This window comes from Sediminibacterium sp. GW821-FHT12F12 (genome assembly GCF_058806635.1).
This window is the reverse complement of record NZ_JBXAPW010000015.1, coordinates 1-57,671: the sequence shown is the minus strand read 5'-3', so window position 1 is coordinate 57,671 and position 57,671 is coordinate 1. Positions and strand designations below refer to the sequence as shown.

Annotated in this window: 56 protein-coding genes (1 of these 56 running past the window's edge); 41 read left to right on the top strand and 15 right to left on the bottom strand. The window is 45.5% G+C overall.

Translation table 11 applies throughout. The annotated features are described in order from the left end of the window. From rplX to AC1RNB_RS16760, 14 genes are all read left to right on the top strand, one after another. A protein-coding gene (gene rplX, locus AC1RNB_RS16825) for a 50S ribosomal protein L24 (protein WP_493084717.1) crosses the window boundary here: on the top strand, nt 1-311 show its 3' portion. It extends 28 nt beyond the left edge of the window; 311 of the gene's 339 nt are visible here — the last part of the coding sequence; its start codon lies beyond the left edge, outside the window; it ends in the stop codon at nt 309-311. Then, nucleotides 311-886 (top strand): 50S ribosomal protein L5, encoded by a 576-nt coding sequence (gene rplE, locus AC1RNB_RS16820; RefSeq protein ID WP_493084715.1) that lies wholly within the window; start codon nt 311-313, stop codon nt 884-886. Before rplX ends, rplE begins: the two co-directional genes overlap by 1 nt. Before the next feature lie 6 nt (nt 887-892). Then, on the top strand, nt 893-1,162 hold the full coding sequence (gene rpsN / locus AC1RNB_RS16815; RefSeq protein ID WP_493084714.1) for a 30S ribosomal protein S14: 270 nt from the start codon (nt 893-895) through the stop codon (nt 1,160-1,162). Nucleotides 1,163-1,240: 78 nt separating this feature from the next. After that, on the top strand, nt 1,241-1,639 hold the full coding sequence (gene rpsH / locus AC1RNB_RS16810; protein WP_493084712.1) for a 30S ribosomal protein S8: 399 nt from the start codon (nt 1,241-1,243) through the stop codon (nt 1,637-1,639). Between the two features lie 112 nt (nt 1,640-1,751). Beyond that, on the top strand, nt 1,752-2,306 hold the full coding sequence (rplF, locus tag AC1RNB_RS16805; RefSeq protein WP_493084710.1) for a 50S ribosomal protein L6: 555 nt from the start codon (nt 1,752-1,754) through the stop codon (nt 2,304-2,306). Nucleotides 2,307-2,358: 52 nt separating this feature from the next. After that, nucleotides 2,359-2,709: a 50S ribosomal protein L18 gene (gene rplR, locus AC1RNB_RS16800; protein WP_493084708.1), complete on the top strand. Its 351-nt coding sequence runs from the start codon at nt 2,359-2,361 to the stop codon at nt 2,707-2,709. Between the two features lie 29 nt (nt 2,710-2,738). Beyond that, on the top strand, nt 2,739-3,260 hold the full coding sequence (rpsE, locus tag AC1RNB_RS16795; protein WP_493084706.1) for a 30S ribosomal protein S5: 522 nt from the start codon (nt 2,739-2,741) through the stop codon (nt 3,258-3,260). A 50-nt stretch (nt 3,261-3,310) separates the two neighbouring features. Then, nucleotides 3,311-3,493 (top strand): 50S ribosomal protein L30, encoded by a 183-nt coding sequence (rpmD, locus tag AC1RNB_RS16790; protein ID WP_490835482.1) that lies wholly within the window; start codon nt 3,311-3,313, stop codon nt 3,491-3,493. Nucleotides 3,494-3,644: 151 nt separating this feature from the next. Beyond that, entirely contained in the window at nt 3,645-4,094 is a 450-nt protein-coding gene (rplO, locus tag AC1RNB_RS16785) for a 50S ribosomal protein L15 (RefSeq protein ID WP_493084704.1), read from the top strand. 74 nt (nt 4,095-4,168) lie between these two features. Continuing rightward, the gene (secY, locus tag AC1RNB_RS16780) at nt 4,169-5,515 is read left to right on the top strand and encodes a preprotein translocase subunit SecY (protein WP_493084703.1); all 1,347 of its coding nucleotides are present in this window, start codon (nt 4,169-4,171) and stop codon (nt 5,513-5,515) included. A gap of 89 nt (nt 5,516-5,604) precedes the next feature. Then, a complete protein-coding gene (gene map, locus AC1RNB_RS16775; protein WP_493084701.1) occupies nt 5,605-6,408 on the top strand; it encodes a type I methionyl aminopeptidase in 804 nt (267 codons plus the stop codon). Nucleotides 6,409-6,442: 34 nt separating this feature from the next. Continuing rightward, nucleotides 6,443-7,984: a M20/M25/M40 family metallo-hydrolase gene (locus AC1RNB_RS16770; protein ID WP_493084699.1), complete on the top strand. Its 1,542-nt coding sequence runs from the start codon at nt 6,443-6,445 to the stop codon at nt 7,982-7,984. 64 nt (nt 7,985-8,048) lie between these two features. Then, a complete protein-coding gene (locus AC1RNB_RS16765) occupies nt 8,049-9,290 on the top strand; it encodes a BaiN/RdsA family NAD(P)/FAD-dependent oxidoreductase (RefSeq protein WP_493084697.1) in 1,242 nt (413 codons plus the stop codon). Between the two features lie 111 nt (nt 9,291-9,401). After that, nucleotides 9,402-11,978, top strand: a complete 2,577-nt coding sequence (locus AC1RNB_RS16760) for a zinc-dependent metalloprotease (RefSeq protein WP_493084696.1) — start codon at nt 9,402-9,404, stop codon at nt 11,976-11,978. Nucleotides 11,979-12,080: 102 nt separating this feature from the next. On the opposite strand, the gene AC1RNB_RS16755 is transcribed toward AC1RNB_RS16760, so the two are convergent. Further along, nucleotides 12,081-12,344, bottom strand: coding sequence for a hypothetical protein (locus AC1RNB_RS16755; RefSeq protein ID WP_493084694.1), 264 nt, complete (start codon nt 12,342-12,344; stop codon nt 12,081-12,083). Nucleotides 12,345-12,556: 212 nt separating this feature from the next. Here AC1RNB_RS16755 and AC1RNB_RS16750 point away from each other — a divergent pair, with 212 nt between their 5' ends. Then, the gene (locus AC1RNB_RS16750; RefSeq protein WP_493084692.1) at nt 12,557-12,985 is read left to right on the top strand and encodes a CBS domain-containing protein; all 429 of its coding nucleotides are present in this window, start codon (nt 12,557-12,559) and stop codon (nt 12,983-12,985) included. Between the two features lie 21 nt (nt 12,986-13,006). Here the strand turns inward: AC1RNB_RS16750 and AC1RNB_RS16745 are convergent, their stop codons facing one another. The 8 genes from AC1RNB_RS16745 to AC1RNB_RS16710 all read right to left on the bottom strand — a co-directional run bounded on the left by AC1RNB_RS16745 (nt 13,007) and on the right by AC1RNB_RS16710 (nt 22,847). Continuing rightward, a complete protein-coding gene (locus AC1RNB_RS16745) occupies nt 13,007-14,323 on the bottom strand; it encodes a gluconate:H+ symporter (RefSeq protein WP_493084691.1) in 1,317 nt (438 codons plus the stop codon). A gap of 16 nt (nt 14,324-14,339) precedes the next feature. Continuing rightward, the gene (locus tag AC1RNB_RS16740) at nt 14,340-15,170 is read right to left on the bottom strand and encodes a fumarylacetoacetate hydrolase family protein (RefSeq protein ID WP_493084689.1); all 831 of its coding nucleotides are present in this window, start codon (nt 15,168-15,170) and stop codon (nt 14,340-14,342) included. Nucleotides 15,171-15,207: 37 nt separating this feature from the next. Further along, nucleotides 15,208-16,209 (bottom strand): SMP-30/gluconolactonase/LRE family protein, encoded by a 1,002-nt coding sequence (locus AC1RNB_RS16735; protein ID WP_493084688.1) that lies wholly within the window; start codon nt 16,207-16,209, stop codon nt 15,208-15,210. Nucleotides 16,210-16,268: 59 nt separating this feature from the next. Next, nucleotides 16,269-17,357: an alpha/beta hydrolase gene (locus AC1RNB_RS16730; protein WP_493084685.1), complete on the bottom strand. Its 1,089-nt coding sequence runs from the start codon at nt 17,355-17,357 to the stop codon at nt 16,269-16,271. A 17-nt stretch (nt 17,358-17,374) separates the two neighbouring features. Further along, nucleotides 17,375-18,898 carry a TolB family protein gene (locus AC1RNB_RS16725; RefSeq protein ID WP_493084684.1) on the bottom strand — a complete coding sequence of 508 codons (1,524 nt, stop codon included), beginning with the start codon at nt 18,896-18,898 and terminating at the stop codon, nt 17,375-17,377. 43 nt (nt 18,899-18,941) lie between these two features. Next, nucleotides 18,942-20,474, bottom strand: coding sequence for an alpha-N-arabinofuranosidase (locus AC1RNB_RS16720; RefSeq protein WP_493084683.1), 1,533 nt, complete (start codon nt 20,472-20,474; stop codon nt 18,942-18,944). Between the two features lie 28 nt (nt 20,475-20,502). Next, nucleotides 20,503-21,552 (bottom strand): glycoside hydrolase family 43 protein, encoded by a 1,050-nt coding sequence (locus AC1RNB_RS16715; protein WP_493084682.1) that lies wholly within the window; start codon nt 21,550-21,552, stop codon nt 20,503-20,505. A gap of 263 nt (nt 21,553-21,815) precedes the next feature. After that, nucleotides 21,816-22,847, bottom strand: a complete 1,032-nt coding sequence (locus AC1RNB_RS16710; RefSeq protein ID WP_493084681.1) for a LacI family DNA-binding transcriptional regulator — start codon at nt 22,845-22,847, stop codon at nt 21,816-21,818. A 394-nt stretch (nt 22,848-23,241) separates the two neighbouring features. On the opposite strand from AC1RNB_RS16710, the gene AC1RNB_RS16705 reads away from it, so the two are divergent. The 24 genes from AC1RNB_RS16705 (at nt 23,242) to AC1RNB_RS16590 (ending at nt 48,357) form a co-directional block, all read left to right on the top strand. Then, nucleotides 23,242-24,720: a xylulokinase gene (locus AC1RNB_RS16705; RefSeq protein WP_493084680.1), complete on the top strand. Its 1,479-nt coding sequence runs from the start codon at nt 23,242-23,244 to the stop codon at nt 24,718-24,720. Between the two features lie 33 nt (nt 24,721-24,753). Next, nucleotides 24,754-26,082, top strand: a complete 1,329-nt coding sequence (xylA, locus tag AC1RNB_RS16700) for a xylose isomerase (protein ID WP_493084679.1) — start codon at nt 24,754-24,756, stop codon at nt 26,080-26,082. 147 nt (nt 26,083-26,229) lie between these two features. Then, nucleotides 26,230-26,886, top strand: a complete 657-nt coding sequence (locus tag AC1RNB_RS16695) for an HAD family hydrolase (protein WP_493084677.1) — start codon at nt 26,230-26,232, stop codon at nt 26,884-26,886. A gap of 2 nt (nt 26,887-26,888) precedes the next feature. After that, entirely contained in the window at nt 26,889-28,568 is a 1,680-nt protein-coding gene (locus AC1RNB_RS16690; RefSeq protein ID WP_493084676.1) for a ribulokinase, read from the top strand. Between the two features lie 86 nt (nt 28,569-28,654). Beyond that, complete coding sequence (locus tag AC1RNB_RS16685) at nt 28,655-29,353, top strand: L-ribulose-5-phosphate 4-epimerase (protein ID WP_493084675.1); 699 nt, start codon at nt 28,655-28,657, stop codon at nt 29,351-29,353. A gap of 27 nt (nt 29,354-29,380) precedes the next feature. After that, the gene (locus AC1RNB_RS16680) at nt 29,381-30,514 is read left to right on the top strand and encodes an aldose epimerase family protein (protein ID WP_493084674.1); all 1,134 of its coding nucleotides are present in this window, start codon (nt 29,381-29,383) and stop codon (nt 30,512-30,514) included. Between the two features lie 9 nt (nt 30,515-30,523). After that, nucleotides 30,524-32,533, top strand: coding sequence for a glycoside hydrolase family 127 protein (locus AC1RNB_RS16675; protein ID WP_493084672.1), 2,010 nt, complete (start codon nt 30,524-30,526; stop codon nt 32,531-32,533). 26 nt (nt 32,534-32,559) lie between these two features. Continuing rightward, nucleotides 32,560-34,050: an L-arabinose isomerase gene (gene araA / locus AC1RNB_RS16670; protein WP_493084671.1), complete on the top strand. Its 1,491-nt coding sequence runs from the start codon at nt 32,560-32,562 to the stop codon at nt 34,048-34,050. 196 nt (nt 34,051-34,246) lie between these two features. Further along, nucleotides 34,247-35,917 (top strand): sodium:solute symporter family transporter, encoded by a 1,671-nt coding sequence (locus AC1RNB_RS16665; RefSeq protein WP_493084669.1) that lies wholly within the window; start codon nt 34,247-34,249, stop codon nt 35,915-35,917. Nucleotides 35,918-36,088: 171 nt separating this feature from the next. After that, nucleotides 36,089-37,255, top strand: a complete 1,167-nt coding sequence (uxuA, locus tag AC1RNB_RS16660; RefSeq protein ID WP_493084667.1) for a mannonate dehydratase — start codon at nt 36,089-36,091, stop codon at nt 37,253-37,255. A gap of 92 nt (nt 37,256-37,347) precedes the next feature. Continuing rightward, the gene (locus AC1RNB_RS16655; RefSeq protein ID WP_493084665.1) at nt 37,348-37,767 is read left to right on the top strand and encodes a hypothetical protein; all 420 of its coding nucleotides are present in this window, start codon (nt 37,348-37,350) and stop codon (nt 37,765-37,767) included. A 383-nt stretch (nt 37,768-38,150) separates the two neighbouring features. Continuing rightward, on the top strand, nt 38,151-38,918 hold the full coding sequence (locus AC1RNB_RS16650) for a TlpA family protein disulfide reductase (protein WP_493084664.1): 768 nt from the start codon (nt 38,151-38,153) through the stop codon (nt 38,916-38,918). Nucleotides 38,919-39,101: 183 nt separating this feature from the next. Further along, complete coding sequence (locus AC1RNB_RS16645) at nt 39,102-39,338, top strand: hypothetical protein (RefSeq protein WP_493084662.1); 237 nt, start codon at nt 39,102-39,104, stop codon at nt 39,336-39,338. Nucleotides 39,339-39,342: 4 nt separating this feature from the next. Beyond that, on the top strand, nt 39,343-39,642 hold the full coding sequence (locus AC1RNB_RS16640; protein ID WP_493084661.1) for a type II toxin-antitoxin system PemK/MazF family toxin: 300 nt from the start codon (nt 39,343-39,345) through the stop codon (nt 39,640-39,642). Between the two features lie 214 nt (nt 39,643-39,856). Beyond that, entirely contained in the window at nt 39,857-41,758 is a 1,902-nt protein-coding gene (gene rpsA / locus AC1RNB_RS16635) for a 30S ribosomal protein S1 (RefSeq protein WP_493084660.1), read from the top strand. A 306-nt stretch (nt 41,759-42,064) separates the two neighbouring features. Further along, nucleotides 42,065-42,892 carry an outer membrane protein assembly factor BamD gene (locus AC1RNB_RS16630; RefSeq protein ID WP_493084659.1) on the top strand — a complete coding sequence of 276 codons (828 nt, stop codon included), beginning with the start codon at nt 42,065-42,067 and terminating at the stop codon, nt 42,890-42,892. After that, nucleotides 42,861-43,205, top strand: a complete 345-nt coding sequence (locus AC1RNB_RS16625) for a DNA-directed RNA polymerase subunit omega (protein WP_493084657.1) — start codon at nt 42,861-42,863, stop codon at nt 43,203-43,205. The genes AC1RNB_RS16630 and AC1RNB_RS16625 overlap by 32 nt, the downstream gene beginning before the upstream one ends. A 114-nt stretch (nt 43,206-43,319) precedes the next feature. Beyond that, nucleotides 43,320-44,519 carry a bifunctional phosphopantothenoylcysteine decarboxylase/phosphopantothenate--cysteine ligase CoaBC gene (gene coaBC / locus AC1RNB_RS16620; protein ID WP_493084656.1) on the top strand — a complete coding sequence of 400 codons (1,200 nt, stop codon included), beginning with the start codon at nt 43,320-43,322 and terminating at the stop codon, nt 44,517-44,519. Further along, nucleotides 44,509-45,432, top strand: a complete 924-nt coding sequence (porD, locus tag AC1RNB_RS16615; RefSeq protein WP_493084655.1) for a type IX secretion system protein PorD — start codon at nt 44,509-44,511, stop codon at nt 45,430-45,432. The genes coaBC and porD overlap by 11 nt, the downstream gene beginning before the upstream one ends. Then, entirely contained in the window at nt 45,429-45,794 is a 366-nt protein-coding gene (locus AC1RNB_RS16610) for a DUF4296 domain-containing protein (protein WP_493084653.1), read from the top strand. The genes porD and AC1RNB_RS16610 overlap by 4 nt, the downstream gene beginning before the upstream one ends. Before the next feature lie 38 nt (nt 45,795-45,832). Continuing rightward, on the top strand, nt 45,833-46,534 hold the full coding sequence (locus AC1RNB_RS16605; RefSeq protein WP_493084652.1) for a CoA transferase subunit A: 702 nt from the start codon (nt 45,833-45,835) through the stop codon (nt 46,532-46,534). Nucleotides 46,535-46,626: 92 nt separating this feature from the next. Next, complete coding sequence (locus tag AC1RNB_RS16600) at nt 46,627-47,283, top strand: 3-oxoacid CoA-transferase subunit B (RefSeq protein WP_493084650.1); 657 nt, start codon at nt 46,627-46,629, stop codon at nt 47,281-47,283. Nucleotides 47,284-47,424: 141 nt separating this feature from the next. Beyond that, nucleotides 47,425-47,898 carry a redoxin domain-containing protein gene (locus AC1RNB_RS16595; RefSeq protein WP_493084648.1) on the top strand — a complete coding sequence of 158 codons (474 nt, stop codon included), beginning with the start codon at nt 47,425-47,427 and terminating at the stop codon, nt 47,896-47,898. A gap of 105 nt (nt 47,899-48,003) precedes the next feature. Beyond that, complete coding sequence (locus tag AC1RNB_RS16590; RefSeq protein WP_493084646.1) at nt 48,004-48,357, top strand: T9SS type A sorting domain-containing protein; 354 nt, start codon at nt 48,004-48,006, stop codon at nt 48,355-48,357. 121 nt (nt 48,358-48,478) lie between these two features. On the opposite strand, the gene AC1RNB_RS16585 is transcribed toward AC1RNB_RS16590, so the two are convergent. Then, nucleotides 48,479-49,654: a class I SAM-dependent rRNA methyltransferase gene (locus AC1RNB_RS16585; RefSeq protein ID WP_493084645.1), complete on the bottom strand. Its 1,176-nt coding sequence runs from the start codon at nt 49,652-49,654 to the stop codon at nt 48,479-48,481. Nucleotides 49,655-49,861: 207 nt separating this feature from the next. Between AC1RNB_RS16585 and AC1RNB_RS16580 the strand changes: the two genes are divergently transcribed. Together AC1RNB_RS16580 and dnaJ are read left to right on the top strand one after the other, a co-directional pair. Continuing rightward, nucleotides 49,862-50,431 (top strand): nucleotide exchange factor GrpE, encoded by a 570-nt coding sequence (locus AC1RNB_RS16580; protein ID WP_493084643.1) that lies wholly within the window; start codon nt 49,862-49,864, stop codon nt 50,429-50,431. Between the two features lie 78 nt (nt 50,432-50,509). After that, nucleotides 50,510-51,682, top strand: a complete 1,173-nt coding sequence (dnaJ, locus tag AC1RNB_RS16575; RefSeq protein ID WP_493084641.1) for a molecular chaperone DnaJ — start codon at nt 50,510-50,512, stop codon at nt 51,680-51,682. Nucleotides 51,683-51,756: 74 nt separating this feature from the next. On the opposite strand, the gene AC1RNB_RS16570 is transcribed toward dnaJ, so the two are convergent. The 5 genes from AC1RNB_RS16570 to AC1RNB_RS16550 all read right to left on the bottom strand — a co-directional run bounded on the left by AC1RNB_RS16570 (nt 51,757) and on the right by AC1RNB_RS16550 (nt 57,464). After that, on the bottom strand, nt 51,757-53,508 hold the full coding sequence (locus AC1RNB_RS16570; RefSeq protein WP_493084639.1) for a vWA domain-containing protein: 1,752 nt from the start codon (nt 53,506-53,508) through the stop codon (nt 51,757-51,759). Nucleotides 53,509-53,583: 75 nt separating this feature from the next. After that, nucleotides 53,584-54,126 carry a hypoxanthine phosphoribosyltransferase gene (gene hpt, locus AC1RNB_RS16565; protein WP_493084638.1) on the bottom strand — a complete coding sequence of 181 codons (543 nt, stop codon included), beginning with the start codon at nt 54,124-54,126 and terminating at the stop codon, nt 53,584-53,586. Between the two features lie 34 nt (nt 54,127-54,160). Further along, entirely contained in the window at nt 54,161-55,246 is a 1,086-nt protein-coding gene (locus AC1RNB_RS16560; protein WP_493084636.1) for a glucosaminidase domain-containing protein, read from the bottom strand. A gap of 1 nt (nt 55,247) precedes the next feature. Continuing rightward, nucleotides 55,248-55,886 carry an O-methyltransferase gene (locus AC1RNB_RS16555; protein WP_493084634.1) on the bottom strand — a complete coding sequence of 213 codons (639 nt, stop codon included), beginning with the start codon at nt 55,884-55,886 and terminating at the stop codon, nt 55,248-55,250. A 123-nt stretch (nt 55,887-56,009) separates the two neighbouring features. Next, on the bottom strand, nt 56,010-57,464 hold the full coding sequence (locus tag AC1RNB_RS16550; protein WP_493084632.1) for a sodium:solute symporter: 1,455 nt from the start codon (nt 57,462-57,464) through the stop codon (nt 56,010-56,012). Nucleotides 57,465-57,671: the final 207 nt, after the last annotated feature.

Here is a 57,671-nt window from a genome sequence, read left to right as displayed (position 1 = left end):
ACATCAAAAAAGGAGACACTGTTGTGGTGATCGCCGGTGATGACAAGGACTTGAAAAAGCCCCGTAAGGTGTTGGAAGTTATCGTTGACAAAGGACGTGTAGTTGTAGAAGGTGTTAACATCGCTACCAAACACACCAAACCTTCTGCTGCCAACACAAAGGGTGGTATTGTGAAGATTGAAGCGCCTATCAGCATCAGTAATGTGATGTTGTGGGATGCCAAGAAGAGCGAGCCTACCAAGGCAAAACGCACCCGTGAAAATGGAAAATTAGTACGTATCTCTAAAAAATCAGGGGAGGTAATCAAATAATGAGTACTGTAAAATACACTCCGAGATTAGCAGATAAATATACCAAAGAGGTTATTCCTGCTTTAATGAAAAAGTTTGCTTACAAAACTGTAATGCAGGCGCCTAAACTGGAAAAGATCTGTATCAACCGTGGCGTTAACGGCGCCGTAACAGATAAAAAACTGGTTGACATTGCAGTTGAAGAACTGAACATGATCACCGGTCAGAAAGCAGTTCCTACCATGTCTAAGAAAGACATTTCTAACTTCAAACTGCGTAAAGGCATGCCTATCGGCGCACGCGTTACACTGAGAGGTGAGAAGATGTATGAATTCCTGGACAGGTTGGTATCTGTAGCTTTACCACGTGTACGTGATTTCAAAGGTATCAGCGACAAGGCATTTGATGGCCGCGGTAACTACACCCTGGGTGTAACCGAGCAGATCATCTTCCCTGAGATCGATATCGATAAAGTGAACAAGATCACCGGTCTGGATATCACTTTCGTTACAACGGCAGGTACCAACGAAGAAGCTTACGAGCTGCTGAAAGAACTGGGTATGCCATTCAAAAATGCTAAAAAAGAAAACAACTAATATCACATGGCAAAGAAATCAATTACAGCCAGACAACACAAACGTGAGAAAATGGTTGCCAAATTTGCAGAAAAGCGTACTGCTTTGAAAGCTGCCGGCGATTATGCTGCTTTGGACCTGCTTCCTAAGAACGCGTCACCTGTAAGGTTGAAAAACCGTTGTCAGTTAACCGGACGTCCACGTGGCTACATGCGTTACTTCGGTCTGTCAAGGATCATGTTCCGCGACATGGCCCTGAACGGAATGATCCCTGGTGTGAAGAAAGCCAGCTGGTAAAATAAGACATGTTTCCAGGTGCAGTTCGCTGCAAACCGGTAACAAACCAATTTTGAACAAGATTTAATTCTAATAAACATGGTAACTGATCCTATAGCAGACTTCTTAACCAGAATCCGTAACGCCCAGATGGCCGGACACAGACTGGTTGAAATCCCTGCTTCTAATCTGAAGAAGCGCTTAACAGAGATTCTGTACGAACAGGGTTATATCCTGAAGTACAAGTTTGAAGATGACAGCAAACAAGGCCTGATCAAGATCGCGTTGAAATACGATCCCCAGACCAAACAGGCTGCTATCCGTTCTCTGGAAAGAGTGAGCCGTCCGGGTCTCCGTCAGTATGCAAAACCTGCCGAGATCAAACGTGTGATCAACGGATTGGGTGTTGCTATACTGAGTACATCTAAAGGTGTATTAACTGATAAGCAGGCCAAGGCACAGAATGTGGGTGGTGAAGTATTGTGCTATATCTATTAATTTCTCTGGCGCCGCAGGCGCCATGGTTATAAACCCTGTCTGACAATTAAGCTTTTTAGTCGGAGCTGAACACGGGCCAGGATATTGAATCAAATAAAAAACTGAATCGACTATGTCTCGTATTGGAAAACAACCGGTGGTAATACCTGCAGGCGTTACCATCACTGTAAGCAGCGATAACGTTGTAACTGTAAAAGGTCCTAAAGGTGAATTGAAAGAAACTGTAGACAGGGATATCACTATCTCTATCGCTGATGGCCAGTTACACCTGGTTCGTCCGACAGACCAGATTCGTCACCGCGCTATGCACGGCTTATACCGTTCACTGGTGAGCAATATGGTAAAAGGGGTAACTGAAGGATACAAGAAAGACCTGGAACTGGTGGGTGTGGGTTTTAAAGCCGCCAATACCGGAAACCTGCTTGACTTGGCATTAGGTTACTCTCACAATATCATTTTCGAAATTCCGAAAGAACTGAAAGTAAGTACTGTTACCGAAAAAGGACAGAACCCGAAGATCATGCTGGAAGGTATCGACAAGCAACTGATCGGACAGGTAGCCGCCAAACTGCGCAGCTTACGTAAGCCTGAACCATACAAAGGAAAAGGTGTGAAATATGCAGGTGAGATCCTGAGAAGAAAAGCAGGTAAGGCAGCAGGTAAATAAATAAAACAATAACAAACTTTCCGGCAGAATCGGAGGGTAAAAAAATAAAACAATGGGTAAATTAATTCAAAGGCAGAAGATCAGGTACCGTATCCGCAAAAAAGTGGCTGGTACAGCAGTAAAACCCCGTTTATCTGTTTTCAGAAGCAACGCGGAGATCTATGCACAATTGATCGATGATGATAATGCAGTAACCCTGGTAGCTGCTTCATCAAGAGATAAAGATATCGCTGCTCAGAAAGTAACCAAGATCGAGAAGTCTAAACTGGTTGGTATGGCTATTGCACGCAAAGCCATTGAACTGGGATTAACTGCCTGTGTGTTTGACAGGGGCGGTAATCTGTACCATGGTCGTGTGAAATCAGTAGCTGATGGTGCGAGAGAAGGTGGTCTTCAATTCTAATTTGCTAACAACAATTAATCGTTAGATAAATGTCTAAAGTAAACGTAAATAAGGTAAAATCCGGTGGCGAACTGGAACTGAAAGAGAAAGTAGTTGCCATTAACCGTGTAGTGAAAACTACCAAAGGTGGTCGTACTTTCAGCTTCTCAGCACTGGTAGTAGTAGGAAACGGAAATGGTGTAGTAGGCCAGGGCTTAGGTAAAGCAAAAGAAGTACAGGAAGCTATTGCAAAAGGTATCGAAGATGCCAAGAAGAACCTGGTGAAAGTACCGGTGATGCATGGTACTGTTCCTCATGAGCAGTGGGCCAAAGATGGTGCAGCCAAAGTGTTGATCAAACCAGCAGCTCATGGAGCAGGTGTGATCGCGGGAGGCAGCATGCGTTCTGTGCTGGAAAGTGCCGGTGTAACCGACGTACTGGCCAAGAGCCTGGGTTCTGCTAACCCGCAGAACGTGGTTAAAGCCACTATCAAAGCATTGGGCCTCTTAAGAGAACCTATTCAGGTTGCTAAAACCAGAACCCTGAAACTGAGCAAAGTATTTAACGGATAATACCTGTCGCAAGCTGTTTATCGGCGGTCGCCAGTTCAAATGATAATATCATGAAAAAAATTAAGATCACACAGGTTAAAAGCGGTATCGACAGATCTGAGCGTCAGAAGCAGACTTTGATTGCCCTGGGTTTGAAGAAACTGAATGCTTCCAAAGAAGTAGAAGCTACTCCACAGATCCTAGGAATGGTTAACAAAGTTAGCCACCTGGTGAAGGTTGAAGAAATCGCTTAGTACCAATTAAAAATTAATAATTAAAAATGAATAATTAGAGTGGGATCACCTCTTTGATTATTCATTTTTGTTTAATTATTAATTATTAATTTCTAATTATTCATTAAAAAATTGCGAGGGGAGATACCCCGTAAGTTCAAATCAGATAAACATGAAACTACACACACTCAAGCCTGCAGCAGGCTCAACGCACAAAGAAATCCGTATCGGTCGTGGTGAAGCATCTGGTAAAGGTGGTACATCAACAAAAGGTAACAAAGGTGGTCAGAGCCGTGCCGGTTACAAAAGTAAAATGGCCCACGAGGGTGGACAGATGCCTATCCAGCGTCGTATCCCTAAGCGTGGATTTAAAAATAATAACCGTGTTGAGTACAAGGTATTCAACCTGGGACAGATAGATCAGCTGGCAGAGAAATACGGTTTTACCGAGTTCAGCCTCGAGAACCTGTATATCAATGGCCTGATCAGCCGTACAGACAAAGTGAAAGTGCTGGCTACCGGCGAATTGAAGGCTAAATTGACTTTTAAAGTAAACGGCATCAGCGAAAAAGCAAAAGGCGCTATTGAGGCTGCCGGCGGTACAGTTGAAATTGTAAAGTAATTTTAACGTAATTTGCCAGACGCACACCGTGCGTCTTTTTGGTTTTGAGTATTAACGCTTTCAATTGCATTTAAGTGAAAAAATTAGTTAAGACTTTACAGAATATTTGGGCCATCGAAGAGCTGCGTAACAAGATCGTTATTACGCTGGCGCTGGTATTTACTTACCGTCTTGGTAACCACATCGTGTTACCGGGTCTGGATCCCAATAAAATCGAACTGGCACAGAAGTCAGCGAAAAGCAATGGCCTCTTAGGCATCTTTGATATGTTTGCCGGTGGTGGTTTTTCACAGGCATCTATTCTGGCACTGGGTATCATGCCCTATATCTCCGCTTCTATCTTCATGCAGTTAATGACCATCCTGGTTCCGCAATTGCAGAAAGTACAGAAAGAAGGTGACAGTGGCCGTAAAAAAATCAACCAGTGGACCCGCTATCTCACCGTTATTGTAACTGTGTTCCAGGCGGGTGCTTATGTGGCTTACCTGAACAGTCCCGGTTATGCTGAAGCGATCCTCCCTGCTTATAAAGCATTTTTTGGTTTCTCTACTGTAGTCACTCTAACAGCAGGTACCCTGTTTGTCATGTGGTTAGGCGAGAAGATCCAGGATAAAGGATTGGGTAATGGTACTTCTATCATTATCATGGTGGGTATCTTATCCCGTTTACCCATCTCTATCATTCAGGAATTTACCGCGAAAGAACAACGTGGTGGCGGTGGTTTGTTGATCTTCCTGATCGAGATTGCCATTCTGGTAGCTGTGATCATGGGTCTGATTATCCTGGTACAGGGTGTGAGAAAGATCCCTGTAAACTATGCCAAGCAGATCATCGGTAACCGCCAGTTTGGAGGTGCCCGTCAGTTCCTGCCCGTAAAAGTGAACAGTGCCGGTGTAATGCCAATCATCTTCGCTCAGGCGATTATGTTCCTGCCTACACTGGTTTCCTTTACCAATATTGATTCTGCCCAGGGTATTGTGAAGATCTTCAACGATCACAGTAATTTCTGGTACATGGTTATCTACTCTGTGATGGTGATCGGATTTACCTTCCTGTACACCGCATTGATCTTTAACCCTAAGCAGATCTCTGAAGACCTGAAACGTAATAACGGATTTATTCCAGGTATAAAACCCGGACAACCTACTGCAGATTATATCGGTTCCATTATGGATAAGATCACTTTACCGGGAGCCATTTTCCTGGCACTGGTAGGTATCATGCCCGGATTTGCACAGCGTTTAGGTGTTACACAGGGATTCAGTTCATTCTTTGGAGGAACTTCCCTGTTGATCATGGTAGGTGTGATCCTGGATACTTTACAGCAGATCGAAACATACCTGCTGATGCGTCAATACGATGGATTAATGAAGAGTGGTCGCGTACAGGGAAGACAGACCGTTTCTAGCACGACTATTTAAATAAAAATAACGACCTTTGTAAACCTGCCATCCCGCTGACTGCGGAACGGCAGGTTTCTTTTTTTTGACAAATGACCAGACGAAGTAATATGATGATCCATAAAACTGAAGCAGAAGTAGCTTTGATGAAAGAAGCGGCTACCCTGGTAAGCAAAACGCTTACGGAAGTGGCCAAAGTGCTCAAGCCCGGTATGACCACTTTGCAGATCGATAAGATCTGTGGCGATTTTGTGAAAGACCACAAAGCCATTCCCTCCTTTTATAATTATCGTGGGTATCCCTTTAATGTTTGTGCTTCTGTGAATGATGTGGTGGTGCATGGCTTCCCCAATAATATCGCGCTGAAGGAAGGGGATATTGTATCTGTGGATATGGGAGTGATATTGAATGGCTGGCATGGCGATCATGCGTATACTTTTATCCTTGGCGAGGTGCCGACTGAAGTGTTGCAACTGGTAAAAGTGACCAAAGAATCTTTATACAAGGGCATAGAGAAAGCGATTACCAATAACCGGGTAGGCGATATCGCTTTTGCCATTCAGGAACATACGGAAAGAAAACATGGTTATGGAGTGGTGAGAGAACTGGTGGGGCATGGTTTGGGACGCAGTCTGCACGAAGATCCACAGGTACCTAATTATGGAAAACGCGGTACAGGTCCGAAACTAAAAGAGAACCTGGTACTGGCCATCGAACCCATGATCAATCTGGGATCAAGAGAAGTATATACCGAAGATGATGGCTGGACGGTGAGAACCCGCGACGGAAAAGTATCTGTACACTTTGAACATGATGTATGTGTGAAAAGGAACCAGGCATTGATCCTTTCTGATTACAGTATTATTGAAGCTGCAGAGAAAGCTAATCCTGATCTTAACACCAGTTATTACTGATCAATTCTTGCTATCTTACAGTAAAACTGCTAAGATGCGGAAATTTTTATCCTGCTTTATTCCGGCACTGTTTCCGGCAATGCTCTTCGCCCAGCCTGAGGAAACACTGCGTATCCGCACCATCCGCCAACAGCGTGAAAATGTTTGGCTGCAGGAGTATATCCGCTTTCTTTCTATTCCCAATGTTGCAGCTGATAAAGCCGGTCTTAAACGGAACGCGGATTTCATTATGCAGATGATGCAGCAGCGGAATATCCAAAGAGTTCAATTACTATCAGATGGAAATGCGGCAACTACTCCTGCTATTTACGGAGAAGTGAATGTGCCCGGTGCTACGCGAACATTGATCTTCTATGCACATTATGATGGTCAGCCGGTAGATAGCAGCCAATGGGCCAGAGGCCTGAAACCTTTTGTACCCCGGTTGGTCAAAGGATCACTGGAGCAGGGTGCTACGATGATCGGCTTCCCTTCCGGAGCCGGCAAATATGATCCTGATTGGCGGATCTATGCCAGAGGTGCATCGGATGATAAGGCAGGCATTATGGCCATCCTGAATGCCTATGAGGTGGTAAAGCGGGCAGGCCTGCCGCTCAGCTATAATATCAAATTCTTTTTTGAAGGAGAGGAAGAAGCGGGTTCTCCCAACCTCGGTGGTATATTCGATAAACACAAAGATTTACTTCGGTCAGATTTGTGGGTGATCTGTGATGGCCCCGTTCACCAGTCGGGCAAAAAAGCGATCCTGTTCGGGGCACGAGGGGATGCGCATGTAGATATCACTTTGTATGGTGCTACCAGGCCGCTGCATAGTGGTCATTACGGCAACTGGGCACCTAATCCCGGTTTGTTACTGGCTAAGTTACTGGCATCGATGAAGGATGAAAAAGGACGTGTTACTATCAGAGGTTTTTATGATGATGTAATACCACTCACAGAACAGGAGAAAAAAGCGATCCGTGATATGCCGCCTGTAGGTAACCAGTTGAAGGAAGAACTGCATTTTGTGGGAGAGGAAATGCCCGGTGTTGAGCTGGGAGAAGCGATTATGCTGCCTTCGCTGAATATTAACGGAATGCAGAGCGGTAATACAGGTGCGAAAGCCAGCAATGTGATTCCCACTACTGCCACGGCCGTGCTGGATCTGCGGATGGTGCCGGGCAATGATTATAAAAAACAGCAGGACAGGGTCATTAACCATATCCGTGAACAAGGCTATTATATCACGGAAGAAGAACCGACAGATGCTGAGCGGAAAATTTTTTCACGTATTGCCCGTGTTAAAAAAAGCGGTGGCTATAACGCGCAGCGAACACCCATGGATCTTCCGGTTGTGCAGCAGGTGATAGAAGCCGTTAAAAGTACGACGGCAGATAAAGTGGTATTGATTCCTACCATGGGAGGCAGTTTACCTTTGTTCCTGTTTGAGAAACATCTGAACGCCAAAACCATTACGGTTCCTGTGGCTAACCACGATAATAACCAGCATGCAGAAAATGAGAATATCCGGATCCGTAATCTGTGGAATGGGATTGAGACGATGGCGGCCATCATGACGATGGCTGCAGGTTCCTGAAGCGACGTGCAGTAAAGAACTATCTTTGCAATCTAAGTATAGCTTAGATCGTTTAATACAGGTAATGGCGAATCCAGCAACAAAAGAATTAATTGTGATTGGCGGCGGTGCGGCCGGTTTTTTCTGTGCCGTTAATGCAGCGCGTTTGCATCCGGGATTACGGGTAACAGTGGTAGAAAAATCCAATAAGCTATTGGCAAAAGTGAAAGTCAGTGGTGGAGGCCGATGTAATGCCACACATGCCTGTTTTGATATACCTGAACTGGTAAAACGATATCCCCGCGGACAGAACTTTATCAAAAAAGCCTTTCATTCATTCAATACAAACGATACCATTGACTGGTTTGCAGAAAGAGGTGTACAGCTGAAAACAGAAGCGGATGGAAGAATGTTTCCTATTACAGATGATTCGCAAACTATCATCAATTGCCTGTTAAAAGAAGCAGATAAATACGGCGTGCAGATCAGGTTGCAGTGCGAAGTGCAAAGCATCACTGTTGCAGCAAATGGATTTGAACTGCAGACATCCACTGGCCGGATGCAGGCAAATTTTGTTTGCATTGCCTGTGGTGGTTATCCCAAATCCGCGATGTTCGAGTGGTTACGAAAACTCGGACATACGATAGCAGAGCCGGTCCCATCTTTATTCACCTGCAATATGCCGGGTAATCCGGTTACTCAATTAATGGGGGTAGCTGTAGAGCGGGCGACTGTAAAAGTGGCGGGCACCAAACTGGCGGAAGAAGGTCCTTTGCTGATTACACATTGGGGTATGAGTGGTCCGGCCATTCTGCGATTATCTGCATGGGGAGCGCGGCAACTGGCTGATATGAATTATCATTTCACGTTGCTGGTGAATTGGCTGCCCGGACAAACAGAGCAGGATCTGCGGAATGTCTGGCAATCCTATCGCGATGAATATGCAGGAATGAAAACAGGCAATAAAAATCCATTTGGCTTGCCTAACCGTTTGTGGTTATACCTGCTGGCTGCAAGTGATATCAACCCGGATATCCGCTGGGCAGAGATCCCGGCCAAAGAACAGAATAAACTTATCAGGAACCTGACCGCACAGGCGTTTTCTGTAAAAGGAAAAACCACGTTTAAAGAGGAATTTGTGACCTGTGGCGGGATCAATCTCTCTGAAGTAGACCCCCATACTATGCAAAGCCGTAAACAACCGGGTATCTATTTTGCCGGGGAGATCCTGGATGTGGATGGGGTTACCGGAGGCTTCAACTTCCAGCATGCCTGGACAAGTGGCTGGATAGCAGCCCGTTCTATTGCTTCGGCCGATATGGCCTGATACCTTATTTTCTGCCGTTCATAGCAAAATATTCCCGCTTGGTATAAAAATAACGGACGAATGCAGTGTTTATGTGAAATAATCTTAATTTAAAAGACTCAAAACACTGCTATGAAAAAAATCCTGTTTGCCTTTGTGGCATCTAATTTCCTGCTGGCGGCATCAGCTCAAACCACGGGAACTTTAACTTCGCCCGCCAAACCAGCTGGTGATACATCCAAACCTGCTACTCCCAAAAAACAAACGGTGGCAGATAAAACCAAGGGCCAGAAAAAGAATGAGGGTCTTTTTACCCTTTATCAGGATACGGCTACCGGAAGTGTGCAGATGTATATCCGTAAAGACCAGTTAGAGAAAGAGTTCATTTACCAGAGTTTCTCTATCAGCGGTCCTACCTCTTTGTTCCTTAACCAGAGTATGCACAGAGCTACTGCGGTATTCAAGATCAAAAAAGCTTTTGACAAACTGGAGTTCTCTATTGTAAATACCAACCAGTATTACGATAAAAGCAACCCGGTAAGTAAAACGGCTGAGGTAGATAAACCGGAAGCGGTTTTCTTCTCAGACAAATTTTCGATCGAAGATTCACTGGGTTATCTCGTAAGTGGTGATGCACTTTTTCTTAGTGAAAAACTGGATCCGGTAAAACCTATATTTGCCCCCAGTCCGTTTACCATGATGCTATTTAATCTCGGTATGCTGAACCCCACTAAATCCAAATATGCACAACTGCGCTCGTTTGCAGATAATACGGATGTAGTGGTAGACCTTTCCTACGATAATCCAACCACACTGGCCGATGGTGGTCCGGATGTAGCAGATCCGCGTTATGTACGTGTACGGATGCAGCACAGTTTTATCTCCATGCCCAAAAATGATTTTACTCCCCGGAGAGATGATCCCCGGGTAGGATTTTTTATGCAGGAAAGAAATGATCAGACAAGTATCAGTCCTGTTCCTTACAAAGACATGATCAACCGTTGGGATCTCAGGAAAAAAGATCCCAGTGCAGCCATCAGCGAACCCATAGAACCGCTTGTTTACTGGATAGAAAATACTACACCGCATGAATACCGCCAGATCATTTATGAAGCTGGTATGAAGTGGAATGAAGCTTTTGAAAAAGCAGGCTTCAAAAATGCCTTACAAATGAAGATCCAGCCCGATGATGCGAAATGGGATCCGGCTGATATACACTATAATGTGATCCGTTGGGTTTCTTCTGCACAACCTTCTTACGGTGCCATCGGACCCAGTTTTGTAAATCCGAGAACCGGACAGATCCTGGGTGCCGATATTACGGTAGAGTGGTACTCAGGCAGTGCTACGGCTATTTATGATGAGTTGTTTAACGGTTTTGCAGCACAAAGTGCAGAAACACAAATTCCGGGACTGACCATGAAAAGTCATCAGCTCTGCACACTCGCCGCAGAACTGAAAGCACAGTACACTGCAGGATTAACTACGTTGGAGATGACTGGTGCCGCTGAAGCTGAGATCAAAGCCATGCACAAGCAGTTCCTGACTTACCTGATTATGCATGAAATGGGCCATACACTGGGTCTGAACCACAATATGAAGGCCAGCAACATGTTATCGCCTGCAGAACTGCATAATACAAGTATCACGCATAACATTGGTTTGATGGGATCTGTAATGGATTACCCTTCTATTAATGTGGCGCTTGACAGAAGCAAGCAGGGTGATTATTACACCACCAAAGCAGGTCCTTATGATCTTTGGGCTATCGAATATGGTTATCGCCCCTTTGCTCCGGCTGAAGAAGAAGCGGGATTAATGAAGATCCTTTCGCGCAGCACAGATCCTAAACTGACTTTTGGTAATGACGGGGACGATATGCGTTCACCAGGCAAAGGAATGGACCCACGCGTGAATGTGAATGATATGTCTAACGACCCGATCACTTATGCCGAAGAGCGTTTTAAACTGGTGAACAGCCTGATGGGTAAACTGGTTCAGAAATATTCCAAACCCGGACAGTCTTATGCCGAGCTCCGCAGTCGTTATGGTATATTAAATGCACAACGCAGAGATATGATCAACGCGGTAAGCCGTTTTGTGGGAGGTGTATATGTAGACAGGAGTTTCCCTGAGCAGAATTCCGGTAACAAACCCTATACCCCCGTTGCAATGGCTACGCAGAAAAAAGCGATGGACCTGTTAAGCAAATATGTGTTTGCGCCGAATGTATTTGATGCAGATGCACAGGTATTCCCTTACCTGCAGATGCAGCGCCGCGGGTATAACCAGCCAACTGGTGGCGAAGATTATAAGATCACGGCTAACCTTACCAATTTACAGGTAGGTGGTACGTTGGCGCATATTCTTAGTCCGGCTACTTTACAGCGGATCACAAATTCACGTTTGTATGGCAACCAATACAGTGCGGCAGATGTGATGAATGATCTGGTGAAAGGTATTTTTGATGCAGATCTCAATGGTAATGTAAATGTATACAGGCAATACCTACAAACCAGTTTTGTAAGGGGAACTGCTTCGTTAACAGCAGATAACTCACCATTGGATAATGTATCTAAGGCAGCTGCTTTGTATACACTGAAAAAATTAAGGACCAAACTGGCTGCTGCCGTTTCTACCAATGAAGAAACCAAAGCGCACCGGGCAAATATGTTATTCCTGATTGATAAAGCTTTGAAAACAAGTTAATCGTCTGTCTTATTCTCATAAATGGGAGCGAGCAGTATCCCTAAAAAAGCCTTCCCGTTGGGGAAGGCTTTTTTAGTATGGGTTCAACAGCTGTTTTGTTTATCATCCTTTCTTTTTAGCGGCTTCTTTATTGGCTTTGTGGCGCATATCAGGAGTGCCATCTTTTTTCAGAGGTCCGGCAGGGATGGCTGCTTTTGCGGCTTCCTTATTGGCTTTAAAGCGCATGTCGGGGGTGCCATCTTTTTTTACCGGGGTGGCAGCTGTTTTGACGGCAGGGGCTTTCGCTTTTTCAGCGGGTTTTGTCTGGGCAAATGATGCCATGGAAAGGCTGAAGGCAGCCAGTAACACTACCATGATCTTTTTCATAGAAATCGTTTTTGTGAAGCAGGAAATTACAGAAACGTAAGGGGGAGCGGGTATTCACGGGCTTAATTTTTGTTTAAATCTACGGAGCCGAAACTTACTCATTTCAGAAATGGCGTTTTGAAAACTGATTTTCAATGGGTTAAATAGCCTGGCCAAGAGGAAACTTTTTATTCCGGGGAAAATGTTTTAACTTATGGGTAAAATTCTACGTTATGCGGAAAGTAAGCGATATACTCAAAAGAAAAGGGAGCGGGGTTACAACCGTTACACCGGATACCACTGTGATAGCAGCATTGCAGATAATGGCAGAGCAGAATATCGGTTCTTTGGTGATCATGGAAAACGATACGTTCTTAGGAATCATGACCGAGCGTGATTACTCGCGTAAAGTGATTTTGATGGGGCGACATTCCAGCGACACACCTGTGAAGGAGATCATGACAACAGACTTCCCCGCAGTAAAACAAGCTGATTCGGTAGAAGCCTGTATGCAGTTAATGTCTGACAAACATATCCGTTATCTGCCTGTGATTGAAAACGGGAAATTAGCGGGTATCATTTCCATCAATGATGTAGTAACAGAAACCATTTCCACCCAGCAGGAAACGATATCGCACCTGCATTCTTATATTCAGTCCTGATATTAGCTAACAGTTACCTGTTCATTGAATGAACAGTTGTAATACCAGGATCCCCAATAGCCCAATGAGGGAGATCAGTGTTTCCATTACTGTCCACGACAGGAAGGTTTGTTTTAACGTAAGCCTGAAAAATTCTTTGTACATCCAGAAACCGGAATCGTTGATATGCGACCCAAATACACTGCCGGCACCCACGGCCAGTACCATCAGTTCCGGTGACACGTTTCCGGCAGCTACCAATGGCGATACAATGCCTGCTGCGGTTAATCCCGCCACTGTGGCAGAACCCATGGTAACCCGCAGCAGTGCCGTTAAGATCCAGGCAAATAGCAAAGGTGGCATTTGCAGTGTACTGCTGAAGGAAGAAATATAATTACCTGTGCCGCTATCGATCAATACCTGTTTGAATACACCGCCGGCAGTAATGGTAAGCAAAATAACCGCAATACCTGAGATCGCATCGGATGACCATTGCATTACCTGCGACATGGATTTTTTCATCCGCAATCCAAAGAAATATACAGCTGCGGTGACGGCGAGTAATAACGCAATGGTTGAATCACCTGTAAAAGAAAGAAAACGACGAAGCGGATGCGCTTCATTTAGCGTTAGTCCTGCGATCACAGAAAGGCTGATCAATACCACCGGCATTAAGGCAATACAGAAACTGGATAGGGTGGAAGGGAGATGTTTCTGTGCTTCCGGATCCGTATCGCCAAAAAGTTCATAACTGCCTGCTTTTACATTTCTCAACAACCGGCCCAGTAAGGGACCTGCAATAATTACTGCAGGGACGGCAATAACGAGGCCGTACATCAGGGTTTTACCCATATCGGCATGAAAGGCATTTACCAGCACTACCGGACCCGGATGGGGTGGCAAAAAACAATGGGTGGTAGATAATGAAGCGGCCATCGGCATCACGATATACAGCAATGGTAAACCTGTTCTGCGGGCAATGGAAAATACCAATGGTACGAGAATGACAAAGCCTGCATTATAATACAACGGAATACCAATCAGGAAACCGGTCAGTAACACCGCCCATTGGATATTCTTTTCTCCAAAGCCATTGATCAGTGTACCGGAAATCTGTTCGGCTGCACCACTGATTTCGAGTATTTTGCCGAGAACGGCTCCCAGACAAACGATCAGTGCCAAACCTCCCAGGGTACTGCCCACTCCTTTTTCAATAGAAGCCAGTAAAGCAGCGGGTTCCATACCCAGTAACAAACCTGAAATAATGGCCACGATCAACAGGGAGAGAAAAGGGCTCACTTTTTTCACTGTCAGAAAGATCTGCAGTGCGATAGCAAAAAGAATGATCAGGAATACCATTGGCTTTGGATTTGTGTTAGCGAACTGTATTGTAAAGTGTTCCGATTTTATCGATGCTGATACCGATCCCGTCACCTGAAGATAATGTAAAGTCATTAGGCGGTACAATGCCAGTTCCCGTCATGATCAAACACCCAAAGGGGAAACTGCAGGCCCGGTACACATACGCCACCAGTTCTTCCGGTGTGCGTTTCATTTGGCTGATAGTAACAGTTCCTTCAAATACAACGCGGTTGTTCCGTTGTATCTCCAGCTGGATCCTTGTATCCAGCTCCAACGGGGTAGCCGGCACATAGATGCAGGGGCCGATCGCTGCACAACCGTCGTAGGTCTTGGCCTGTGGCAGGTATAAGGGATTCTCTCCTTCAATACTGCGGCTGCTCATATCATTGCCGATGGTATATCCCACAATTTTACCGGAAGAAGTTACTGCCAATGTTAATTCAGGCTCCGGAACATCCCAGATAGAGTCTTTGCGGATGGCTACCTGATCGCCATGGCCAACAATACGATGAGCAGTGGCTTTAAAAAATACTTCGGGCCTTTCCGCATCGTATACCTTGGCATAAAAATCGCTGCCACCAGCTGCTTTGGATTCCTCCTGTCTGCCCACTTTACTTCTGAGATAGGTAACACCGCATGCCCATAACTCCTGCGCACCAATAGGCGCCTGAAAGGCAGTTTCAGGAATGCCGTGCGGAAGGGGAATTGTGGTTTGTATCAACTTCTCCATTTTGCTGAACAGGTGGTCATCATTCAGAAACAGGTCCCAGTTGTTTTCCGTAACCGGGTAAAAAAGATCTTTTTTCTGAATCAAGATCCCCTGACTTGTTTTATATAGTTTCATATAAGACAACAAAATGTTAGTGAGTAATCAGTTACTGTTAAGGTCTGAGTTTGAGCCGGAGTACATTCATATCGTTGGTGATGTACAATGTTTTTTCGTCGGCCGATAAGGCACAGTTGGAACTGGCTTCGGGTAATCTGATCTTTCCTGCCAGCACACCCCTGTTGTTAAAGATCCAGATCCCTCCTGGTCCGGTGGCGAAAATAGTGCCGGCTCGGTCTGCTTTCATTCCATCTGGTAATCCCTTTAGTGTTGGATCGTAACCTGCAGCCGACCAGAATATGCGGCCATTGGCCAACCGGCCGCTGTCGGTTATATCAAATGCATACCAATTCGGTTTGGCAGGATCGGAATTGGCCACCAATAATGTTTTTTCGTCCGGTAATAGAATGATACCGTTAGGTCTGGTTAAAGAATCAACCAATAAAACGACCTCTCCGTTTTTTTTCACTTTGTATACTCCCTGAAAAGGAATCTCTTTCAGTGGGTCATCCATATTTTTTTCTAATCCATAAGGTGGGTCAGTAAAAAAAGCTTCCCCTGCCCGGTTATACACCACATCATTCGGACTGTTGAAGCGCTTTCCGTTGTAGCTTCCTGCAATAGTGGTGAAATTGGCGGCTGGCTGATCAAGCGGGGCATTCATAAAAGCTACTTGCCTGTTACCATGCTGGCAAAGTACCAAACGCCCTTCGGGGTTAATCGTTAAACCATTGGAACCTGTTTCGCCGCCTCTTTTTATATTGCCTGTATAACCGGAGGGGGAGAGATACACTTTTTTTCCACCAGTTTCTGTCCATTGGTAAATGGTGTTCTGCGGCACATCGGAAAACAGCAGCAGTTGTTTCTCTTCGATCCATAGCGGACCTTCGCTCCAGTCAAAGCCATCTGCAATGATCTCGGCTTTGGCAGTAACCGACAGGATATTATCCAGTGAGGGATCCAGTTTTTCAATAGAGCCCACAACGGGGTATAACTGTTTGTGGCTGCTGCAGGCAGTAAGCAGCAGGATGGCTATGCACAAGCAGATCTGGTTCATATGGGTAACTGGTTTTGACAGAAGTAGATAGGTTTATGAATGTACTGATACACCCGGAATTATCTCAGTTTTTTTGCCATTTCATCTCTGTTATACCTGACCAGCTGCAAACCGGTTATGGTATTAGCCTCTTTTATGAAATGGATCTGTAAAAATTCGCTTTTAGAATATAAATCTGTTGCCGTTTCGGCCAACAGGGGATAACGGTTACCGGTTCCGATAGCTGCAAACAACCGGTTCTGCTCCCATCTGATCTCTACATAGCTGCCATCGGCCAATTGAAACCTGCCGGTGAGCGGGCTCACCAGCGAAATGGTTAGTGGGAGAGAAGCCCGTTCGTAAATGAACTGTAATCCCCTGCCAAATCCTTCTGTTTTGGTGCCTGAATGTCCTGTGTTTTCCAGTATCCTGGATTTGAATTTTAATTGGGGATAGTTCCTGTTCAGCAAATGATTGCTTAGTTTTTCAAATCCGGGTACTCCTCTTTCCACATCGCCAATGGTCATGTATAATTTAGCGGGTAGTTGTACTTTGCTGTTGAAGTATTCTTTTTCATATCGGTATAATACCTCCTTGTCCCAGCCATAGGCCGGACTTGCTGCAACATAGCCGGAAAACATAGAAGGCCGGGTGAATAAAGTATACATGGTAAACAATCCTCCCAAAGAACATCCCATCAGGGTTCTCTGTGTGGTATCTGTCGAAAATCTGGCCTGTACAAAAGGAAATAATTCGTTTCGAATGAACGAAAGAAATTTTTCTGCACCACCACTCTGCGGTAAACGATCCTCCCGCGTTGGCGTATAATCGCGTGCCCTGAGACTGTCGGGATTGGGATTGATACCGCCCCAGGTAACGCCTACAATGATCATCTCAGGAATAAAACCATCGTAGTAATGCTGACCATACAATGACTTCAGCAATGGAAAATCCCACTGCGAATCCATCAGGTACAGTACAGGATATTGTTTATTGGGTTTGGGATATCCGCCGGGTAAAAGGATATGCAGCACATATTCCTGACCCCGTACTATTTCAGAACTTATTTTCAGCATCTGCGATCCGGGTATATCAACCCTTGTTGTTTGCTGGGCAAAGAGGAAACCTGAAAAAAAGAAGGAGATCAATATGCAAAAGCGCTTTTTCATGATAACCGGATTGTATTTTATAATCGTGTGTTACTGATGAATGCAATTTTTTTACTGTCGGGCGACCAACTGGGTACATTAATCGTTCCCTGCCCGCCATATACATAACCGATGGTTTTTGGCGCACCACCTGTAAGGGGCATGAGCCGCAGGTAGGTTTTCTGGTAAAAGGGATGAGAGGAAGGATCAATCTCTTTTGGAAAGGAGATAAATACCATCCATTTGCCATCCGGTGAGATATGCGGGAACCAGTCGTTATATTCATCAAAAGTTACCTGTTCCTGTCCAGAGCCATCCGGTTTCATCCTCCAGATTTTCATGGTTCCGGTACGAACCGAATTAAAATAAATATACCTCCCATCCGGTGTGTATTCTGCTCCATCATCCAGCAAATCATCCTGTGTAAGTTGCGTTTGTTTTTTGCTAGCGACATCTGCCGACCAGATATTCCATTCTTTATTTCGCTGTGCTGTAAAGAGCAGTTGTTTGGCATCGGGCGACCAGCCATGCAGGTATGAGTGCCCTTCAGATGCTGAAGTGATCTGTATGGGTTTATCCGAACCGGTTACGGGTAAGGTATAAATTACCGAAATATGGTCAGGGCCGGTGTGGCTGCTGATCCCCATCTGTTTGCCATCAAAGGACAATACATGATCATTATTATTCTCTTTGGCAAAACCTGTGTTCAGTGTAGTAATGGCACCTGTAGACAGCTCGTATTTGTGCAGAAGGCCTTCCTCGTTATAAATGAGATATTTATTATCGGGTGTCCAGTTGGGAGCCTGTAATGAATTGGGCGCACTGTGCAGTATCTTTCGGTGGCCGGTAGCGATATCCATTACTTCCAGGTGACTGCCCAGATAGTCACGGTAAGGGCGATAGTCTTTTGCAGGAGGGATGATGATCCGCACATTGCTGAATACGGCCTGCTCTATTACATCTTCGGCGTGTGAACAGATAAAGAGACCGGCATACACTTCTTCGTTCAGCAGCATCTCTTTGCTTACAGATTTGTAATTCTCTCCCAAACGGGCCGCTGAAAAAGTGAATAGATTTCCTGAACGTTCCAGTTCTATTTCTGTAGGATGAAAAGAAGAAATAGCTATCTGCCCGGTAGTATCCCCATCGGCAGTCCTGTATTGCAAAGAGGTTAACTGATCTCCATGTACACAGGCATCAGCATATCGCGAGTCGGGTGTAAGTTTATCTCTGGCAATGATACCAATCTTACGATGCGCTTCCTTTCCCTTTCCGACAAAACGGATCGAAGCACGAATGATGAAATTTCCCTTGATCTTCTTCCAGGCAAAGCGGAACTGATCATTGTTGAACCACATGTTTTTACCCGCACCGGTGAGCAGGTAGGTCTGATCGTTTTTATTGTAAACGATCGAACCCTTTAATTTCGGGTGGCCAATATCTTCCTGGTGATCAAAAATTCCTACCGGCTCCGGCTGTGCAGCAGTTGAATAAACGATGAAGAGAAATAAGCCCCAAAGACAAACCCTGCGTCGCTTACCAGTGAATGTGATATGTAGCATACAATTATATTAAATGCTGTTATGAATGGATGACTGATTCATTTTATTTCATTTCCAGTACTACCACTGAAAAAGGGGGAAGTGTCAGCTGTAAGGTAGACCCGTTCAGTGTTGCACCTGTAAAGGCGGCTGGTTTTATCTTGTCGGGGTTAGCAAAGTTGTTATGGTTCTGTAATTTATCTGAAGTGAGGATTCTGCCGGTAACGGAACTGTACTCACTTCCGCTGATATTGATGGTCACTTTCTGTGGTTCATGTGCATCGATATTTACGAGGGAAATATGCGTCAGGCCGTTTTTATCTTTAGAGGCAGAGGCCGATATGGCTTTCAGTTTTTCCTTTCCCATTTTGTAATCTTTACTGTTCACCGTGATGGGCAGCAAGGTGGCATCCTGGTGTATATTGTACATTTCCATTACGTGGTAAGTAGGGGTGAGGATCATTTTCTCCTCATCGGTAAGGATCACTGCCTGCAGTACATTTACGATCTGTGCGAGATTGGCCATTTTCACCCGGTCGCAATGATTATTGAATGTGTTGAGTGTAGTACCTGCGATCATGGCATCACGCATGGTATTCTGCTGGTAAAGGAATGCGCCATTGGTGCCGGGTTCTACATCGTACCAGCCGCCCCACTCGTCTACTACCATGGCAACACGTTTTTTGGGATCATATTTGTCCATAATAGCGCTATGTCTTACTACCAGCTCTTCCATCTCCATCGCACGCTGCATGGTTGTATAATAATCTTCTTCCGTAAAATCTTTGGCTGAACTTTTTTTGTTCCAGTTGATCACAGCATAGTGGTGCACGCCTACCGCATCCAGCATATTGTGCGGAATATCGCGCATCAACACTTCTGTCCAGTTATAATCCGCATCGCTGGCACCTGATGCGATCTTATATATTTTTTTATTGCCATTGGTCATGAAAGTGGCATACTGGCGGTAAATATTGGCATAGTATTCAGGCTTCATATTTCCACCACATCCCCAGGCTTCATTGCCCAATCCCCAGTATTTTACTTCCCAGGGATTGGCTCTTCCGTTCTGTTTGCGGTAATCGGTCATGGGACTGCTTCCATTGGGATGGGTAACATACGCTACCCAGTCGGAGAGTTCCTGTGGAGAGCCACTGCCGATATTGCCACTCAGGTAGGGTTCTGCGCCCAGTACTTCGCACATGTTAAGGAATTCGTTGCTGCCAAAGCTGTTGTCTTCTTTTACATTGCCCCACCATACATTCAGCATGGAAGGTCTTTTGTCTTTTGGTCCCACACCATCTTTCCAGTGATAGGTATCGGCAAAACAACCTCCCGGCCAGCGTAATACAGGTACTTTCAGTTTCTTCAATGCACTGATCACATCCAGCCGGATCCCGTCTTTGTGCGGGATCTTCTGGTTATTCTCTCCTACGTACATACCTCCATAGATACAATGACCCAGATGCTCTGCAAAATGACCGTAGATATTTTTATTGATGGTTTCTTTACCCTTATCAGCCTGCAGGGTAATGGTGTTCTGTGCAGCAGCACTCAGGGTGATACAAAGTGCCAGCAGTAAAAAATTTCTTTTCATATGGTTAGTTTTTTAAGGGGTACCGGATTTATTGATAAGGATTGATTGTCTGAATAGTTCCATCCGCATTATATCTCAACGCTGTCACTTTCACATTGCGTAAATGTGTTTTACCAGATAGCTGCACATCATGGTAGAAAATATACCATTTCCCTTTGATTTCGAGAATAGAATGGTGGTTGGTCCAGCCTTCCACCGGATTCAGCACTACTCCTTTATAAGTGAACGGCCCGTAAGGACTGTCGCCGATAGCATAACAGATATAATGTGTATCACCGGTTGAATAAGAAAAATAGTATTTCCCTTTGTATTTGTGCATCCAGGCGGCTTCAAAAAAACGTTTGTCGTTATTGGATTCGAGAAAGAGTTTCCCGGTTGCATCCAGGATCTGAATATTACGTGCTTCTCCGGTGAAACTTTTCATGTCTGCACTGAGTTTGGCTACACGGGGCAGAATGGCCTGTTCATTTTTGTTTTTCAGCTTTGCAACAGGATCGTATTTGTTATCATTCCAGTGCTGCAACTGTCCGCCCCAGATCCCGCCAAAATACATATAATAACTGCCATCGGTATCCTTAAACACAGCAGGGTCAATGCTGTAGCTTCCTTTGATCGGCTCCTTTTCTGCTTTAAAAGGTCCTGTGGGTGTTTTGGCTGTTGCTACACCGATGTGGAAAATATCCTGCTTGTCTTTGATCGGGAAGTACAGGTAATAGATGCCGTTTTTGTAGGCAGCATCCGGTGCCCATAACTGCCGGCCGGCCCAGGGGATATCTTTTTTGTCTAAGGCAACGCCATGATCGGTTACTTTGCCACCAATTGAATCCATGGAAAGAATATGGTAATCGCGCATATCAAAATGATCGCCATTGTCATTCTCCCTTACGCCGGCTTCAACATCGTGCGATGGATAGATATAGATCCGGCCATTGAACACATGTGCAGAAGGATCTGCTGTATAAATATGGTTTACCAGTGGTTGAGAAATGGGTTTCTTTTTCAGCATCCCTTTTTCCTGTGCCGCAGCAATCAATGCAGACAATGCCCATATGGCAACGGCTAATGTTTTGTGTAACATACAACTCATTTATTGATGAATCATTTTGGGTATCTTTCAGATCAGGATGCATCCTTCATTACCACCGCCATTTCACAAGACTTGCTGCACCCGGATGGTGTTGTAATCATCAATCGGATACACCGGGTTTTCATAACCAGCGGTATCTGTATTTTCGAAAAACTGCTGAACCGGGGCAACCATTTTCCGGCAGAGCAGGCAGGCATAAAAAGTGCCAGCAAGACGCTGTACTATGATTGTTTCATCCGGTAGCAGTTACAGAATTACTTCTTCTTTCGCAACGATGACGCCCGCACAATTAATTCTGATTTGATTATAATGGTATTGGTCAGGTTGATATCGGAATTGCCCTGCAGGTGATTGATCATATTCCTGGCAACGATCTCACCGATCTCGATACCGGGATAATTGATGGTGCTTAACTTAGGCTCGATGATCTTACAAATGGCATCGTTATTGAATCCTACAATAGCAATATCTTCCGGAATACGGATACCCGCTTCTTTCAGCACCTGTATACATACAGCAGCGCAGAAATCATTGGTGATAAAGATCCCATCCGGCCTTGGGCGCATGGCCAGGATCTTCCTGGCAGAACGGATACTCGCTTCTTCGCTGAGATCATCTACAATCACCTGCTTCTCGATGAACTTCAATCCATGTTTAGCCAAAGCCTGCTGGTAGCCCTTCAGCCTTTCTGCATATACATTCCGTTGGAGGTTGGCGGTAATATGAGCAATACGTTTACAGCCCTGTTCTATCAGGTGAGAAGTGGCTTCATATCCCGCTTTGCGGTTATTGATGATCACTTTGGCACCATCTGCTTCTTCAAATACCCGGTCAAAAAAGATCACCGGGATGCCTTTCTTTTCAAAGGGTGCGAAATGATCCAGGTTGGCAGTGTCAAAAGCCAGTGAAGCAATCACACCATCTACCCTTTTGTGAAACAGGTTTACAGCATTGGCTGTTTCCTTAGCGGCACTTTCTGATGAGTGTGCAATGATGAGGTCGTAATTGGCTTCTGTGGTCACTTTTTCTATGCCGGCCAGCACAGAAGTCATGAACTGGCTCCTTAATTCATGTAACATCACGCCAATGGTGTTGGTCTTTTGTTGGCGAAGGTTACTGGCGAACGTGTTGGACCGATAACCCAGCCGGGCGGCTAGTTCCGCTATTTTTTTCTTGGTGTGCTTGTTGATGGAGGGGTGATCTTTCAGCGCACGGCTTACGGTTGCCGCAGACAGATCAAGCTGTTTGGCAATATCGTAAATGGTTATTTCTTTTTCCCGTCGCATAATACAATCGGTTGCAATATAAGTTGAATTGAAAAATAAACCGCTGTACCCGGTTCCTTTTTACGATCATCGTTTTCGTTCCCTTCGCAGGCCGCGGCTGGTATTGATGGATCGTACCCCGTTGCGATACCTGATCAGGTTATCTGGTATGTCGTATGATTGAACCGATAATCTACCCGCTTTAGCCCGGGGATAGCACTGTGCAAAAATATTTTTATGCAATCGGTTACAAATTCAAAAAATCTCCCGACATTAGTTAGGTAATGCCCTTTTTTAATTTTCACATTCTGTATTACAGTCAACTGATTGTAATGCAAACCGTTGCTGTAAAGGAAAACTGAAAGGAGTGGCGGCTATATTAATCGGGTGAAAGAGCCTTGATAAAAAAAGAGACATGTTATTACTAGGGATAGATGTGGGTACTTCGTCGATCAAAGTATCTGTGATTGATGCGGCCACACAGCAGTCTGTGACATCTGTGCAGTACCCCGAAGTTGAATCGGGTATTATTTCATTGCAGGCGGGCTGGGCGGAACAATCTCCCGAGATGTGGTGGCAACATGTGCAGCAGGCCATACGCATGGCACATGCAAGCGGTAAGTATGATCCCCAACAGATCGCGGCCATAGGCATCGGGTACCAGATGCATGGTTTGGTACTGGTGGATAAAGAACAGAAAGTGTTACGCAATAGTATTATCTGGTGCGACAGTCGCGCTGTGCCTTTTGGTAAACTTGCTTTTCAGACAATTGGTGAAGAAAGATGTTTATCGCACCTGCTGAATTCTCCCGGTAATTTCACTGCCTCCAAACTGGCATGGGTAAAAGAAAATGAACCTTCGGTATACGCAAAGATTCACCAGGTATTATTACCCGGTGATTTTATTGCGATGAAATTTACCCGGCAGACCAGCACTACCGTTTCTGCTTTGTCGGAAGGTATTTTCTGGGATTTTGCCCAACAAAGTTTATCCGATGACGTATTCGGGTATTATGGTTTTGACAAATCACTGATACCGGAAATTAAAAAGGTGTTCGAGCCTCACGGACTGTTACAGGCCGATATAGCCGCTGAACTTTCTTTACAGGCAGGTATCCCTGTTGCCTACAAAGCAGGCGATCAGCTAAACAATGCTTTATCACTGAACGTACTGCAACCCGGAGAAATTGCGGCCACCGCCGGCACATCCGGTGTGATCTATAGTGTGAGTGATACACTGGCTTACGATCAACAATCGCGGGTTAACACTTTTGCGCATGTGAACTATACCACAGAACAGCAAATGCTGGGCACGTTACTTTGCATCAATGGAACGGGTATCCTGAATAACTGGGTCCGGAATATATCCGGTGCAAAACTTAGTTATGCGCAGATGAATGAAGCAGCTGCTACCATTGCACCCGGCAGCGACGGTTTACAGATCCTGCCATTTGGCAACGGTGCGGAAAGAATGCTGAATAACGCTACTATCGGCGCCCATCTGCTCAATATCGATCTCAATAAACACAGTGCGTCACATATTTACCGGGCTGCTCAGGAAGGCATCGCTTTTTCTTTCCGCTACGGGCTTGATATTATGCGGGAAAATGGTTTGCAACCTGCTGTGATCCGTGCAGGCAGGGCCAATCTTTTCCTCAGTGATGTATTTGCAACGGCTTTTGTGAATGTAACCGGTGTACCTGTTGAATTGTATGCCTGCGATGGAAGTGTGGGAGCCGGTCTTGGTGCAGGTATCGGTGCCGGCATCTATAGCAGCGAAAAGGAAGCTTTTGTAAATATGGAGAAACTGAAAGTAGTGGAACCTTCCGATACCCAACGCTATGATGCATTGTACCAGGAATGGAAATCATTACTGGAAGAAAAAATAAAATGATCCTACATTATTAACTGATTAAATCATAACAATATGAAAGCAATAACAGGTGACAAAGAATTTTTCCAGGGAATTGGTCAGGTGAAGTATGAAGGAACCGGTAGTGATAATCCATTGGCCTTTCGCTGGTACGATGCTGATAAAGTAGTGGCGGGTAAACCCATGAAAGACTGGTTACGTTTTGCCTGTGCCTACTGGCATTCGTTCGTGGGTAATGGCGGCGATCCATTTGGAGAGCCCACGCATATCTATCCATGGAATGCCAAAGCCGATGCTGTGGAAAGGGCAAAAGATAAGATGGATGCTGCTTTTGAATTCATCACCAAAATGAATATTCCCTATTACTGTTTTCATGATGTGGATGTGGTAGATTATACCGATAACGTAGTTGAAAACGAAAGACGACTACAGGCGGTGGTAGATTATGCCAAACAGAAACAGGCAGCCAGCGGTGTAAAATTATTATGGGGTACGGCTAACCTGTTCAGTAACCGCCGTTACATGAATGGTGCGGCTACTAACCCGGATTTTCATGTGTTAGCGCATGCCGGCGCACAGGTAAAAGCTGCGCTGGATGCTACCATTGAACTGGGCGGTGAGAATTATGTGTTCTGGGGCGGACGCGAAGGATACATGAGTTTGCTGAATACAGATATGAAACGCGAGAAAGAACACATGGCCCGTTTCCTGCATACCGCAAAGGACTATGCACGGAAAAATGGATTCAAAGGAACTTTCTTCATCGAACCCAAACCTTGTGAACCCAGCAAACACCAGTATGATTATGATAGTGAGACCGTGATCGGTTTTCTGCGTCAGTATGATCTGCTGAATGATTTTAAACTGAACATTGAAGTGAACCACGCTACACTGGCCGGTCATACTTTCCAGCACGAACTGCAGGTGGCGGCCGATGCTGGTGTATTGGGCAGTATGGATGCCAACCGCGGCGATTACCAGAATGGATGGGATACCGATCAGTTCCCCAACAATATCAACGAACTCGCAGAAACCATGCTGGTAGTATTGGAAGCAGGTGGTTTTGCCGGTGGTGGTATTAATTTCGATGCCAAGCGCAGGCGTAATTCAACCGATCCGGCCGATCTGTTTTATGCACATGTGGGCGGCATGGATGTATTTGCCAGAGCACTGATTGTGGCAGATAATGTGCTGAACCATTCAGATTATAAAAAGATCCGGCAAGACCGCTATGCTTCTTTCGATACCGGTGCCGGTAAAGATTTTGAAACAGGTAAACTTACTCTGGAAAGTCTCCGCAACTTAGCCATCGCCAACGGCGAACCCAAAGTAGTTAGCGGGAAACAGGAATACCTGGAAAATCTGATCAACCGTTTTATTTAATGAACGGAATGCGGGGGTGCCTGTTGCCGGTTACTGGTTACCGGTTGCCGGTTGCCAGTACTGAATTAACTTTCACTAAACCCATCCTGTTATTTCAGAACATAGAAGCAAAACATAGAACTTAAAACTTAGAACTCAGAACCCCTCATGCCCAACAACCCCGCTTTCCTATTCGACCTCAACGGAACCATGATTGATGATATGCAATACCATATCAAAGCATGGCATGGAATATTGAACAGTCTCGGAGCAAATATCAGCATGGAACAGATGAAAGAAGAATGTTATGGCAAGAACAATGAATTGCTCGACAGGATATTTCCGGGCAGGTTTTCAGAAGAAGAAAAGAACCGTATGAGTTATGAAAAGGAAGCGGCTTACCAGGCTGCATTTCGTCCCATGCTGAAACTATTACCTGGGTTGCATCTCTTTTTAGAAAAAGCCGGGAAGGCGTCCATACCCATGGCCATTGGTTCTGCAGCGATCATGTATAATATTGATTTTGTACTGGATGGTGTAGAGATCCGTCCGCATTTTCCGGTGGTAGTATCGGCCGAACAGGTGCTGAACAGTAAACCCGATCCGGAAACTTATCTTAAATGTGCAGATCAGTTAGGGGTACCTTATAGCGATTGTATTGTATTTGAAGATGCTCCCAAAGGGGTAGAAGCAGCGGCCCGGGCGGGTATGCAAACGGTGGTACTTACCACTATGCATACGAAAGAGGAATTCGGTGCGTATCAGAATATCCGCTGTTTTGTCAATGATTATACCGATCCGCAACTGAATCAATTATTCAGCTGAACATGAAAACAACAGACCAGTTTGTGATAGGGGTTGATTTTGGTACCGATTCGGTACGCTCCATCCTGGTGCATGCAGGTGATGGAACGGAGATCGCATCTGCTGTATATCACTATCCCCGCTGGAAAAAAGGATTGTATTGTGATCCCTCGGCTAACCGGTTCCGGCAACATCCGGCTGATTATATCGAAGGTATTGAAACTACTATCAAAGCCTGTTTGGAGAAAGCAGGTGGCATGGTAGCGGCTGCTGTAAAGGCGATTTCTGTGGATACCACCGGGTCTACACCTGTTGCTGTAGACCATACCGGAACACCACTGGCCCTGTTACCCGGACTGGAAGACAATCCCAACGCCATGTTTGTGTTGTGGAAAGATCATACGGCGGTAAAAGAAGCCAACGAATTAAATCTGCATGTAGAGAAATTTACGACCAACTATCTGCAGTTTGTTGGGGGTATCTATTCATCCGAATGGTTCTGGGCCAAGCTGCTGCATGTACTTCGTGCTGATGAAGAAGTCAGGAAAAATATTTATTCCTGGGTGGAGCATTGCGACTGGATTCCTTTTCTTCTCACTGGCGGAAAGGATGTTCGCCAGTTGAAACGTGGCGTCTGCAGCGCAGGACATAAAAGTTTATGGGCCGATGAATTTGGCGGCTTGCCGCCGGAAGAATTTTTCAGTTCATGGGATGAATTATTAACTGGCTTCAGAGAAAAATTATTTACACAAACCTATACGGCCGCCGAAGCCGCCGGCACACTTTCACCCGCATGGGCAGAGCGGCTTGGTCTCTGCACAGAGGTAGTGGTAGGCATCGGCGCATTTGATTGTCATATGGGGGCAGTTGGCGGACAGATAGAACCTTATCATCTCAGTAAAGTAATGGGTACTTCTACCTGCGATATGCTGGTGGCGCCCATGGAAGAGATGCAGGGAAAGCTGGTAAAAGGGATCTGCGGACAGGTGCCGGGCTCTATCATTCCCGGTATGATGGGGATGGAGGCTGGACAGTCTGCCTTCGGCGATGCTTATGCCTGGTTCCGCAACCTGTTGGCCTGGCCATTGGAGAATATGTTGCCACATTCTGCTTTGATCGATGCAAGCCTCGCAGAGAAACTGCAGGTAGAAATCGTAGATGCGATGATAACAGCACTGAGTAAAAAGGCCGCCGAGATCGAAGTGACGGAAGAGGATGAACTTGCCATAGACTGGCTAAACGGAAGAAGAACGCCGGATGCCAACCAGTTACTGAAAGGGGCATTCAGCGGTCTTGATCTGGGCAGCGATGCCCCCCGCGTATTTCGCTCGTTGGTAGAAGCTACCTGTTTTGGCGCCCGGAAAATTGTAGACCGGTTCCGCGAACAGGGTATCCCGGTAAAAGGCTTGATTGGTCTGGGTGGGGTAGCCCGCAAATCGCCCTTTATCATGCAAATGATGGCCGATGTGATGAATATGCCCATCCGCATCCACAAAAGCGAACAAACCTGCGCCCTCGGTGCAGCCATGTTTGCTGCCACTGCTGCCGGGATCTACAGACGGGTGGAAGAAGCTATAACGGCCATGGGGCAGGGTTTTGACCTGGAATATTCTCCTGATCCGGTCAAAAACCGGCTCTACGAAAAAAGATACCAAAACTATTCCCGTTTGGGTGAATTTATAGAACAACAAACTAACTTGTGAGCAAGGAGAATAGGGGGTAAGCGTACTAACGACCGGTTGATCCGGCAGCAACTACGCTTAGTATTTTCAAATCTGTTTTGCAACGTATGAAATATCAACATATTCAACAGGCGGCCTACGAAGCCAACAGGCAGTTACCCCAACTCAGGCTGGTGCTGTTCACGTTTGGTAACGTGAGTGTGATTGACCGTGAGCTGGGTGTATTTGCGATTAAACCGAGTGGTGTTGCCTATGAAGAATTAAGTCCCGAAAAAATGGTAGTCGTTGATCTGGAGGGCAATATGGTTGCCGGTGATCTGCGTCCCTCTTCCGATACACTTACACATGCTGTATTATACAAACACTGGCCCAAAATCGGCAGTATCGTACATACGCATTCTACCTATGCCACAGCCTGGGCACAGAGCCAGCGTGATATACCTGTGTATGGCACCACACATGCTGATCATACCACGGCCGATATACCCTGTGCACAACCGATGAGTGATACCATGATCAAAGGAAACTACGAATATGAAACCGGGATCCAGATCATCAATTGTTTCAAAGAAAAAGGACTGAATTACGAAGAAGTAGAAATGATACTGGTGGGCAACCACGCACCGTTTACCTGGGGCAGTACGGCTGCCAAAGCCGTGTATAACAGCGCTGTGCTGGAGAACCTGGCCAAAATGGCCTGGTTAACAGAACAGCTCAACCCACAGGCACTGCGACTGAAAGAGGCTTTGATTCAAAAACATTATGAAAGAAAACATGGACCGGATAGTTATTACGGCCAGTCATAAACCAACAATTGTTTTAAATACCCCTATATGAAAAAACAGTTCTTTTTATCACTCACGTCAGCATCATTATGCCTGTTTGCCTGTAATAACCAAGATAAAACCAAAGAAACTGCTGCTATGACCTTTCAGCTCACAGAACAGCCCTTCGGCACTATCAACAACGATACGGTTACCCAATACACGCTTACCAATCCCAACGGAATGCAGGTACGTATCCTGAATTATGGCGGCACTGTAACCAATATCCTGGTGCCGGATAAAAATAAAATGATGGGAGATGTGGTGCTGGGTTTTGATTCACTCGCGGGTTATCTCCAGGCAGGTAATCCCTATTTCGGATGCCTCGTGGGCAGGTATGGGAACCGCATTGCAAAAGGAAAATTCTCTATCGACGGACAAACCTACCAGCTGACCCTCAACAATAATGGGAATACACTGCACGGGGGGGTACAGGGATTAAATAAAGTGATCTGGAAAGCAACTAAACAGGCCGGCGATAGCAGTCTGTTATTAACCTATAATAGCAAAGACGGTGACCAGGGTTTTCCGGGTAACCTCTCTGTAGAAGTCGTATACACACTTACCGCTGATAATGCGCTGCAGATCTCTTATGCGGCAACTACCGATAAAGCCACACCGGTGAATCTTACCAATCATTGTTATTTCAATTTATCTGCCGGAAAGGAAAATACCATCCTCAACCATGAAGTAATGATACAGGCCGATCGGTACACAGCCGTAGATACTTTACTGATCCCAACCGGCCAGTTACCTGCGGTGAAAGGAACCCCTTTCGATTTTACGGTTGCGAAAGCGATCGGTAAAGAAATCAGCGCAGTAAAAGGCGGTTACGATCATAACTGGGTATTGAGCAGAAAAGAAAACGGTCTTGAAAAAATTGCGACGGCCTACGATGCCGGCAGTGGCAGGCTGATGGAAGTATTTACTACAGAACCCGGCCTCCAGTTTTATACCGGTAATTTTCTGGATGGAACCTTAAAGGGAACCAAGGGTAATGCAACATATCCGCAACATGCTGCTTTCTGTATGGAAACACAACATTTTCCGGATGGTCCCAATCAACCGTCTTTTCCTAACACTATCCTGAAACCGGGAGAAAAATATAGTTCTGTTACCCGTTATCAGTTTTCTGTGAAATAATATACTGTGATGAAGTTAATCCCTCTGTTGTGTAGCCTGATTTTATCTGTTGTTCTTTTCGGACAACAGAAAGACTATGCCATTCAATCTGTGCCATTCACTCAGGTAAGTCTGACCGATCAGTTCTGGTTGCCCCGGATCCAGACCAACAGAACTGTTACCATTCCTGCTTCTTTTGAACGATGCGAAAGTACCGGCAGGGTTAAGAATTTTATCATGGCGGCACAAAAGCAGGGAAAATTCTGTACACGTTACCCTTTTGATGATACGGATATTTACAAAACCATTGAAGGAGCTTCTTTCTCACTCGCTTTATATCCCGACCCCAAACTGGAAGCCTATATTGATTCCCTGATCATCATCATCGGTAATGCACAGGAGCCGGATGGGTATCTCTACACATCGCGCACGATCAATCCAGCTGTTGTTCATTCCTGGTCGGGTAAAGAACGATGGGAGAAAGAAAGAGAACTCAGTCACGAACTATACAATGCAGGTCATTTATACGAAGCCGCCGTGGCTCATTTCATGGCCACTAAAAAAAGGAACCTGCTGGATATTGCTGTAAAGAATGCGGACCTGGTATGCAGTGTATTTGGTCCGGGTAAAAGATCTGTAGCCCCGGGTCATGAAGTGGTAGAAATGGGCTTGGTAAAGCTATACCGGGTAACTGCTAAAAAAGAATACCTCAGTACCGCTAAATTTTTTATTGAAGCAAGGGGCCATTATACAGGGTATGATCCCAAAAGTAATGATCCCTGGAAAAACGGCGCTTACTGGCAGGACCATTTACCCGTGGTACAACAGGGGGAAGCGATCGGCCATGCTGTTCGTGCCGGTTATCTCTACGCTGCCATGGCTGATGTTGCGGCCCTTACCGGCGATGATAGTTTGCTCCGTGCGGTTGATAAGATCTGGAACAACCTGGTAGAAAAGAAATTATACGTGCAGGGCGGAGCCGGGGCCATTGGTAACGGAGAGCGTTATGGAAATAACTACGAACTGCCCAATGCCACTGCCTATAATGAAACCTGCGCCGCCATTGCCAATGTATACTGGAACCACCGCATGTTTTTATTGCATGGCGATGCCAAATACATGGACCTCCTGGAAAAGATACTCTACAATGGTTTACTCTCCGGTATCGGTCTGGATGGAAAATCTTTTTTCTACACCAATGCCATGCAGATCACCAATGGGTTTAAACATGCAGATATTGAATTAAGCCGTTCCGGCTGGTTTGAATGTTCCTGCTGCCCTACAAATCTGGTACGTCTGATTCCTTCGATTCCTGGTTATGTATATGCACAAAAAGAAGATAATGTTTTTGTAAACCTGTTCATTAACGGAACGGCAAAGTTCAACGTGAACAAACAACCCATACAGATCACCCAGCAGAATCAGTATCCCTGGGATGGCGATCTGGGTTTTACCATTCAGACAAACACCCCTAACGCATTTACTCTCAGGATCCGTATTCCCGGATGGGCAAAGCAGCAGGCCATGCCTTCCCAGTTATATTGGTTTGCCAATGCGGCTGCAGGTGCACAGATCCCTATCAAAGTAAATGGACAACCTATCGAATATGTAATAGAAAACGGGTATGCAGTGATCAGACGAAGCTGGAAAAAAGGCGACCAGGTGAGTATGCAATTGCCGATGGAGATCAGGAAGGTAAAAGCAGATACAAATCTGACAGACAATATCGGCAAACTGGCATTACAAAGAGGACCGATTGTGTACTGTGCCGAGGGGGCAGATAACAATGGGAAAGTGGCAAACCTATTGCTTCCGGAGAGCAGTTCTCTCACTGCAACATTCAAACCTGATCTGCTGCAGGGCGTTACGGTGTTGCAAGGAGAACTGCCGGCAGTGATCATCGAAAATGGGAACAGTATCTCTACCAGGAAACAACCCTTTACCGCTATTCCTTATTATAGCTGGGCCAACCGTGGGCAGGGAGAAATGACAGTCTGGTTCACATCAACCGTAAAAGATATTACCTTGATCAGCAGATAAACATTACTATCCGAAAACAGACCGATATGATTGACTTACAAAAGAAGGAACTCTGGTTCATAACAGGCAGCCAGCATTTATATGGCGATGAAACCCTGCAGCAGGTGGCGCAGCACTCACAAATCATTGCTGCATCGTTGGATCGTTCTTCGCAGATTGCGGTAAGTGTGGTATATAAACCTACGGTAAAAACAGCCGAGGAAATTCAGGCAGTTTGTATGGAAGCCAACGCCGCTGCCAATTGTATTGGTGTGATTGCCTGGATGCACACTTTCTCCCCGGCTAAAATGTGGATCGGCGGACTTAAGATCCTTACCAAACCCATGCTGCATTTTCATACCCAGTTCAACCGCGATATTCCCTGGGCAACCATTGATATGGATTTCATGAACCTGAACCAATCCGCACATGGTGATCGTGAATTCGGATTTATCATGAGTCGTATGCGCCTTAACCGAAAAGTGGTGGTGGGTTATTGGGAAGATCCGGAATCATTGGGCAAGATCGATGCATGGGCCAGGGCCGCAGCTGCCTGGCATGACTGGCGGTCGGCCAGATTTGTACGCTTTGGCGATAATATGCGCAATGTAGCCGTAACCGAAGGAGATAAAGTTGAGGCGGAGATCAAATTCGGTTATAGTGTAAATACCTATGGGGTAGGAGACCTCGTAAAAGTAGTGAACGCCGTAACCGAACATCGCATAGATCTGTTGGTGGAAGAGTACGAAGATAGTTATGTGCTCGTAGATAGTTTGCTGAAAGGAGGTTCCCAGCATCAATCACTGCGTGAAGCGGCGAGGATTGAACTGGGACTGGAAACCTTTCTGCAGGAAGGAGGCTTCAAAGGGTTTACCGATACATTCGAAGATCTGCACGGCCTGGCACAATTACCCGGTATTGCTGCGCAGCGTTTGATGAAAAAAGGATATGGATTTGCCGGCGAAGGCGATTGGAAAACAACCGCACTGGTGCGCGCCATGAAAGTGATGGGCAGCGGTTTAAAAGGTGGTAACAGTTTTATGGAAGACTATACCTATCATTTTAATCCGGATAACCGCCTGGTTTTGGGAAGCCATATGCTGGAGATCTGCGAAAGTATTGCCGATGCCAAACCCAGCTGCGAGATTCATCCGCTGGGGATTGGCGGTAAGGCAGATCCTGTAAGACTTGTATTCAACTCTGCACCCGGTACCGCACTCAATGCTTCTATCGTAGATATGGGCAACCGTTTCCGTTTACTTGTGAACGAAGTGATTGCGGTAGCTCCCATGCAGAGCATGCCCAAACTGCCGGTGGCCCGGGTATTATGGAAACCCTATCCCAACATGCACACAGGTTGTGCAGCCTGGATCCTGGCGGGCGGTGCACACCATACCTGTTACAGCCAGAACCTCACCAGCGAACATCTCACCGATTTTGCAGAGATGGCCGGCATTGAAATGGTGCTCATTGATAAAGACACCCAGTTGCCGCAACTGAAAAACGAACTCAGATGGAACGAAATGTACTATAAGTGAGGTAGTGAGTGGTGAGTAAGGAGTTGTGAATGGTCAATTGTCAATGGTCAATTCGCAAAAAAACTAACCACTCACCACTCACGACTGACGATTCACGACTGACGATTCACGACTGACGATTCACGACTGACGATTCACGACTGACGATTCACGACTCACGATTCCCCATTGCCCATTCACCAAAACGACTGCCCTTATGAAATCATTGCAAACAGCAGATTACCTGGTTTTCTTCATTTATTTTGTTATTGTAGCTACTTACGGATACTGGGTTTACCGGCGTAAGAAAAAAGCAAGTACTACGGCTTCCCATGATTATTTTCTGGCGGAAGGATCACTTACCTGGTGGGCCATCGGCGCCTCCCTGATCGCTTCCAATATTTCTGCTGAGCAGATGATTGGTATGAGTGGTAATGGATTTAAAATGGGCCTCGCTATTGCCACTTACGAGTGGATGGCCGCTGCCACACTGATGATCGTAGCGATCTTTTTTATCCCGGTATATCTTAAGAATAAGATATACACCATGCCGCAGTTCCTGAACCAGCGTTACAACAGTACGGTGGCCATGATCATGGCAGTGTTCTGGTTATTATTATATGTGGTGGTAAACCTGACATCTATCTTATACCTCGGCGCATTGGCTATTCATGCGATATCCGGTCTGCCGTTATACCTCTGTATGGTATTCCTGGCACTGTTCGCCATCGTGATCACTTTGGGTGGTATGAAAGTGATCGGTTATACAGATGTGATCCAGGTATTTTTTCTGATAGTGGGTGGTCTCGCTACTACCTATCTCGCATTAACACTGGTAGCTGAAAAGTTTGGCGAAACCGGTGTAATGAGCGGACTTAAATTACTCACAGATAAAGCCGATGACCATTTTCACATGATCCTCAAAAAAGACAACCCCAATTTTATCAGCCTGCCCGGATTAACTGTATTATTGGGCGGTATGTGGATCGTGAACCTCAATTATTGGGGATGTAACCAATACATTACCCAACGTGCACTGGGAGCCGATCTGAAAACAGCCAGAACCGGTCTGCTCTTTGCCGCCTTCCTGAAATTGCTGATGCCGGTAATCGTTGTATTGCCCGGTATTGCCGCCTATGTATTATACCAGAACGGCGCTTTCCAGTCGGAGATGATGCTGAATGGCGAAATTGTGCAAGACAATGCATACCCCACCATGCTGAACCTGTTAGGCCCCGGTTTAAAGGGGTTGGCTTTTGCTGCCTTAACCGCAGCCGTTGTGGCTTCACTGGCGGGTAAAGCCAATAGTATCGCCACCATTTTTGCGCTGGATATTTACAAGAAAAAGATCAATCCGGAAGCGGATGAAAAGAAGCTGGTAAATGTTGGAAAAATAGCCGTTGTGCTTTCGCTGATCATTGGTGTGGTAATTGCGCCTTTTATGGGCATTGATAAAAAAGGAGGATTTGAATTCATACAGGAATACACCGGCTTTGTATCGCCGGGCATTTTCGCCATGTTCATTCTGGGGTTCTTCTGGAAAAAAACCACTTCCAATGCGGCACTGTTTGCTACCGTGGGTGGATTCGTGTTCTCTGTATTCTTCAAGTTTCTTCCCAAGATCGCCGATATGGCTTTTCTTGAACCCTATGGCTTCGCCGCCAAAGTGGATGGCGTATACGAAATTCCGTTCCTTGACAGGATGGGTTTTGTATTCGCGATCTGTATCCTCGGTATGTGGATCATCAGCACCATCGATAACAAACGCGGCGTAAAACCCCATGGACTGGAAATAGACAGATCCATGTTCAAACTCCACCCGGCTTTTGCCGTTGGTGCATTGCTGGTTGGGGGAATTTTGACGGCTTTGTATACGATTTTTTGGTAATTGGGGAATAGGTAATTAGGTAAATGGGTAATTGGGGCAGTAGTTAGTGTCATCGGGACGTACTCACTACTCACCACTCACTACCTCCGCCATCGATTTCGCAGATTTACTGAAGCCGGATTGTCGAAATCTGTGACAATACTTTTAGGTTTACAAAAACAAAAGATAGTTATGGCAATGGAACACACGATGCGTTGGTATGGACCGGATGATCCGGTTGATCTTTGGGATATTCGCCAGTCGGGTTGCACCGGCGTGGTAAGTGCTTTGCACCAGATTCCGGTAGGCGAGATCTGGACGGTAGAAGCCATCAACGAACGCAAGGCATTGATTGAAGCGGCGGGTATGACATGGACCGTGATCGAGAGTTTGCCCGTGCATGAAGACATCAAACGCCAATACGGTAATTTCCAGGAATGGATCGAGAAATACAAACTGAGCCTGAAAAATGTGGCTGCCTGTGGGTTGAAAGTGGTTACCTATAATTTCATGCCCATCCTCGATTGGGTAAGAACCGATATCGCCTACGAAATGCCGGACAGAAGCCGTGCCTTATATTTTGAGAAAGCGGCATTCATTGCATTCGATATGCACTTGTTGAAGCGTCCGGGTGCCGAAAAAGATTATACAGCCGAAGAAATAGAAAGAGGCAAACAAAAATTTGCTTCTATGACACAGGAGGAGAAAGACCTGTTAAGTAAAAACACCTTACTGGGGCTGCCGGGCAGCCGCGAGCAGTTTACACCCGAACAGATCTTTGATGCGCTGAAAAAATACGAAGGCATTGATCGAGCCAAACTGAAAGAACACCTGTTCTATTTCCTGCGCGAAGTAGTGCCCGTGGCAGAATCATTGGGATTGGTGATGGCCATTCACCCAGACGATCCCCCATACTCGGTACTGGGTCTGCCCCGTATCATGAGTACCGAAGAAGATGCCAACGATCTGCGCAAAGCTGTAGCATCACCAGCCAACGGATTCTGTTTCTGTACGGGTTCTTTTGGCGTTCGTCCCGATAATGATTTGCCGGGTATGGTACAACGTCTAGGCGATTATATCCATTTTCTCCACCTCAGAAGCACCCGCCGCGATGCGTTCGGTAATTTCTATGAAGCCGATCACCTGGATGGTGATGTAGATATGTATGCCGTGGTGAAAGAGATTGTAAAAGTGCAGAAGAAAAGAGGTATTTCCATTCCCATGCGCCCCGATCATGGCCACCAGATGCTGGATGATCTGAAGAAGTCCGGTGCGTACCCGGGCTACACAGCTATCGGAAGGTTAAGAGGTTTGGCGGAATTGAGGGGACTTGAGCTGGGGGTGGAGAGGAGTCTGTGAATATCGAATATCGAATAAGGAATAACAAATGTCGAAGTATACCACTTCGACATTTGTGTAGGTGGTATATTTGAATAATAACCATAGTAACTATGAAATACCGGTTCAGTAATACCACTAAAATAATTCTAACTATTGGTTGTTTTGTATTGGCTGTGATCGGATTTATGATCAAACTGCCATCTGTTTTCCGGCACATGGATAAGGAACTGCATGCGCTGTTTTACTTTCTGGCAGCGGCTTTCTGCAACTTTTTATTCAACAACAAAAAACTGGCGATTCATATCGGCATCTTTATCGGCCTTTTTTTATTCGGGGCATTCATCGAGTATGCGCAGGCTTATTCAAACAAACTGTTTCACACCAGGATCCATGGCCGTTTCGATCCCGAAGATCTCTGGTTTAATGTGCAGGGACTGCTTGCCTATTCCATTCTCTGGGTGCTGTATGTGCTAGGTTCCTTTCTTTTCGGAAAGAAAGAGGCAGAGCGTGAAAAGAATACCGGAACCTGACCGAAACCAGGCTTCAACCGTGCCTTAGGCCTTGGTGTGAAATTTTTTCTCACACCAAGGCACGGTTACTGAAACCCATCTCTTTTGCTCTTTTTCTTCTGTATTTCTCTTATTGAAATAGCTTCTCTATCAGCCAGATGGCAGGAATGCGGAAAGGTTCAATAAGAGAAAGACAAAAGAAAAGAAGATGACGAATACTGGCAGAGTTTCATAAATAACACTGACTCAATTAGTTGAAAATTAGTTGTTTGTAGGTAGGAGTGTTGCGTATATTTATTGTAGATCGTAATTCAAATAGACAGTTTATTCTAAAAACAATTATGATTAAGTCACGACATTTTTGGATAGCAGCAATAATGGTCGCAGTGGTCCCATTATTATCTATGGATATTATACAGCACTATCTTGACTGGCAAAGTGAAGTAAGAGAGGAATTAATAACTGTAGTACAAAACCTATATTCTCTTGACAAACAAGAAAAGGCCAACATATTGGATAAGGTATTCGAACGAAATCAAAAATTGACCTTTTTAATTTACATCAAATGCTTTGTAATTGTAATTTTATTGCCCTCAAGTTTTTATTTATTTAGGATTTATAACCGGAAACAAAGGCCTACTCTTTTCAAGCCTCTGCTTTCGAGCATAGTTCTTATATTTTGCTTTGGTTTAATAAAAGTGTTCTTAATTAATCGGATAAATTCAAATGATGATATTCGGATTTTGACACTTAGTTCTGACGCTTCGTCTTTGCAGAAATTATACAGTGAGAACTTTAAGGGGAAAGTAGTTTACGTAGATTTTTGGGGGACAACATGCGGTCCTTGTTTACAAGAGTTTAGAGATTTTACTAAGCCATTGAAAGATAAATACAAGAATAGAAATGATATAAGCTATTTGTATATTGCTCAAGGCAATGAGTATATGTGGCATGAACAAATAAAAAAATACAATGTATTGGGGGCCCATCTTTTTGTAATATTAAACCAATATGAAAAATTGTATAGGCAATCGACTCAAGACAGTATAGTTATAATGCCCCATTATTTAATCATAGATAAAAAAGGTAATATAGTGGTGCGGAATGCCAAGCGACCCAGTGATAGAGATTCTTTGTATGCCCAACTGGACAAATATTTATCGAAAAGATAGTGTACTGGATCTCTAAGTTAAACAGCTAGTAATAAACCTGAAGACTTTAATTCTAACCCTGATAAACCCCGCCATACCCCTTCGACATTCGATATTTCCATTATCTGCCCAACCGTATTTTCCTTTTTCACAGGGGCTTATTATCCTATTTAATGTATAACTTTATAAATCTATAAACCTTTTATGACCAGGCAAGCAATCATAGACAGAACCATCAAATTGATCAGCCAACTACCTGAAGACAGGGCAGCGGAGATTTCTGACTTTACTGATTTTGTGATGAAGCGATATGAAGATCAAAAACTCAATCAGGCAGCACAGCAATTAACAGCTGATAGTAAAACCTACGCGTTTCTTGAAACGGAGGAAGATCTCTATCAATTGTCGGATCTAAAAGAGGTCTGCCATACTAAAAGATGACATTGTGCTGGTCACATTTCCATTCACAGATCTAAGTGGTACCAAACTTCGACCTGCTGTCATCTTAAGCGAAACAGCCTTTGACATTACGGTTTGCTTTATTACCACTCAACTACAATGGAAAGAAGCTACCGATCTTTTACTTGATTCAACAACAAAAAATGGATTAAGAAAACCCTCACTTGTCAGGGTAAGTAAAATGGCTACGCTCGATAAATCTTTGGCAAAAGGGCTACTGGGCAAGTTGAATCAAGCCGAACTCGTTGAACTTGACCGACTTTTGCGGATTGTTTTTCAACTGTGAAAATGATTTTAGCACATTTTTGTTCCTGACCAGGGCATTCAAAATCCCCTTCTACTAGTAACATTTCCCGCCAAACAGAATTTCATATTCGATATTTTTATTATACTTGTACCTCAAAATCCCCCATTTTCCCTCAAAAATCCCCTAAAACCCTCCATTTTCCCCTTCCTTTCCCTACCTTTGCAACCCCGAAATAAAACCCTCGGGATATTGTATGAATCTTATTAACAAACAACTAAACGCAGATGCACAGGAGAACACCGCGGCTGAAACAGCACCGGAAGTTACTACTGCGACAACAAATGCACCTGTAGCTGAGCCGGTGATTGAAACCGCTCATGATGATTTTGACTGGAGTATCGACAAACGTAACGTGAGTCATTACGCCGAGACAGAAAGAATGAAATACGATAAAGTGTATGATGACACTTTCGTACAGATCAATGATGGCGAGATCGTAAGAGGTGGGGTAGTTGCTTTAACTAAAACAGATGTGGTTGTAAACATCGGTTTTAAAAGTGATGGCCTGGTTTCTCTGAACGAATTCCGCGATGTACCAGGTCTGAAGATCGGAGATGAAGTGGAAGTGATGGTAGTAGAGAAAGAAGACCGCTCCGGTAACCTGCACCTGAGCCGCAAATCTGCCCGCATTTTCCGTGCATGGGAAAGAATTGTGGAAGTACACAAAACCGGAGAGGTGATTACCGGTACCGTTACCAGCAAAACAAAAGGTGGTCTGATCGTAGACGTGTTCGGAATGGAAACATTCTTACCGGGTTCTCAGATCGATGTGAAGCCTGTAACTGATTACGATCAGTTTGTAGGTAAAACCATGGAATTCAAAGTGGTGAAGATCAACGAAACCATCAAGAATGCCGTTGTATCACACAAAGCCCTGATCGAAAGCGATATCGAAGCACAACGTGCAGAGATCATGAGCAAACTCGAAAAAGGACAGGTACTGGAAGGTGTGGTGAAAAATATCACCGATTTCGGAGCGTTCATGGACCTCGGCGGTCTGGACGGTCTGTTGTACATCACCGATATTTCATGGGGCCGTATCTCTCACCCAAGCGAAGTGGTGAAGATGGACCAGAAATTACAAGTGGTGGTACTGGATTTCGACGACGACAAAAAACGTATCAGCTTAGGTCTGAAACAACTGACCCCGCATCCATGGGATGTGCTGCCTGAAGGTCTGGCAGAAGGTTCTGTTGTAAAAGGCAAAGTAGTAAATATCGAAGATTACGGTGCGTTCCTCGAAATTCAGCCTGGTGTAGAAGGTCTGGTACACGTATCAGAAATCACATGGGCCAATACCCCAATCAATGCGAAGGAATTCTTCAAACTGGGCGACGAGTACGAAGCAAAAGTGGTTACCCTCGATAAAGATTCACGCAAAATGAGCCTGAGCATCAAACAGATGAGCCAGGACCCATGGAATACCATCGAAACCAAATTCCCAGAAGGCAGCAAACACAAAGGACTGGTGAAAAACATTACTCCTTATGGTGTATTTGTTGAACTGGAGCCAGGTATCGGCGGTATGATCCATATCAGCGATTTGAGCTGGTTAAAGCGTTTCAATCACCCAACCGACTATACCAAAGTAGGCGAGCAGATCGATATCATTATCTTAAGTATTGATAAAGAGAACCGCAAACTGCAGTTAGGCCACAAACAACTGGAAGAAGATCCCTGGAATGCGCTGGAAGATACCTTTGCCGTAGGTACCATCCACGAAGGCACTGTTACCCGTAAGGACGACAAAGGAGCCCTGGTTCAGTTACAGTATGGTCTCGAAGGTTTTGCCCCTAACCGTCACCTGAACAAGGAAGATGGCAAACAGGTACAGGCCGACGAAACTGCCCAGTTCATGGTGATCGAGTTCGACCGCAACGAGAAGCGTATCGTGTTAAGTCACGCACGCATCTGGGAGCAGCACGTAGCCGAAACCGTAGCAGCAGAGAAAAAAGAAGCCAAAGCGGAAGCCGATAACACCAAAAAAGCGGTGAAAAATATCCAGGCCAAAGTAGAAAAGGCAACTTTAGGTGATCTGGGTGCTTTAGCCGAGATCAAAGCCAAATTACAGGAAGGAGAAGGAGACGCTAAATAGTCTTTTTCATTCTAAGATAACGAAGGGCTGCCTGTTTGGGCGGCCCTTTGTGTTGGGGAACTGCGAGCTATGAGCTGTGAGCGACGAGCCATGAGCTGGTTTTGCTCGCAGCTCAAAGCTCACCGCTCAGCGCTTTTTGGCGCAGCTCTTCATATTGAGAGGTTATACGCCCCGAGCCATAAGCTGTGTTTACTCGCCGCTCACGGCTCAAAGCTGCCTTTTTGTGTAATTCTTAACGAAATATGCGCCCAAACCCGAAACGGACTTTATAAATTGCCCGCAATTAACTAATTTTGCCAACTTGTTATGAATAGGATCGTTCTGTTATTATTATCGGTAGTGCTGCTTACCTCTTCCTGTTCCAATAAATTTGGAAAGATCATGAAGAGCAAGGATTACGAGTACAAGTACAAAATGGCAGAGCAATACTATGCTAATAAGAACTACGGTTACGCCCAGCAGCTCTTTGAAGATATCTTTCCCTATGTAAAAGGCTCTACGCGTTACGAAGACATGTATTACAAGTTCGCGTACTCTTATTACTACCAGAAAGACTATCTGAATGCAGAGAACCTGTTCAAGAGTTTTGTAGAGAATTTCCCTACCAGTACCAAAGGCGAAGAGTGCGATTATATGCGGGCCTATTGTTATTACAAACAGTCACCCAAGGTAGAGCTGGACCAGACCAATACCAACAAAACCATGCAGCTGATGCAGGCATTCCTCAATACGCATCCCACCTCAACCAGGGCGGCGGAGGCCAGCGAGATCATCGAGAAATGCCGGGAGAAACTGGAACTCAAAGAATTTAAAGGAGCCGAACTGTATTATAACCTCGGATTCTATAAGGCGGCGGCCATTGCCTTCGGAAACGTGTCAGACAATTTTCCGGATTCAAAAAAAGCCGATCAGTATAAGTTACTTGTCATCAAATCATACATCAAGTATGCCGAGATGAGTTATGAAGAAAAACAGAAAGAGCGCTACGAAAAAGTGATCTCTGAATGTAACGACTTCACCGAACGTTTTGCCGACAGCAAATACGCCGAGGAAGTGGGTAAACACAAAACACAAACCAATAACATTTTAAAAAATCTGAAAAATGAGCAAGCTAAGACGGCAAATGAGCGCTAATACCGCCAGTGTGGTAGAAACCAAAAGCCTGATAGATATCAAGAGCAAGACCGGCAACCTCTATGAGTCTATCGCGATTATTGCCAGAAGGGCCAATCAGATCAATATATCCCTGCGGGAAGAACTGCACAACAAACTCGAGGAATTTGCCAGCCATACAGACAGCCTGGAAGAGATCCACGAGAACAAAGAGCAGATCGAGATCTCAAGGGCCTACGAAAAAATGCCTAACCCAGCCATCCTGGCCACCCAGGAATTCATGGAAGGCAAAGTATACCACAGACGTAACGACGACAACGATCTGTTCAGATAAGCCAAGTATTTCCTAAATGATATGAAACGACAGTGATGAACTGTCGTTTTTTGTTATTTTGAGGGAGATTGCCCATTGCCAATTCACCATTGCCCATTGCCAATTCACCAAGCCATGCTTCAGAATAAAAAAATACTCATCGGCATTACCGGCAGCATTGCCGCTTATAAATCCATCCTGCTGGTCAGGTTGCTGGTAAAGCAGGGGGCCGAGGTAAAAGTGATGATGACCCCCGCTGCCAAAGAATTTGTTTCCCCGCTGGTCTTATCCACCTTATCCAAAAATCCGGTGATCGTTGATCTGGCAGCCGGTAATGAATGGGCAAACCATGTAATGCTGGGCCGCTGGGCGGATGTATGTGTGATGGCACCGCTTAGCTGCAATACGCTCGCTAAAATGGCGCATGGCATCTGCGATAACCTGTTGCTGGCGGTTTATCTCTCTGCAACCTGTCCGGTAGTGATGGCACCGGCCATGGATGAAGATATGTGGCAGCATCCCGCTACACAGAAGAATATCGCATTACTTAAAGAATATGGCAACCATCTCATCCCCGTAAACAACGGCGAACTGGCCAGTGGTTTGTTTGGCGAGGGCAGGATGGCCGAGCCGGAAACTATCATCACTTACCTGATCGCTCATTTTTTCAGGGGCGATGAACTGAAAGGGAAAAAAGCCCTGGTAACGGCTGGTCCCACTTATGAAGCCATTGATCCCGTACGTTTTATCGGTAATCACTCTTCCGGCAAAATGGGTTTTGCCCTGGCGGAAGAATTATACCTGCGGGGAGCTGAGGTAGAACTGATCACCGGCCCCACACAGCAAAAGACCGCTTTTGCCGGTATCCAGATTACACGGGTGGTATCCGCAGCAGAGATGTTTGCCGCCAGCATCCTCGCTTTTCCTACGGTGGATATTGCGGTAATGTCTGCCGCCGTGGCGGATTATACGCCCGAACTGGCAGCCACTGAAAAAATCAAAAAACAATCCGGTAATTTAGCATTGGAGCTGGTGCCAACAAAAGATATCCTGCAGCATCTGGGCAGCCAGAAGAAAAGAGGGCAATACCTGGTAGGGTTTGCGCTGGAAACGCAGAACGAGAAAGAGAATGCGAGAAAAAAACTGGTGTCCAAAAATGCAGACTGTATCGTACTCAATTCACTGCGTGATGAAGCCGCAGGATTTGGGGTAGATACCAACAAAATAACCCTGCTGGATAAAGCGGGTACAGAAATGGTGAGTGAGTTGAAATCTAAAAAGGAGATCGCAAAAGATATTGTTTCATTTATAGTAGCCCGAACCCATGCGGAATAAACTGATTTGTTTTTTGGTTGGCTGTTGTTTGTTAACCGCCACGGCTTCCTCGCAGGAACTGCAGGCAAGGGTGAGTGTAGTGGCTTCAAGGGTTAACTCAACCGTTGATAAAAAAATCTTTACCACCCTGCAAACGCAGCTCAATAATTTGCTGAATAACCGTAAATGGACCAACGACGCTTTTCAACCCAACGAAAAGATCGAATGCAGTTTTTTACTGAATATTGAAAGCATAGTGGAAACCAATGTATACAAAGCCACACTTACCATACAGGCGGCCCGGCCGGTTTTCAAAACATCCTATAAAGCGGCGCTCGTGAATTTTATTGATGCCGACGTAACGTTTAAATACCAGGAGTTTCAACCCGTAGAATTCAATGAAAGCCGTGTGCAGGGAACAGATGCAGCGGCGGCAAACTTACCTGCGATACTAGCTTATTATGCCTATATGATCATCGGGCTGGATTATGATTCCTTTTCGCCCAAAGGGGGAGAAGCTTATTACCGCAAAGCACAGAATATCGTAAACAATGCACCCGAGGGAAGGAATGTAACTGGATGGCGGGTTTTTGACGGACAGCGTAACCGTTACTGGTTAAATGAGAACCTGATCAATAACCGGTACAATATCGTACATGATGTGCTGTATGCCTATTACCGCAAGGGACTGGACAATATGTTTGAGTCTGAAGCAGAAGCCCGCAAGAACCTGTTACAGGCATTGATACAGTTACAGGCTTTTAACAAAGAAAACGCGAACACCATGTTCCTGCAGTTTTTTCTGCAGGGTAAGGCGCAGGAACTGATCGGGCTGTTTAAAAAAGGAACCGGGGAGCAGAAATCCCAGGCCGTTGATATTCTTTCGGAGCTGGATGTGATCAATGCATCAAAGTATAAACAGGAATTACGATGAGCAAGTTTTGTCTGGTAGTAATACTGTTGTTCAGTCTCGCAGCCTGCAGATCAAGTTCGTCTAAAGGCGGGATCCTGGTGGCTGATACGATGAAAGTGGTTATGTGGGATATGATGCGGGCCGATGAAGTGTACCTGCGTATGACGGCCAAAGACAGCACTGCTGCCAAACGGAAAGAGAATATCCGCCTGTATGAACAGGTTTTTGCGATACACGACATTACCAAAAAACAATTCGACAGCAGTTACCGTTATTATGCATCACATCCCAGCGATTTTAAACGGTTACTGGATTCACTCGATACCTATGCCACCCGGGAGCGCTCCCGTTTGTTTGAGAAGAAGTATGGTGAGCCCAAATAAGGAATCTTCTCTACCTTTATCCCTGTAACGATTGCCACATGAATAAAGTATTTGCCAATGCCGATGCGGCCATTTACGATATACCCGATGGAGCCACTTTAATGCTGGGCGGATTCGGGTTGAATGGAATTCCCGAAAATGCTATAGCCGCCCTTGTCAAAAAAAGGATCAACAACCTTACCTGTATCTCCAATAATGCAGGGGTAGACGGGTTTGGACTGGGACTCTTATTAGAGACCCGCCAGATCAAAAAAATGATGGCCAGTTATGTAGGAGAGAATGCCGAGTTTGAACGCCAGTTATTAAGCGGCGAACTGGAAGTAGACCTGATTCCCCAGGGCACACTTGCCACCCGCATACAGATGGCCGGCATGGGTATCCCCGCATTTTTTACACCGGCAGGTTATGGAACCGAAATTGCTGCAGGAAAAGAGGTACGCGAGTTCGGCGGGAAGATGTACCTGATGGAACATGCCCTGCACGCACAGTTCTCGCTCGTAAAAGCCTGGAAAGGCGATACCATGGGTAACCTGGTATTCCGTAAAACCACCCGCAATTTCTCTACCTCAATGGCCAAGGCCGGAAACATTACCATTGCCGAAGTAGAACACCTGGTACAACCCGGCGAAATAGACCCGGATGATGTGCATGTAGCAGGCGTATATGTACACCGTATCTTTCAGGGAAGCGGGTATGAGAAAAGGATAGAGCGAAAGACAGTAAGGTTAGAAGGGAATTAAAAATTAGCAATTAAAAATTAAAAATTTTTAGTGCTATCGGTACAATTCCTCTAATCCAATTGTTAATTCTTAATTGCTAATTTTTAATTATCATGTCTTTAGACAAATTCGGCATCGCCAAACGCATTGCGCAGGAATTAAAAGATGGTATGTATGTGAACCTGGGTATCGGTATTCCTACCCTGGTGGCCAATTATATTCCGGAAGGGATGCGTGTGGTGTTTCAGAGTGAGAATGGGATATTGGGTATGGGCCCTTACCCGGTGGAAGCCGAAGTGGATGCAGACCTGATTAATGCAGGAAAAGAAACGGTAACCCTGATACCCGGTGGTGCTTTCTTCGATAGTGCAGAAAGTTTCGGGATGATCCGTGCCGGTAAAATAGACCTGACCGTTTTGGGGGCGATGGAAGTAAGTGAGAAGGGCGATATAGCCAACTGGAAAATTCCGGGAAAGATGGTAAAGGGTATGGGCGGTGCCATGGATCTGGTGGCCAGCGCCAAAAATATCATCGTAGCCATGATGCATACCAACCCGAAAGGGGAGAGTAAACTCTTACCTGCCTGCAGTTTGCCTTTAACGGGCATGGCCTGTGTTAAAAAAATTGTTACCGAACTGGCAGTATTGGATATCACACCGGAGGGCTTCCTGTTACGGGAACGTGCACCGGGGGTATCGGTAGATGAGATCGTTTCCAAAACCCTCGGAAAACTGGTGGTGCCGGATTTTGTACCCGAGATGCATACCTGATAACTTTTCTCTTCCCTTACCCAGCTAAAGAAATGGCTGGACAGATGCCATAAATATCCGTTTCTTTGCGCCGGAGATTAAACAATCCGGATTCCCGCTTGTATTAATGCTACTATCTATTCAAACATAAAAAATAAAACCATGAGTATCCAGACCGGACAACAAGCCCCTGAATTTGCTTTATTTGATACCGACAAAAACAAAGTAAGTCTCGCCGACCAGAAAGGAAGTAATGTAGTTGTACTGTTTTTTCCATTGGCATTTACCGGCGTATGTACCGCTGAACTGTGTAATGTGAGAGATAATATCGCTACCTACAATAATACCAATGCCAAAGTATTTGGTGTGTCTGTAGATTCTTTGTTTTCACTGGGAAAATTCAAGGCAGAGCAGAACCTGAACTTTCCGTTGCTGAGCGATTTTAACAAAGAGGCCGCCAAAGCTTTTGGCGTATTGTACGATACCTTCCCCGCTTTTGAGATGCAGGGTGTAAGCAAACGTGCCGCTTTTGTAATTGATAAAGAAGGTGTTGTACGTTATGCAGAAGTTTGTCCAACCCCCGGCGATCTGCCCGATTTTGCCGCGATCCAGCAAACATTGGCCGGATTGAATTAAAATAACCTGAAAAAATGCCTTTTTGCCCTCCGCAAGAGGGCATTTTTGTTAAAATTACTCCCAAACCCTTGTTAAAACCGGAGAGATTTGGGTAATTTGTAATGTATGCGCAAATTCTACTTAGTGGGTTTGGTGGTCTTTTCACTTTTCAGCAGCAGTTATGCTGGTGAGGAAAAAGTGTATTGGGACTTCACCGATGGCTCTACTCCCAAAATGGCGCATTTTTATCCCAACCCTGCCACCAGTTTTATCAATTTCACTTTTGAGAAAACGGTCGACAAATCCTACACCCTGCAGGTCTATAATTTCATTGGCCGTAAGATGAATGAGTTCCGCATCACCGATGCCAAGATCACCATCAACCTCGACGACAATTATTTCCGCGGCCTCTACATTTATCAACTACGTGACCAGAGTGGGAGAATTGTTGAGTCAGGCAAATTCCAGGTAAACAAATAAAAGATTTGCGGATTTCGGATTCGCGGATTTATTTTCTGTAAACCTCTCTGTTTCTTCCCATCCGTAATTCGCTTTAAAAATCCATTCACTCATTCACTCAATCACTCATTCACTCATTGCTTCATCTATCCGTTACTTCCACGATCAAAAACTTCAGGTAGTTTGTATTCTCCATACCCCAAATAATCGGATGGTCACTGGCCTGTGCCTGAAAAGTTACCTGGCGTATTTTCTTACGGGCATCTTTGGCGGCCTGGTCGATGGTTTGCAGGAACTGTTCGGGCGATACCAGATTGGTGCAGCTGGAAGTAACAAGGAAACCTCCGTTACGAACCAGTTTCATGCCACGGAGATTGATTTCTTTGTAACCGGTTAATGCTTTCTGGATATTCTCCCGGCTCTTGGTAAATGCTGGTGGATCGAGCATCACCACATCATACTGGCGGCCATCTTTGCCCCATTGCTTCAATACATCAAAAGCGTTAACCGCTTCAAATTGACAGATACTGTCCAGTCCGTTCAGTGCCGCATTTTTATTGGCCTGTGTTACGGCTGTTTCAGAAATATCAAGTCCCAGCACAGATTTGGCCCCGTATTGCGCCGCATGAATTTCGAAAGTGCCTGTATAGGTAAAAACACCGAGCACTTCAGCTCCTTTTACAATATGTTGTATGGCCCTGCGGTTATCCTGCTGGTCGAGAAAATAACCGGTTTTCTGACCATTCTCCACATCCACCAGAAATTGTAATCCATTCTCACGGATGAGAATATTGGTATCAAAAGGCGCCGTCAGAAATCCTTTCTGCTGGGGTAAACCCTCCAGCTCCCGAACGGGCACATCGTTTCGTTCATAAATGCCTTTGGGTGAAAAGATGTTTTGTAACGCTTTCACGATGGCCGGTTTCCAGGTATCAATACCGAGGGAAAGGGTCTGGATCACAAAGTAGTCGTTGAATTTATCAATGATCAGGGCCGGCAATCCATCCGCCTCCCCAAAAACCAGCCGGCAGTTCTCGGTATACCCGATCTTTCTCCGGTATTCCCATGCCTGCAGCAGTCTGTTATGGAAGAACTGGTCATCAATGGTCTCACCTTTCCGGGTCAGTAAACGTACCAGGATCTGGGATTTTGGGTTGATATACCCCCTTCCGCAGGGTTTGCCATCCCCATAATACACATCCACGATATCTCCCCCAGCCACTTCGCCGTCGATTCTTTCCACTTCATTTCCATAGATCCAGGGGTGGCCATTGGCTATCCGGGGGGCGATTTTTTTGCGGAGGTATACTTTTGTCATTTGCCAAAGGTAAAGGGTTTGGGGTTTGGGGTTTGGAGTTTGGAGTTTGAGGTTTGGAGTTTGGGGTTTGGGGTTTGTTCCAAAACCGCCAAATAACTCCAAACCTCAAACTCCAAACTCCAAACTTGCCTCTTCTTCTGCCATTTTTTCCCTTTTCTTTGCCCCGGCAATATTTTTGACAGTATTGCTGCACAACGAATATTTACTATGGAAGCGCAAGAAAAGACCCAAAACAACGAAACAAACGACATCATGAGTGAAATGGAAATAAATACTGACGAAAATGCAGCCGGTACCTCGCACCTGAATGAGCCGGTAGCGGAGGAAAACGTTCTGGAGAAACTGGAGGCAGAATTACAGGAACAAAAGGATAAATACCTGCGTCTGATGGCCGAATTCGACAATTTCCGCCGCAGAACCGCCAAAGAGAGGCTGGAGCTGATGCAAACTGCCGGAAAAGAAGTGATTGTTTCGCTGCTGGATGTACTGGATGATTGTGACCGTGCCGAAAAGCAGTTACAGAACTCAGATGATATTGCCCTTCAGAAAGAAGGCATCCAACTGGTGTTTAATAAACTGCGCAGCACCCTGCAGGGTAAGGGTGTGAAAGTGATGGAGAGCATCCATACAGATTTTGATGTAGAGAAACATGAAGCCATTACCGAGATTCCCGCACCGTCCAGCGAACTGCAGGGCAAAGTGATGGATGAAGTGGTGAAAGGATACTATCTCAACGATAAACTGATCCGCTTTGCCAAGGTGGTGGTAGGAAAATAAATGCTGCGAGCCAGGAACCTTTAGCTGCGAGCTGGGTTCTGGTTAAATTGTTTGCTCGCAGTTAAAAGTTAGAAGCAGATGGCTACAAAAAGAGATTTTTACGAAATACTGGGTGTCAGCAAAACGGCTACCGCCGATGAGATCAAAAAAGCTTATCGGAAAGTGGCGATGCAGTATCACCCCGACCGTAATCCCGGCGATAAAGCAGCGGAAGAAAAATTCAAGGAAGCGGCCGAAGCTTACGAAATTCTGAGTAACGAGGATAAAAAAGCCAAGTACGACCGGTACGGACACCAGGCATTTGGTCCGGGTACCAATGGTGGCGGTGGTGCGTACAGTGGTAATATGGATGATATCTTCAGCCAGTTCGGAGATATTTTCGGAGAAGATATGTTTGGCAGCTTCTTCGGAGGCGGAGGTGGTGGACGCAGGGGCGGCGGTGGCCGTGCAGCCCGTGGTCAGCGCGGAAGTAATCTCCGCATCAAACTCAAACTAACATTTGAAGAAATAGCCAAAGGGGTAACCAAGAGCGTGAAAGTGAAAAAACATGTGTCTTGTTCTACCTGTGGTGGCAGTGGCGCCAAAGACAAAAATAGTGTGCAGACCTGTGGTACCTGTAACGGTAGCGGACAGGTAAGAAAAGTAACCAGCACCTTCCTGGGCCAGATGCAAACTGTAAGTACCTGCCCCACCTGTAATGGCGAAGGCACTACCGTAACGGCCAAATGCGGATCCTGTAAAGGAGAGGGCAGGGTGTATGGCGAAGAGACCATCAGCATTGATATCCCGGCCGGTGTGCAGGAAGGTATGCAGTTAAGCATGAGTGGCAAGGGAAATGCAGGCGAAAGAGGCGGTGCTCCGGGCGACCTGATCATACAGATAGAAGAAGAAGCACATGCAGAATTACACAGGGATGGATTGAATGTGGCATATGATCTGCACATCTCCATACCCGATGCGGTATTTGGTACACAGGTAGAAGTACCTACCATTGATGGCCGTGCCAAGATCAAAATTCCGGCAGGAACACAGAGTGGTAAGATCTTCCGCCTGAAAGGAAAAGGATTTCCGGAAGTGCAGGGTTACGCCAAGGGCGACCAACTGATCCAGGTAAATGTGTGGACACCTCAACATGTAACCGCGGATGAAAAAGAAGCCCTCGAAAAAATGAGTAAGAGCGATAATTTTAAACCGCACCCCAGTAAAGGAGATAAGAGTTTCTTCGACAGGGTTCGGGAAGCATTCAGCTAAAACGATTAAAAGAAAAAGGAGCATAACAACTGCTCTTTTTTCTTTGATGAGTATGCCTGGTGCATTAGCAACAATTATTTCTCATTTTTCTTTCGTTTGCCAGGCTGGTATATTTTAATGGCTTTCTCTATCAGCGTCAGTAATTCTACCTGTTGTGGATGTTGAAGATTCACCGCAGACTGTGCCAATGTCCATACATCTTCCGGCAAATAGTTTCTTGTATGGATTGATTTTTTGAGGATGGACCCAAACATGGCTACCGCAGCTGCAAAACGATAAGCAGAATCTGTTGTAGCGATGGGCTGCACCTGTTGCAGTACAGGGAAATTTTGTTTACGGGAACTATCGCTGCCGGGTAAACGATACTGGATATAGGCATTGGCCAACAGCTGTGATCCGGATCCCTGTTTGCCGGGAATGATCTCAAACATAGCCATCAGCGAATGACCGCTGCCTATTTCGCCACCTTCCAGTTCGCTGGTACTGTCTTCGGCAGCATTCAGTTTATTATCAAACCCGATCAGCCTGTATTCTTTGATGGTATTGGGTTGGAAGCTGATCTTGAGAAAAGCATTATTGGCAACTGCATACAGGGTTTGTGTAAATTCTGTTACGAGGGTCTTTTGTGCTTCCTGCAGGTTATCGAGATAGGCAAAATTGCCATTCCCTTTTTTGGCCAGGGCTTCCAGTTTGCTGTCTTTGTAATTACCCATGCCCACACCGAGACAGGTTAAATAAATGCCGGTTTGTTTGTACTCGGTGATCATGTCTTCCAGTGCTGCTTCAGAGGACTGGCCAATATTAAAATCACCATCAGTAGCCAGTATCACGCGGTTATTTCCCTTTTTAATAAAACTTCTTTTAGCCAGTTCATAGGCAATGCGGATGGCTCCTTCGCCCGGCGTATCACCACTGGCTACCAGCGAATCAATGGCTTCTCTGATCTTTTTCTTCTGCACGCCGCTGGTGGGAGGCAGGGCAACGCCTACACCTCCACCGTACGTAACAATGGTGATGGTATCTTTTTCGCGGAGATTATCTGTGAGTAAACTGAAGGCAGCTTGTAAGAGCGGCAACCGGTTGGGTTTATCCATCGAACCGGAGATGTCGATCAGAAAAACCAGGTTGGAAGGCGGGATACTGTCGAGTGCCAGTTTGGGAGCGGTAACATGCAGAAAAAGCAGCTGGTTTTTTTCTTCCCACGGACAACTGGTTAACTGGCTCCGGCAGTTGAAATACCCCTGCTGTTGGGGAGCAGCGGCCTGTGTAAAATCAAAATAGTTCAGCATTTCTTCAATGCGCACCGCATCAATCGGCACCATCATTTCATTGCTTAGGAAACGCCGGATATTACTGTAGGAAGCTTTGTTGATATTCAGCGCAAACCCTGTTTCGGGATATGTATCCGCTTCAATAAAATCATTCTCTACCAGGTTACTGTAACTCTCGCCCAGCACAGAAAAGGAATTGTTTTTTTGCCTTCGGAGATTGGTGGTTAAGGATGCCAGCTTTCTATTGTATAAATGTGCCGTAGTGGGCAGCATCTTCATGAGCAGTGATTGAAACTTACGCGTATCAATTACCACTGTCAGGTCTTCGTATCCATCTCTGCTGATGCGGATCGTATCTGTTATTTTGGAAACGGAGATACCAAACGTGCCGCTGCTGCCACTGTAATAAGGAAAACTGCCTTTGGAAGAGAGATTGATCTTAGCACCCTGCAGCCACTGGCCCCGTTCATTTTTTACCTCACCGCGCAGGTAATACTGTGCCTGTGCAGTGGCAAAAGCAAGCAAACAATAGCAGACCCACCTGACTTTCTTCATTTGTCAACAGGGATTTCTATCAAAATAGGGAAGAATAACGGCAAAACAGCAACCGGGAAAAAGTTTGGCAGAATTTTAAGCTTGTTCGCTTAACTGGTACAGTTCGCGGATATTGCGGCCCAGGCCATCATAGTCCAGTCCATAGCCCAGCACGAATTTATTCGGGATCGTGAAACAGCAATAATCAATATTTACCGGAAAAACAGTGGCATCCGGCTTGTGCAGCAATACAGCTACTTTCAGCGAAGCAGGTTGCTGGTTGCGAAGTTGCGGCAGGAACTCGTTCATGGTTTTACCGGTATCAATAATGTCTTCCAGTATCACTACATGCCGATCGTTGATATCGGTATCCAGCCCGATAGCAGTAACCACCTGCCCGGTAGATTTGGTGCCTTTGTAAGAAGCGAGTTTGATAAAACAGATCTCTGCTTCAATAGTGAGGTATTTGAAGAGATCGGCCGTGAACATAAAGGAACCGTTCAGGATGGCAATGAAGAGAGGTTTCTTACCCGCATAATCTTTGTCCAGCTCGGCCGCCAGTTCCTTCACTTTTTCCAGGATCAGGGTTTCCGGTAAATAGGGAACAAATGTTTTATCGTGAACGGTAATTACTGACATACAGCGGTTTTATAGAGTCATGAAAATATGATCTTTATTTAGGAGTACGGGGTGTAGGTGTTGAACCGGCAGTTACGGGACGAAGATAGATCCTGTCGCCGGCAGTTACTACAGCTGTGCGGGCAAGGTGGTTATATTCTAGCAAACTATCCAGCCGGATGGCTTCCAGCTGGCTGATGCTGTGCAGGGTTTCGCCATCGGCCACCACATGAAAATCTACGGCCCCTCTTTTGGGTTTTCTTTCGATGAATAATAAACGGTTGGTATCGAGTACATCCATTGCCGGAAGATCATTGAATTCGAGCAGTTTGCTTAAAGGGATATCGAATTGATTGGCGAGCGACAAAAGGGAAGTTCCTTCTGCAGCGTACATCACTTTGGTATTGTTGATGGTAAAAATGCCGGTGGGATAACTGATGGCTTTTACAGTAGCAACAGGTGCTGCTGTGTTTTCGGTTTTGTTATCTGCGGTAACCGGTTTTGTGTTCTCAGCAGGTGCTTCTGTCTGTGTTGACTGAAGAGAAGTCGTTTTTTCAGTTACTATCTGTACAGGTTCAGCGGCAGGTGTAACAGCGGTATTCTCTTTTACCTCAGCGGCAGGGGTGGTTCTGCGTGAGAGGGCAGCCAGTGTAAACTGCTGCAGGTTATGTTCGTTGATCAGCTTCAGCAGGCGTTGCGGATAAGTGAGACTGGTAGCATAACCCGCTTTTTTCAATCCATAGGCCCAGCCTTCATAATCGGTAGGATCCAGTGTAAAAAGAAAAGCATAATGCGGACGTGTTTTAAGAAAATCAGAATGATCGCGATAAGATTCTGCGGAGCTGTTATACACCCTGAAACATTCTCCCTTAGCGTCATCATCATGGTAGGTTTTGGCGCCGGTCCATTCTGTTTTGCATTTGATGCCGAAATGGTTATTAGAAGTTTTTACCAGTGCACTTTCGCCGGATTGCGATTCCAGTATTCCCTGTGCCAGTGTAATGGCCGCAGGCACACCGGTACGGATCATCTCTTCGATGGCCAGATCTTTGTAAGCGTTTACATAGGCGGTCACTTTTTCTTTCTGTGCCCGGGCCGTAAAAGCGGTCAGGATACAAAAGAAGAGGATCAGTTTTTTCATGCTATTTCTTTTTGATCAGCAACACCCCGTCCCGGATCGTTAACAGCACCTGTTCTGTGCGGGGGTCTTTGTTTACATGTTCATTAAATGCATCAATGGCTTTGGCATTCTTACCACTGAGTGGTTCCTGCAATACTTCGCCATGAAACAATACATTATCGGCAATGATCAAGGCTCCGGGCTGTAACCGGGGTACCAGCAGCTCATAGTATCCGATATAACCGGTTTTATCCGCATCCAGGAAAACAAGGTCCCAGGAATGCGCCAAATTGGGTATGATATCGCTGGCATTGCCAATGTGCAAATGTATCTGCTTATTCTTTTCCGATTTGCTAAAATTTACCCTGGCTGTAGCAGCATCGGCCTCCCTCAATTCAATCGTGTGTAATTCGCCATTAGCTGCCAGGCCTTCAGCAAGGCAAAGGGCACTATAGCCCGTAAATGTGCCGATTTCCAGTATATACCTGGGCTGCATAAGCGAACTGATCATCGACAAAAACCTGCCCTGTACATGTCCGCTCAGCATATGCGAGAGGGGATGCTCGGCCAAAGTGCGCTGGTTCACCTCCTGCAACAGGGCATCTTCCGGGGAAGTATATTTTGCCGCATAAGCTTCTGCCTGGGGGAGGATGAGTTGCATGGGCAAATATACAGAATGATAGAATGATAGAATGATAGAATGATAGAATGATAGAATGATAGAATGGTTTTTTATTCACTCATTCTATCATGCTATCATTCTATCATTAATCAGGTTCTACGCCTATAGGGATTCCTCCGCAGGTTTTGAGATCAGCCAGAGGCCGGTGAAAGTGATAAGGCCGTTGATGATCAGCAGTTCCAATCCCAGTTCGAAGGAACCGAAGATCTGTTTCTGGAAACGGTCCAGGAAAAAACAGATGATGGGGGAGGCGATACAGACAAAGGGCACCAGTTTATCATTCACTTTTCTTTTCAGCAGGATACCGAAAGTGAAGAGGCCGAGTAGGGGTCCATAGGTAAAAGTGGCCACTTTCAGGATCACACCGATCATGCTGGAATCATTGATCCATTTGAACATCATCACAAATAACAGGAAGATGGCGGCAAATGAAAGGTGTACCCGCTGGCGCATTTTTTTCTTCTGCGCATCTGTGAGGTCATTTCTTCTTTGCATACCAATGATATCGATACAAAAAGTAGAAGTAAGTGCGGTAATGGCACCGTCGGCACTGGGGAACAGGGCCGAGATCAGGGCAATGATAAAGATCACCGACACAAAAGGCGGCATATGCTGCAGCGCAATGGCAGGGAATAATTTATCGCCGGTTACATCCAGGTTCAGCTGCGTTGCGTAGAGGTATAATAAACCACCGAGGAAGAGGAAGATCAGGATCACGATCATCAAAACGATCGACATAGAGATCACATTCTTCTGCGAATCTTTCAGTGTTTTTACAGAGATATTTTTCTGCATCATTTCCTGGTCCATGCCCGTCATGGTAACCGTAATGAACGCACCCGCCAGGATCTGTTTCACAAAAAAGAGTTTGCTGTTAGGGTCTGTAAAAAAGATCTTGGAATACCCTTTTTCGCCCATGGCCTGCAGGCTTTCTGTAAAGCCCATGTTCATATTGCTGAGAATGTATACCACACAGATGATCAAACCCAGTAACATGCAGGTGGTTTGCAGGGTATCGGTCCAGACAATGGTTTTTACACCCCCTTCATACGTGTACAGCAGAATCATCACGAGAATGATCAGCGTAGTAGCCCAGAAGGGTACATGAAAACTATTGAGGATGGCTTCCTGCAGAATATTTACTACCAGGTACAAACGCGCCGTGGCACCGAGAATACGGGATAAGATAAAAAAGCCTGCACCGGTTTTATAGGAAGTAAATCCTAGGCGGTTGTGCAGGTAATTATAGATGGAAGTGAGATTGAGCTTATAGTATAAAGGCAGCAGCACATAGGCAATTACAAGGTAACCGAGCAGATAGCCCAGTGTGATCTGGAAATAAGCAAAAGATTCTTTGGCCACGGCGCCGGGTACACTCACAAAGGTAACACCACTCAAAGAGGTACCTACCATACCGAATGCCACCAGCATCCAGTTACTGCTTTTGTTGCCGATGAAAAAAGATTCATTGGTGCTGTTTTTACCGGTATACCAGGCTACACCCAGCAAAACGAGAAAATAGGCAATAACAAAGGAAAAAAGCAGTAATGGCGACATATGGGGGACGATTAAATGATGAGCAAACGAAAACGGAAAGTAGTAAAAATATTTAACCTGTTGTACTATAAAAAATCATCCTGCTAGTAGGGTGCTCTTGATCGCTCGCGGTCCCGCCATCGGCGGGAGCCCCGTCCGCCTAAGAAGCTGTTTAAAATTTACCATAAACTGTTGAGCATTTGTCGTATTGCAGATAGCTCTATAACT

Bases quoted from the DNA above. Each gene is read 5' to 3' on its own strand.
- AC1RNB_RS16760 (WP_493084696.1), top strand. From the start codon at position 9,402: ATGAAAAAAATCCTGTTTGCCTTTGTGGCATCTAATTTCCTGCTGGCG.
- rpsN (WP_493084714.1), top strand. From the start codon at position 893: ATGGCAAAGAAATCAATTACAGCCAGACAACACAAACGTGAGAAAATG.
- AC1RNB_RS16765 (WP_493084697.1), top strand. From the start codon at position 8,049: ATGGCGAATCCAGCAACAAAAGAATTAATTGTGATTGGCGGCGGTGCG.
- araA (WP_493084671.1), top strand. From the start codon at position 32,560: ATGATTGACTTACAAAAGAAGGAACTCTGGTTCATAACAGGCAGCCAG.
- map (WP_493084701.1), top strand. From the start codon at position 5,605: ATGATGATCCATAAAACTGAAGCAGAAGTAGCTTTGATGAAAGAAGCG.
- AC1RNB_RS16675 (WP_493084672.1), top strand. From the start codon at position 30,524: ATGAAGTTAATCCCTCTGTTGTGTAGCCTGATTTTATCTGTTGTTCTT.
- rplE (WP_493084715.1), top strand. From the start codon at position 311: ATGAGTACTGTAAAATACACTCCGAGATTAGCAGATAAATATACCAAA.
- AC1RNB_RS16600 (WP_493084650.1), top strand. From the start codon at position 46,627: ATGTCTTTAGACAAATTCGGCATCGCCAAACGCATTGCGCAGGAATTA.
- AC1RNB_RS16630 (WP_493084659.1), top strand. From the start codon at position 42,065: ATGAATAGGATCGTTCTGTTATTATTATCGGTAGTGCTGCTTACCTCT.
- AC1RNB_RS16720 (WP_493084683.1), bottom strand. From the start codon at position 20,474: ATGAAAAGAAATTTTTTACTGCTGGCACTTTGTATCACCCTGAGTGCT.
- AC1RNB_RS16685 (WP_493084675.1), top strand. From the start codon at position 28,655: ATGAAATATCAACATATTCAACAGGCGGCCTACGAAGCCAACAGGCAG.
- AC1RNB_RS16690 (WP_493084676.1), top strand. From the start codon at position 26,889: ATGAAAACAACAGACCAGTTTGTGATAGGGGTTGATTTTGGTACCGAT.
- rplR (WP_493084708.1), top strand. From the start codon at position 2,359: ATGGGTAAATTAATTCAAAGGCAGAAGATCAGGTACCGTATCCGCAAA.
- AC1RNB_RS16705 (WP_493084680.1), top strand. From the start codon at position 23,242: ATGTTATTACTAGGGATAGATGTGGGTACTTCGTCGATCAAAGTATCT.
- porD (WP_493084655.1), top strand. From the start codon at position 44,509: ATGCGGAATAAACTGATTTGTTTTTTGGTTGGCTGTTGTTTGTTAACC.
- AC1RNB_RS16680 (WP_493084674.1), top strand. From the start codon at position 29,381: ATGAAAAAACAGTTCTTTTTATCACTCACGTCAGCATCATTATGCCTG.
- coaBC (WP_493084656.1), top strand. From the start codon at position 43,320: ATGCTTCAGAATAAAAAAATACTCATCGGCATTACCGGCAGCATTGCC.
- AC1RNB_RS16695 (WP_493084677.1), top strand. From the start codon at position 26,230: ATGCCCAACAACCCCGCTTTCCTATTCGACCTCAACGGAACCATGATT.
- AC1RNB_RS16655 (WP_493084665.1), top strand. From the start codon at position 37,348: ATGAAATACCGGTTCAGTAATACCACTAAAATAATTCTAACTATTGGT.
- AC1RNB_RS16580 (WP_493084643.1), top strand. From the start codon at position 49,862: ATGGAAGCGCAAGAAAAGACCCAAAACAACGAAACAAACGACATCATG.
- rplF (WP_493084710.1), top strand. From the start codon at position 1,752: ATGTCTCGTATTGGAAAACAACCGGTGGTAATACCTGCAGGCGTTACC.
- AC1RNB_RS16710 (WP_493084681.1), bottom strand. From the start codon at position 22,847: ATGCGACGGGAAAAAGAAATAACCATTTACGATATTGCCAAACAGCTT.
- xylA (WP_493084679.1), top strand. From the start codon at position 24,754: ATGAAAGCAATAACAGGTGACAAAGAATTTTTCCAGGGAATTGGTCAG.
- rpsH (WP_493084712.1), top strand. From the start codon at position 1,241: ATGGTAACTGATCCTATAGCAGACTTCTTAACCAGAATCCGTAACGCC.
- rplO (WP_493084704.1), top strand. From the start codon at position 3,645: ATGAAACTACACACACTCAAGCCTGCAGCAGGCTCAACGCACAAAGAA.
- AC1RNB_RS16715 (WP_493084682.1), bottom strand. From the start codon at position 21,552: ATGTTACACAAAACATTAGCCGTTGCCATATGGGCATTGTCTGCATTG.
- AC1RNB_RS16725 (WP_493084684.1), bottom strand. From the start codon at position 18,898: ATGCTACATATCACATTCACTGGTAAGCGACGCAGGGTTTGTCTTTGG.
- AC1RNB_RS16625 (WP_493084657.1), top strand. From the start codon at position 42,861: ATGAGCAAGCTAAGACGGCAAATGAGCGCTAATACCGCCAGTGTGGTA.
- AC1RNB_RS16665 (WP_493084669.1), top strand. From the start codon at position 34,247: ATGAAATCATTGCAAACAGCAGATTACCTGGTTTTCTTCATTTATTTT.
- dnaJ (WP_493084641.1), top strand. From the start codon at position 50,510: ATGGCTACAAAAAGAGATTTTTACGAAATACTGGGTGTCAGCAAAACG.
- rpsE (WP_493084706.1), top strand. From the start codon at position 2,739: ATGTCTAAAGTAAACGTAAATAAGGTAAAATCCGGTGGCGAACTGGAA.
- AC1RNB_RS16730 (WP_493084685.1), bottom strand. From the start codon at position 17,357: ATGAAAAAGCGCTTTTGCATATTGATCTCCTTCTTTTTTTCAGGTTTC.
- AC1RNB_RS16590 (WP_493084646.1), top strand. From the start codon at position 48,004: ATGCGCAAATTCTACTTAGTGGGTTTGGTGGTCTTTTCACTTTTCAGC.
- AC1RNB_RS16550 (WP_493084632.1), bottom strand. From the start codon at position 57,464: ATGTCGCCATTACTGCTTTTTTCCTTTGTTATTGCCTATTTTCTCGTT.
- AC1RNB_RS16645 (WP_493084662.1), top strand. From the start codon at position 39,102: ATGACCAGGCAAGCAATCATAGACAGAACCATCAAATTGATCAGCCAA.
- AC1RNB_RS16570 (WP_493084639.1), bottom strand. From the start codon at position 53,508: ATGAAGAAAGTCAGGTGGGTCTGCTATTGTTTGCTTGCTTTTGCCACT.
- AC1RNB_RS16650 (WP_493084664.1), top strand. From the start codon at position 38,151: ATGGATATTATACAGCACTATCTTGACTGGCAAAGTGAAGTAAGAGAG.
- AC1RNB_RS16560 (WP_493084636.1), bottom strand. From the start codon at position 55,246: ATGAAAAAACTGATCCTCTTCTTTTGTATCCTGACCGCTTTTACGGCC.
- rpmD (WP_490835482.1), top strand. From the start codon at position 3,311: ATGAAAAAAATTAAGATCACACAGGTTAAAAGCGGTATCGACAGATCT.
- AC1RNB_RS16610 (WP_493084653.1), top strand. From the start codon at position 45,429: ATGAGCAAGTTTTGTCTGGTAGTAATACTGTTGTTCAGTCTCGCAGCC.
- AC1RNB_RS16745 (WP_493084691.1), bottom strand. From the start codon at position 14,323: ATGGTATTCCTGATCATTCTTTTTGCTATCGCACTGCAGATCTTTCTG.
- AC1RNB_RS16585 (WP_493084645.1), bottom strand. From the start codon at position 49,654: ATGACAAAAGTATACCTCCGCAAAAAAATCGCCCCCCGGATAGCCAAT.
- AC1RNB_RS16555 (WP_493084634.1), bottom strand. From the start codon at position 55,886: ATGCAACTCATCCTCCCCCAGGCAGAAGCTTATGCGGCAAAATATACT.
- hpt (WP_493084638.1), bottom strand. From the start codon at position 54,126: ATGTCAGTAATTACCGTTCACGATAAAACATTTGTTCCCTATTTACCG.
- AC1RNB_RS16740 (WP_493084689.1), bottom strand. From the start codon at position 15,170: ATGAAACTATATAAAACAAGTCAGGGGATCTTGATTCAGAAAAAAGAT.
- AC1RNB_RS16735 (WP_493084688.1), bottom strand. From the start codon at position 16,209: ATGAACCAGATCTGCTTGTGCATAGCCATCCTGCTGCTTACTGCCTGC.
- AC1RNB_RS16770 (WP_493084699.1), top strand. From the start codon at position 6,443: ATGCGGAAATTTTTATCCTGCTTTATTCCGGCACTGTTTCCGGCAATG.
- AC1RNB_RS16605 (WP_493084652.1), top strand. From the start codon at position 45,833: ATGAATAAAGTATTTGCCAATGCCGATGCGGCCATTTACGATATACCC.
- AC1RNB_RS16595 (WP_493084648.1), top strand. From the start codon at position 47,425: ATGAGTATCCAGACCGGACAACAAGCCCCTGAATTTGCTTTATTTGAT.
- rpsA (WP_493084660.1), top strand. From the start codon at position 39,857: ATGAATCTTATTAACAAACAACTAAACGCAGATGCACAGGAGAACACC.
- uxuA (WP_493084667.1), top strand. From the start codon at position 36,089: ATGGCAATGGAACACACGATGCGTTGGTATGGACCGGATGATCCGGTT.
- AC1RNB_RS16750 (WP_493084692.1), top strand. From the start codon at position 12,557: ATGCGGAAAGTAAGCGATATACTCAAAAGAAAAGGGAGCGGGGTTACA.
- AC1RNB_RS16755 (WP_493084694.1), bottom strand. From the start codon at position 12,344: ATGAAAAAGATCATGGTAGTGTTACTGGCTGCCTTCAGCCTTTCCATG.